Origin of the sequence: Pseudogracilibacillus sp. SO30301A (assembly GCF_037072025.1) — a bacterium.
Taxonomy (GTDB): Bacteria; Bacillota; Bacilli; order Bacillales; family Amphibacillaceae; genus Pseudogracilibacillus.
The window spans coordinates 57,672-100,756 of sequence record NZ_JAXHDD010000010.1 but is presented as its reverse complement, the minus strand read 5'-3'; the positions used below and the strand labels follow the sequence as shown (position 1 = coordinate 100,756).

Below are 43,085 nucleotides of genomic sequence, written 5' to 3'. Positions count from 1 at the left end.
TGATAATAACTGTAAAGTTGAATATCAAGTGTTGGATTTGTCTTGCGGAACGGGACTTTATCTTGGCAGATAAGAAAGTATAAAACTTTCCTACTGCATAAGTGCAACTAAGGCTTTCGCCAAGGCTTGGCGATAAGCCAAGTTTTCTAAAAAAACAAATTGATTACTTTAAAAGAGATAATATTAAATGGTATGGTCTTGATGCTTCAAAAGAGATGTTGGAAATAGCTAAAAAAAGATTAGAAAAAGTTGCTTTAACTTATGGTTATGCTGAAGAAATGCCATATCAATCTGGTATGTTTGATTTTATTTCCAATAATTATGCCTTCCATCATTACAAAAATAAAAGCCAAGCATTAGATGAGATCTATCGTGTGTTAATAGAAGGAGGAATTTTTAAACTACATAATATTGCTATTCATGAAATGCAAAAATGGTGGCTGTATCACTATTTTCCAACTGCCTATTATGAAGACTTAAAAAGATTTTGGAATATTGAAGTTATTTTTAACGAGTTAACAAGTAGAGATTTTGAAGTAGACGTTCAAATCGAGTATCAAATGACTAACATAAAGGTAGCCGACTATTTACACTATGTTTTGAACAAAGATATTTCAGTTCTAAACTTAATAAATGATAAAGATTATGAAGAAGGGTTGGAAAGGATTCAGTTTGATATAAAAAAGAATCCCGAGAAGACTATTGTAAATGACTTTGCAGAGTTATTTTGTATTGCAAAGAAACTATAAGTTAGTTTGAAACATAGGGTTGGACTGCTTACTATTTTTAACTTTCTACTTGGAAAAATACGATAATAATAAACCTTAGAGCTAGCAGTTAACTGGGGTGTAAATTTTGAAAAAAGACTGATATATATTTTGTTGGGATTAATTTTATTAACGAGTTTTTTTAACTTTCAAAACAATTCGGTTGTAGTAACTGAATATGACTTCAAATCGGACAACATACCAAAAAATTTTAATGGATATAAAATTGTTCAGTTGTCTGACCTTCATAGTAAATCATTCGGAAAAAATCAAATTAAACTGATTACAAAAGTACAAAAACCCGATCCAGATATAATTGTACTTACCGGGGACTTAGTTGACTCTAAAAACTACAATGAAAAAATTAGTCTTGTTTTAATGGAAGAATTAATTGGAATCGCTCCAGTATACTATGTGACTGGAAATCACGAGTGGTGGTCTGGGACTTTTGATTCATTAGAAGATAAACTCCAAAATGTAGGCATACATATTTTGAGAAATACTATTGCAGAAATTAAAAGTGATGATGATAAAATCTATCTTCTGGGAATTGATGATCCTGAAATCAAGAATGGAAACGAGTCAGAGCAAGCGATAGCGGAGGAAGCTCTACAATCTTTTAAAGGAGTTGGTGAAGAAAAAAGTATTAACATTTTATTGTCTCATCGACCAGAGTTGTTATCATTATATGCGCAATTTAATATGGATATAGTTTTATCGGGTCATGCACATGGAGGTCAGTTTCGATTTCCTTTTGTTGGTGATTGGTTGCACCAAATCAAGGTGTCTTTCCGGAGTATACTTCCGGAAAACATGAAACGAAGGATACAACGATGATTGTGAATAGAGGATTAAGTAATAGTATTATCCCCATAAGGATTTTTAATCGACCAGAAATAGTTGTTGTAACATTGTAAGTGCATTAAAAAGTTCTCGGGAGAAGATGGAGATCACTACTATGAAACGATAATTAAGGAAATCATCAAGCGATAAAGTTTTATCTGGAGTGTGCGGAGGGCTAGCCGAATATTTTGGGATTCCTTCTATTGCGGTAAGATTAATATTCATTTTCATCCCAGCAAATCTAGTAATTTATCTAATATTTGCCTTTTCTCTTCCTGATAGTCCTCTAACGTTATAAAAACAAATTTTAGAAAAAGGAGACGTGAAAAAATGAGATTGTATTTGGTTAACTCTATTCGGACAAATAATTTTACAGATAAGGAAGTGATGGGGAAAATTCAAACGATGTGGGAGGAAGCTTATCGTAGTCTTAAGCAATATCAAAATAGTATATATGGAATTTACTATGACTATGAGAGTGATTATAAAGGAGATTATTCCTTAAGTGTTGCAATTGAAGATGAATTTGGAGAATCATTTATTGAAATACCAGCAAAAAAGAAATATGAAATTTATAAAGTTGATACTACGGATGAACAAGGCATTTTAAACACTTGGAGTAAAATATGGGAAGAGGAAGAAGCAGGAGTACTAAAGAGAGCCTACTCATATGATTTTGAAAAGTACTTTCCTAATGGAGAGATTGAAATACATATCGCCATAAAGTGATTCTGTCGAAGAACGGGAATGGTGGAAATGAGTGGATGAATTTTCAGAAAATTTTGCTAGAGAGTAAAAAATTAATTCGTAACAGAAAGTACGATTCAACCTGTATAAATTATCTTAATGGTGATCGTACTTTCCCCTTTTAACTCTTATTTTATTAATAATTTTCTTCTTCAGCCATTGCTTCTGCTTTCGTTTGATGTACGGTTCCGAATGGATGTTCCGGAGGCGCATAAATAGTATATAGTTTAAGTGCTTGGTTTCCTGTATTCGTTACGTTATGCCATGTTCCTGCTGGGACCATAATAGCATCATCTTCACGAACCGATCGTTCAAATGTTAAATTATTTCTTGAATTACCCATTTGAACAAATCCATGCCCTTCTTCAATTCGTAAAAACTGATCAGTATCTGGATGAACCTCTAAACCAATGTCTTCGCCTATGCCTATACTCATTACAGTAACTTGTAAATGATCTCCGGTCCATATAGCAGTTCGAAATGTATGATTTTGTTCTGCAGTCTGTTCGATATTAACGACATATGGTTCTTTGCCATGATCTCTTAATTGAATCCATTGGTCATCATTCCTTCGTGACCAATAATGATTTGGGTTATTCTGCATACTTTGGTATATATTTTGTCTCTGACAGTTGCACATTGGCAAATGACCGTAATATGGGTATGGAGCATAGTACATTTTTTAATCAATCCTTTCTAAGATATAGATATATTTTATGTACTATGTATAGGAAAGGTGAATCGCCTAAGGGTTGTGAAATAATCGTGTACACCCTGCTCAATTTGAGTTAAGCGTAGGTTTAAAAAAATAAGATTTTCACGTGCAAGTAAATAGAGAGAAAAAACTTTACATCTTAATCGGAGCGATTCGACCTGCGTGGGAAAACTTCATAATTGAAAAAAAGCGAAGCAGCATGATATATTAAATAATAGATTTTTTAATGAACTTATGTATAATGATGGAAGTATTAAGTTGGATATAGTAGCTGCTGAATCAAATGGTTTGCAACCGGAAACTCTAAATGTGATTAATATTATTAACAATATGGAAGATTTTGAGGTTAAAGATGGAGAAATAAGTACGTTTGATTTTGCATTTCCCATAGGTAATTATGGTCGATATTGCGGAAAAGGAAATAAAGGTGGATCACCTATTGATGATTTGGATAGGGCTTGTCAGGTACATGATGGTTGTTTTCTAGGATTTAAAAATACGTCCACTAAGAATAAGCAATGTAACCAAAGATTTGTAAAAGCATTATTACCTATTATACAAGCAAATAGTGAATTTACTAAAAAGGGAGCATATGCGCGGGTTGCAGCATATCTGTTTACGAAATATATGTGACTTCTTATTTAGGCACTATCCGGAAGCGATTGACAAATTATAAGAAGAACATTTAAAATTGATGGTATTAAATATAGACGGATCCAGTTGTTGCATTATCAGAGGTATGCGCCTGAATCGTTCAATTGAGTCACGGAAAGGGGCAGATAAAATGGATTTGTGGTTTATGATTAAAGAGCGTTACATGCTCTTTTCCATTCTTTTAATTATTATATTTATAAGCCTGTTTTTCCTCTTAGCCACTTTGAAAAAGCATTCTGATATACCTAAAAGTCTAATAGTAATAATAACTACAATTTGTTTGGTCATCATTCTTTTATCAATACTCGCTTTAGTATTTGCGGTTTCTTTTGGATATAATTCTTGAGGAGTATTACCGTAACAGGGCACGATTGTTTAATGAATTTATTTAGAAAAGAGTAGCATTTGCTATTCTTTTTTTATGTGTGCTAGGCATGGCGACTATCTAAGTGGTGAAAGTCCACTGTGGGGGTTACACATCAACCAACCACTAGAGAAACGCAAGGTGCTTATCGTGAGGTAAGGGCTGAAGGAAGCGTGTATACAAAATCTTGGCTCGACGAACAGAAATCTGATACCAAGGCTCTATAGGCGATAAGGCTCCATAACAAGTCAAAGTCCAATAAGATGTGCGTAATCCTGTAGAGTAGATTAGGCGAGTAAAAGAGGAAAGATAGTTGTCTTACCCTGGGAGGTCTCACGAACAGCTCAGGAGTGAAAGCTGGTCGAAAAAGGTTTATCGTGAGAAGTCAGCCGAAGCCATAGTAGTGATGTATATCATGAAGGGCTAAACAATTTATAGTGTTTCTACGCCATGATTGCATGAAATCGTGTACACCCTGCTCAATTTGAGTTAAGCGTAGGTTTAAAAAAATTAAGATTTTCACGTGCAAGTAAATAGAGAGAAAAAACTTTACATCTTAATGCTTCGGAGCGATCCGACCTGCGTGGGAAAACTTCATAATTGAAAAAAGCGAAGCATCATGATATATTAAATAATAGATTTTTTAATGAACATTATGTATAACCTCAAAAATATGGTTTGAGGGTCTCTACCAGGAACCGTTAAATCCTGACTACAAACAATGCCAATTGTAGTTGGGTTTTTTTTATGTCTTTTTCTTCTTGAATTTATGGGTATATTATAAAAACATATAGAAATTTTTTGATGGTAGGATTTGGGGGATTTTTTATGAATTTTAAAGTTATTATATTAGCAATAACTGCAGTTACAGTTGGATTGGTGGAATTAATTGTAGGAGGAATTTTACCAATTATCGCTTCGGATTTAACTGTAACAATTGGAACAGCAGGACAACTGATTACCGTATTTGCTCTAGTTTATGCTATTTCTGGTCCTGTATTGTTAACATTAACAGCGAAAATTGAACGAAAAAAGTTATATCTTATTGCTTTAACAATATTTTTTTTAGGAAACTTAATGACTTATTTTAGTCCAACTTATACATTAGTAATGATTGCAAGAGTGATTACAGCGATGAGTGCTGCTTTAGTTATTGTACTTTCATTAACGATAGCTCCGAAGATTGTGGAACCCGCTCATCAAGGGAAAGCAATTGGTTTAGTATATATGGGAATAAGTTCAGCACTAGTGATAGGGGTTCCAATTGGGATTTTACTTACAAATGCGTTCGGTTGGCGTTCAGTTTTTCTCGGAATTGCCGTGTTGACAATTGGTTCTGGAATTCTAATTTATACATTTTTAGAACAAATACCATCCGGGAATGTACTCGCAATATCTACACAGATTAAAGCGCTAGGAAATTTGAAAATTGTTGGGGCACATTTGGCACTAATGTTCATGTTAGCAGGCCATTATACACTGTATGCATATTTTACGCCTTTTTTAGAGACTACTCTAAATTTAAGTCCAACATGGATAAGTATTAGTTATTTTTTATTTGGTCTTGCAGCCGTATCTGGAGGAGCACTTGGAGGAACACTGTCAGATCGAATCGGTTCGCCGAAAAGCATTTTAATTGTTATTAGTTCCTTTGCTATAATTTTATATGTTCTTCCATACGCAACATTTTCATTTCCTGTATTTCTTGTTGTAATGGTAATTTGGGGAGTACTTAGCTGGGCTTTAACGCCACCGATGCAAAGTTACGTTATCCAGACAGATCCTGAATCTTCTGATATCCACCAGAGCCTTAATAACTCAGCTTTGCAGCTAGGAATTGCCCTAGGATCTGGAATTGGAGGAATTACACTTGGTCATTTTAATTCTGTAGTAAGTACCGCTCATGTAGGTTCGGGAGTTGTCGTAATTGCTTTTTTATGTGCGATTTATTCGTTAACGAGGCAATCTAGTGTCACCCAAACGGAAGGGTCAAAATAGATTGGTAACCATAGCGCTTTTCCTTTAAAACATACTGCTCATCTATTCCTAAGTTTTGGAATCTGAGCATATGTTTTTATTTTGTTGGCAATTAGTCGGATTACTCAGAATTTACTATTTCTATGTGAACAATAAGTGTGAAAATATGGTAAAATGAATGTTAGTTTGTTAGAAAGCGAAGTGTTTAGATAAAAAACGAGGAGTTTACTCATGAAAAAAGTCATTCTTGCACTATCAATAATAATGATGATCGGATTAAGTATCGGCATATATGTTAATGAAAGACAAGGGAAAATCACGTTTCCGTATGTAAGTGAGCTAAATGACAGTCAGCAGAATACGGTAGATGAATTAGAACCATCTAGAGAAGAGACTCTACAACCGGTAAACTCTAATACGATTGATTATTCTTTACAAAATGATGCACTTCATATTACATACAATCAAGGGAATGATTGGGTAAAAGTCCCCGTTGAAAAAGAGATCTTATTTGCAGGAGAGTATAGTGGAAATAAACAAGAATTAATTGATGGTAGCTATGTGCTTATAGAAGATCGTGCTGCCTTTTTATATGCTGATGGAGATAGGATCGTAATGAAACATTCTACAAATCAGGGAGAAACATGGGATGATAGTCTGATTGCACAACCTTTCCCACCGATTCGATTTAGAAAATTAGACTTTTTAAATGATCAGTTTGGCTATGCGATCATTTCAGGAGATCGAACGATGTCACAGGAATACTCTGCTGTTTTTTTAACGCATGATGGTGGGACGAGTTGGGAGCAAACGAATGACTCCGGTAATACAAGATTAATTTCAGATGGAGGTTTCGTCAATGAAACTACAGGATTTTTATCTTATGGAACAATTAATCCTGAAGAACCAGATTTCTATGTAACTAAAGATGGTGGTAATACATGGAATCAAGCAGTGCTTAATATCCCAGAAAAGTATCATAAAATTTTCGTTACTGCTGAAGTTCCAACGACGGAAGGAGAGCATTTAGCAGTATTAGTAAATCAGGGACCTAATGGTGACTATAAAGGTGGAAACGTAAAAGGAAAGTTCATTTCAGAAGACAACGGAAAAACATGGGATTTTTTGATGGAGGTACAGCCAAGTGAAGAAGAATAAGAAAAAACGAATCAAAATAATTGGCTATATTCTCTTTCTTTTTGCAATTGCGTTTTTTTGTCTTCAAATGGGTTACTTACTTGTTCATGCTAAATATCAAGTAGAGTATGCTGACAACCGTCTGTTTTACTTCATTAATATTATATGTGTTCTCTGTTTACTATTATCCATTTTACTCATATTTAACTTCACAAAAACATTTAAGTTATTAGCATCTAGTATGATAGGACTCTTCATTATTGGTAATATACTTCTACTTATTATAAGTAATAACCAAGTTAACAATATTATTAGTATCTCACCTAGTTTTAAGAATGTTTTATCTATTAAAGAAAAAGTAGATAGTGGGGATGCTGTTTATTATAGGGTTCATTATGGTATTCTGGCTCGTCCAAAAGAAAAGTTACCATATGAAACAGTTGGCGAATTTAATGTAGAATGGCTAGCAAATGATGTAGCAGCCGTAACATATAAAGCCAAAAACAATACGATTCAGCAGTTTATCGGTACGTATGGTGACCGAGGAAATGGTATTTCTTATTATTATGTAGGAGCTGAAATTAACGGACAATGGCAGGCAGATAATGCAGAAGTTATAAGTAATACAGAAGGCATTTCTGTTACTACAAATGGTAAAACGGAATTGTTTAAATGGGAAAACATTGTTCAATACGGGACATTGGCTGTTGTTTTAAAGGAAAATGATGAAGCAGTTTGGACGATATCTTTAAATGAAAATTTTGAGGTGCAATCAGATGCATCCCAACCAACTGAAGGAAATATTAGTTTATATAGGGCGGCTTTAGAAGAAAAGCAGCTGCCGATAATTCTTCAGTATAAAGGTCGTGATTATTGAAATATATATAAACATTTTCCAATAATTCACAATTAGTTATTGTTGTCAAAAAAAATTATTTCAGGAGGCGAACAGATTGATCAGGAAAGCTATCGAAAGTGATATTAGTCAAATGGCAAAGCTGATGGGCGAGTTAGGATATCCAACTACGAAAGAGGAGATGGAACAGCGTTTTTCAAAAATAAATTCTTGTCATCTTTATAGTACACAAGTAGCCGAGGTTAATGAAAAAATTGTAGGGATGATCGGAATGATATTAGGATATCATTACGAGAAAAATGATAATTATGTAAGAATTGTAGCATTAGTAGTTGAATCTGATTATAGAAAACAAGGGATTGGCAAAAAACTAATAATGGCAGCAGAAGAATGGGCAGACTATCAAGGTGCAAATAGATTAGTATTAAATAGTGGAAACAGAAGTGAGCGTAGTGAAGCACATCAATTTTACACGAATAGAGGATTTGAGGCCAGAGCGACAGGATACTATAAAACACTTGATTAAAAATGAGGGGTTTTGTGTAATGATTAAAAATGAAGAAGATATTATAGTACTAATTGAAAAAGATAGATGGATGATGGAGGTATTAAAGTTTGCAAATTCTTTAAATTTACCTGATTGGTGGATTTGTGCAGGATTTGTTCGTTCAAAGATATGGGATCATGTACATGGTTTTAATAAGAGAACTCCCTTGCCAGACGTTGATGTAATTTTTTTTGATCCTTTAAATGTTAGTGATGTAACGGACAGAAAATTGGAGAAGTGATTATTTCTTTTGGCTCCTTCTATTCCATGGTCAGTTAAAAATCAGGCGAGGATGCACGTTGATAATGGAATTTCACCTTATACCTCTTCAGAAGACGCAATTTCAAAATTTCCTGAAACAGCAACAGCTTTAGGAGTAAAACTAGATGGAATAGATAGAGTTATTTTAACAGCTCCACACGGTATTCAAGATGCCGTCAACGTAACAATCAAGCCTACACCTTTTTTTATGGAAACAAAGGAAAGAATGTATATGTACGATAAAAGAGTAAGAAAAAAGAATTGGAATACTATTTGGTCTATGGTAAGAGTCCACGATATTGATCTTGAAATAAATGGTGAAAGCAGGAAAGAGTATTGATAAAATCAGTATTATTCGATTTAGATAATACGTTGTTAAATCGTGATGTATCCGTCAAAAAGTTTATAGAACTTCAATATGAACGTCTTCATAAATATATTGAGCGTGTTCCAAAAGAAAAATATATTACTAGATTTATAGAGCTGGATGACCGTGGCTACGTCTGGAAAGATAAGGTATACCAACAATTGACAGATGAATTGGCAATGGAAGCAATTTCATGGGAAGAGTTACTGCAAGATTATTTAGCTAATTTTAAATATTGCTGTGTCCCATTTAATCATCTAGTCGAAATGTTGGATGCGCTTAAAGGGTGTAATATCACTTTAGGGATGATTACAAACGGATATGGACAGTTTCAAATGGATAATATCAAAGCATTGGGAATTGAAGAAAAGTTTGAAGTGATATTAATTTCTGAATGGGAGGGAATCAAAAAGCCAAATCCTTTTATTTTCGAAAAAGCAGCTGAGCGGCTTGGTGCAATACCGAATCAATGTGTCTTTGTTGGAGATCATCCAATAAATGATATAAGAGCCGCAAATGAAGTTGGAATGAAAAGTATTTGGAAAAAAGATTCTCAATGGGATAGTTCTGAGGCGGACTTCAGCATTGATATATTAATAGAAATACCTTTAATCATTGAAAAGATCAATAAGTCAGTCTAAAGAAATTACTACGATGATAGTGAACAGAGGACTGGGGAATAGTATTATTTCTGTAGGAATATGTAAATCGACTAGAAATAGTTTTTTGATATAAAACTAAAACGGGAGTGGGTTTTAATAAGTAAGAAAAGATTTGAAGTGATCTATATGCAGGGAAAATTAGAAATTTTTAAAATCATCCGTGACAATGATACCGGCGTTCTTTATATGCTAAACCATACAGGCGCAGGGGGCGGTCTCACTGTTATGGTTGACCAAGAAGGAAATCCTTTAGTCGATGAAGGATTTAAAAAGTAGATAGGATATGGGATCCCTTTAATTGGAAACCATAATTAATTATTATTACATGTAAGTCAGCAAAATTCTATAGTGGTTATCACTTGTGATATGTATTAAGTGTCATTAAAAAGCATCACCTGATTCGGAACGTTTGTTCTTGATGATCGGTTAGTGTATACTATATATAGTATCATTTATTTGCAATCCCATCATATTAGAAGGAAGTGTTTATATGGCACAAACTGAATTAATTTATGAAAGTCCACCTACTTTTTTTCCTTTTTCTAGGGTACAAGAAGACACAAATAAATATAGTGAAAAAAAGAAAGAGACAAAAGAAAACAGAAGAACCGAGCTACTGAAACGGATTCCGTTAGAGAGGCTAATGGATTTAAAAATTGATTACGCTTTCAAACAACTCTTTGGAAACGAAAAGAACAAGAAAATCACCATTGAATTTTTAAATGCAATTTTACAAAAATCAGGAAGAAACAAAATTCAAGAGGTTACATTTTTGAATACGGAAACTGGCAGGGAGTACGAAGAAGATAAGGAATCTAGACTGGATTTATTAGTGTTAACGGACGCCAATGAGAGAATAAATGTAGAAATTCAATTTTCAAATAAGTATGATATGGTTAAGCGCTCCATTTACTACTGGTCTGGAATTTATTCTTCTCCCCTTGAGAAAGGTATGGAGTACAGGAAATTGCGACCAGTCATTGTTATTAACATCTTAAACTATAATATGATGTCTGAAATAGATTTATTTCATACGATATTTCATTTACGTGAAAGTACAAAAAACATTAAATTGACGGATGTAATGGAATTTCATTTCATTGAGATGACGAAGTTAATAAGAGACTGGAAAGCGGATAAGTTAGATCCCTGGAATAATGTGATGGCACGATGGCTTTTAATGCTTGGAATGGTCGATGGTAGAAACAAGAAAGTCTATGAAGAAATTTATGAAGAACTGGAGGAGATTGCCATGAAGGATGAAACGTTACGGGACGCTTTTGCACAATGGGAGGAGTTGAGTATGACGCAAGAGCAATTTTTAGCTTATCAATCTCGCTTAAAACGTTTGCTAGACGAAGAATCGTATCGTGAAACAATAAGATCAATGGAGGAGAACTTAGAAAGAAAGAAGAAATTGTATGAAAAAACGAAACAAGAAGCGGAACAAACGAAACAAAAAGCGGAACAAACGAAACAAAAAGCGGAACAAACGAAACAAAAAGCGGAACAAACGAAACAAAAAGCGGAACAAACGAAACAAGAAGCAGAACAAACGAAACAAGAGGTAGAACAAAAGGAACAAGAGATACAGCAAAGGGAACAAGATATTGAAAGAAAATCTCTAGAATTAAGACTAAGACTAGAAAAGACTGTTATTCGTTTATTAAATAAAGGGATGGATATTGACTTTATTATGGAAACCACTGGTCTTAGCAAAGAAAAAATCATTGAAATTCAATTTGAAAAGACAGAATAAAGCATTTAATTTTCCCGTTTATTTATATCAATTAGCTGGTAATACCCTTGATTTCAGTAAGTGAAAATACAGAAGAACAGATACGACAGTATGGAGACTATATATCATAAAGTAGCTGTAGCCTGTGAAAAAGATGAGAAGATATTTAATCAATTAAAGGATCGATTGTATGCGATCGTACTGGAAACGGACGGAATGGGTTGGAGTTATCACGATGGCATGAATGGTATCTATCACCGGGCATATTATACGACTTGCTATGATTCATTCTACCAACCCAAGAAGTATGCCCCAAATCCTTAATATATTAAGGTTTTGGGGTCTTAATTTGGGATTCCCATCTTTGTCTCGCTATTTCATAAGCTTTCGGTGTATCGATGTCAAAGATGGATCCGTCATCTGTAACAGGGAGTTCATAATAATTATTAATTTGTTTGATTAGTGATTTTGCTCCTTGATCCTGAGACAATTCATTGAAACTGATTTGTTTGACGTTACCGAAAAAGACAGGGTGTCCTTGGATGTTTTGATAAATAGGACGTACAACAAAAGGAGATTGCATTTTTCGCCCCCATTTATTTCCCTTTTCATAGATCTTAAGAATCGTTGTGTCTTTGATAAAGGGTTGATCCCCTAAAAATACCATGACATGTTTGGTTTGAATCGCCGCCACACCTATTTTCAAAGAGTGGCTTTGTCCGTAGGCATATTTCGGATTGAAAACCCAGCGACATCTTTCACCTTTCATGATGATATTATTTTGTATTTTTTCAGCGTCATGTCCAATAACGATAATTATTTTAGTAAAAGGGAAGGTTTTCACATTTTGGATGACACGTTTTAGTAACGCAGCACCACCTAAGTCGAGTAATTGTTTCGTTTGTCCCATTCTACTAGCTGTACCTGCAGCCAAAATCAATGCGGATATTGCGGTCATAATCAATTCACCTTTATTCTGCTAGTTTATAAGTTTCATCAGATTTATATTGTTCTCTTAACGACTTGCCAATTTTTTTATTTTTGAAAGCAATCATTTCCGAAACGATGCTGATTGCAATTTCTTCCGAGCCTTCCGCACCAATATCGAGACCAACCGGATTGTACAGTCGGGACAATGTTTCCTGCGAAAATTTTATTCCTTTTGACTCAAGCTCCCTTAACAATCGATTACACCTTTTCCGTGGTCCAAGTAAACCGACATACGGTGCCTTAGATTCCAAGGAAAAGTGTAAACAATCTCTGTCTTTATCCAAGTGGTGATTCATAATGATAATTAACGTCCGTTTATCGGGGGCAACCTTGTCTGCCAAATGTTCAGGTCGAGCAAGTATGATGTTTACCTCTGGAAACAGTTCTTCACTGGCAAAAGCTTCACGTTGATCAATCACAGTGACATCAAATCCACTATGTCGCGCAAATGATGCCACTGGAATTGCATCATGACCAGCACCAAAGATCATTACCTTGGGAGACGGAATATGCACATCGAGAAAAACAGAAATGGGTTTTCCTTTGATATCAAAAATGTGTGTTTTCGATTCTGGAACCATTTGTCGAAGCCTTTCTGACCCCAACTTAACGATCTTTTCATCTAGAAAAATATCTCCAAGGCTACCACGCATTTCACCATTTTCAGAAACAAACAATCTGCTTCCTTTGTGAATTATTTCTGAACCGTTAAGAATAGTGGCAAGCATTCCCGCTTGATCATTTTTGACACAATCGATCCATTTATTGAAAGGTTGTTGTTTCACGCATTTTTCACCTCCGATAAAGGTTCAATGTACAGTTGGACAATCCCTGGACAGCCTAAACCTAATCCCCATACTGTTTCTTCATCCATATCGTACTCTTTTAATAATGGTTCTCCATTTTCGATCACTTGTTGTGCCGTTATTACAACATCGGGTTCCAAACAACCACCGGAAATAACTCCAGTCGTTTTCCCATCTTCATCAACGAGCATTTTTGCTCCTTCACGTCGGTAAGCTGAGCCGGTAACTCCAACAACTGTAGCAAGAGCAGTCCGTTTGCCATTTTGGTAGGCCTGTTCCAATGCCTTGACGATATCTTTATTCTCTTTCAATTTATTCCCTCCTTAGTCTCAAGCATTGTGCCAAGTTATAAAAAGCTGTTACATCGTGTGCTTCTGCGAAAATATCTATATATTTAAGCGCGATTCGCATGCCACGTGCCAATGGTTCATATCCCGATTTACCTTTAAGCGGATTAAGCCAGATGATGCAATTTACCCGTTGTTTCAGTGTTCGCATTCCGTTTTCTAGTTCAATTAGTTCGCCACTTTCCAAACCATCGCTAAAGATAATGAATACAGTTTGTTTTGACAGTAGTTGGGGTTGTTCTTCTTGTATAACATTAGTTAGTGCTTCGCCGATACATGTGCCACCACCCCATTCTGAACCAAGATTTCGAAGTGATAGATTGTGAGGTGGATAAGCTTTCTTAAGTAAGTGAGTCACCCTCCTTACCTCAGTGGAAAATAGAAAAAGTTCCGTCCGTGCTGTTTCTCGATGTATTGCGGCAGCAAACTGCAAAAACAATTCCGTATATGGTGCCATTGAGCGACTTCCATCACATAATAAGACGAAACGTGCTTTGTTTTTACAGCGCTCAAATTTTGCTGGATTGATGGCATATCCACCTGTACTAATACTCTTTCTAAATGTCCGTCTTAAATCGATTCGTCTACCATTAGGTTGGGGTTGCCAACGCCGACTCGGTTTTAACCGTACGGAGTGGATAAACAAACGAGCAGCCTTTAATAAATCTGCATAGTGATCACTTGGAACAGAGACAGTTCTGATCTGTTTTGATGCGGTTTGACTTTGGAGCACTGCTTGTAAAAAAGAAGTTTCCTTTTTTTCAGTCATCCCATCAGAGCTATTTTTTTGTCCGATACGTTCAGTAGCGTCTGCTTCTTCACTTGCTATATTAGTTTCTATCACTTCATCATCGTTTTCGGTCGGTTTCTGCTCTTTTTCATCGTCTCTATTAGCATGGCTTCCATTTGCTCTATCTTTCAAATCATTCTCATTTTGCGTACCATGAAAAAATACTGTGAATAAATGTTCAAATCTATCTCTCTCCATACGTGTAGAGCAAAGTACTGTTCGTAAACCAAGAAAAACTTCTGCTTCATCGGATAAATGAAGCTTCTCAAGAGCACGAAAAGCTGCAATTGTTTCCTCGGTTGTGATGGTATAACCTTCAGCCCGTAAGTAGTAGATAAAACTATTCATATCTTTGAAAAATATCTGAGCAGCAGTCTCAATGTGTTTCGTTTCCATCATTCGACTTCACGCAGTATGTCTATATTTTCTGTAAGCAATTTCCAGTCATTGCGATCCTTTACAAGACAACCAAGTGTATCTGTAACGGCTAGTTCGTCATCATCTGCATTTACTAACATGGATAGTGCACGTGCCCAGTCGAGGCTTTCCGCTACTCCTGGTGGTTTGTAGAAAGGCAGGTCACGAAGTCTCTGCATTGTACTTGCAACTTGTTTTGCCAACCGTTTTTCGATTCCCGGTAATTTTGCTCGTAAGATGTCCGTTTCTTTTTCTATGTCTGGATAATCGATCCACTCGTACAAACATCTCCGCCTTAATGCGTCGCTTAGTTCTCGTGTGCGGTTTGATGTTAGAATTACGTATGGTTTATGTTGCGCCTTAATCGTGCCCCATTCAGGAATAGTCACTTGGAATTCGCCCAATACTTCAAGGAGGAATGCTTCAAAAGCCTCATCGGCACGGTCAATCTCATCAATAAGCAAGACTGGTGCCTTTTCATCCTCCGTTATGGCATCAAGCAATGGTCTTCGTAACAAAAACTGTTCATCAAATATATCTGGTGCTTTTTTCTCGTCTGTAGGAAAATCATTTTCGCTCATACGGATATAAAGCATTTGTTTTGGGTAGTTCCATTCATATAGCGCTGTTGTAGTATCAAGTCCTTCATAACATTGAAGACGGATTAGTTTCGTCTCAAGGACAGAGGCGAGGACTTTGGCGAGTTCTGTTTTTCCGACCCCCGCAGGACCTTCGACGAGTAACGGTTTTTCCAGTTCCATAACAAGTTGCAGTGTAACGGAAAGTGAACGATCAGCTATGTACCCTTGTTTATGCAATTTTTCTTGAATCAAAACCATTGCTTACCTCCTTTTTGAGTTATATGTAAGTATGAATATGATGTGAAGCAATGTTTTAATAGTATGAAAAGAAACTCGTTTTCGTTTTAATTTAGAGACTTTAACGACGGAGCGAGAAATCCTACTGCCCAACTTTAGGATACGTCGTAAGCTACCGAAAAATTTTTCCAGTAGGGACGCAAATTTAGCGAAAAAAGTAGGACGTGTGGGCTCTGAAACATAACTAATAAGACAAACCCAAGAGAAGAACAATGCACTAGTCTAGCTTAAGAAATATAAGTAGATCCTGTAGGCTAGAGGCGCTCACGTCCTGACTGTAACTACGCATTCGTCCCCCGTAAAGGTTGGCTACGCCGACACTAGTCGTCCTTGTCTTCATCGCTGTACATCGGAGGGGCATCGACCACATTAGGATGTGTGATGGATGTATATTTCCGAAGTGGGTTATATGCGCTTACTTTAGTTGGTATTTTTTGTTGATAAAAAATACATTTGTCTCAGTCCCTTAAAATTCGTCCTAAAACGCTATTTAGTCTGTAATGACGAAAACGAGTCGCCTCTTTACCATATCAAAACAGCAATTTATTTAGCGCTCGTTTCGTATAAACTTGGCACAAATGGTGGCGATATTCTTCGGAAGCGAATAGATCACTGCCCATTTCTTGTCCTTCTGTTGCTTTTTTAGCTGCTTCTTGAACTAAATCTTCTGTGGGCTTGTTACCAATCAATGTACGCTCCACTTCTTCTGCACGAAAAGCAATATCACCAACACCAGTAATACCAACACGAGCGTACGTAATCATCCCATCTTCCATTTGACCGATAGCCGCTGCAACACCAACAACTGCATAACCAGTCGCAGGATGAGCGTACTTCACGTAAGTGCTTTTCGCTTCTTTCGGTGGAATAGCAAATGAGACTGTTTTTAAGATGCTGTTTTCAGGAATTGCCGTGATGAGTGGACCAAGAAAAAAGTCTTCAGCTGTGAATGTTTCTGTGCCTTCTGTACTTTGTATATCAATATTGGCATCAAATGCTACGGCTAGAGCAGGAAGATCGGAAGCTGGATCAGCATGAGCAATATTGCCCCCAACTGTACCACGGTTTCGAACTTGGATGTCTCCGATGCTTGCTGCTGCTTCTGCAAGTGCAGGAATCGTTTCTTTCACAGTTGGATCCTTAGAAATTTCAGCATGGGTAGTTAATGCACCAATTTCCAAGCGGTCACCCTTTTGCTGGATACCTTTTAATTCAGGAATGCGGCTGATATCGATTAACTTTTCCAATGTCGTCAAACGAATTTTCATAAGAGGCAGTATACTGTGCCCTCCGGCAAGGACTGTTGCATCGCCTCCGCTCTCCTTCAGCAGACGAAGTGCTTCATCGACCGAGACAGCTCTTTCATATGCGAAAGTATTAGCAATCATTCCGTCTTCCTCCCATTCTGCAATACGCTCCATATTTTTTCTGGTGTAAGTGGCATATCGAGTTCTTTCACACCAAAAGGTTCCAACGCATCAATAACTGCATTAACGACTGCAGGTGTAGCTGCAATTGTACCAGTTTCTCCAATCCCTTTTACCCCGAGTTGATTTACCGGTGAAGGAGTTTCCGTAAATGCCGCTTCAAAATTCGGGAAAAATCTTGCTTTTGGCATCGTATAATCCATAAATGTACCAGAAAGCAATTGTCCTTGTTCGTTGTATACGGCACCTTCCCATAGAGCCTGCCCCACACCTTGTACGATGCCACCATGAACTTGACCTTCAGCTACCATTGGGTTAATGACCGGACCTGGATCGTCAACTGCGATGTAACGCTTGATTTCAATTTCGCCAGTTTCTGCATCAATTTCAACGATACAGGCATGAGCTCCGAATGGATATACAAAGTTGTCTGGATCGTAAAATGCCTGTTCTTCCAGTGCTGGTTCAATTCCATCTGGTAAATCCCATGCAACATAAGCCTGTAACGTAACGTCAGCGAAAGAAGCAGCTGAATCAGGAACACCCTTTACCTGAAATGATCCATCCACAAAATCGATATCCTCTTCTGCAGCTTCGAGCATGTGAGCAGCGATTTTTTTCGCTTTATTCAGTACCCGATCTGCAGCGATCGCTATGGCGGCTCCACCCACTGGTGTTGTACGAGAACCGTATGTACCCCAACCCATTGGGATTCGATCCGTATCACTATGAATCACTTCAATGTCCTCTTGTGGAATTCCAAATTTTTGTGAGACGATCTGCGCAAATGTAGTTTCTTCACCTTGACCGTGTGGAGAAGTACCGGTGAAAACGGACACCTTCCCCGTAGGATGAACCCGAATAGTCGCACTTTCCCACAAACCGCCTTGGAAACCAACCGCTCCCGCTACCTTTGAAGGACCAAGACCACAAATTTCCACATAGGTTGAAAAACCGACACCTATATATTTACCTTGATTTCTTGCTTCTTCTTGTTCCGATCGGAATTTTTCATAATCTAGCATCTCAAGCGCTTTATCAAGGGAACGTTCATAATCCCCGCTATCGTATTGTAAACCAAGAGCATTATCATATGGGAATTCGTCTTTTCCAATTAAGTTGCGGCGGCGAATTTCCAACGGATCCATGCCGATTTCATTTGCATATAAATCAACCATTCGTTCAATGAGATATGTTGCTTCTGGACGACCTGCCCCTCGATAAGCATCTGTAGGAGTCGTATTCGTAAACACACCGTAAGTTTCCACTTGTGCATGCTTAATTCTGTATGGTCCAGGTGTAATCAACCCGAATAAAATTGTTTCGACACCAGGTCCTGCTGTGGATAAATATGCTCCCATGTTGGCAATATTTTTGATTCTAAGTGCTTCGAATGTGCCATCACGTTTCCCAGCAAGTTCAACATCCAAAATAACATCACGACCGTGTGTTGTTGACAAGAAATGTTCGCTGCGATCTTCTGCCCATTTGATTGGACGGTTTAATTCACGTGCAGCGAAACCAACAAGTGCTTCACCCGGGTAAACTGCAATCTTACAACCGAAACCACCACCAACATCAACGGAAATGATTTGTAGCTTGGATTCTGGTATACCGAGCACACCAGAAAGAATAAAACGATGAATATGAGGATTTTGCGATGTACACCATATCGTCATATCACCACTCGCTGAATTATAATCGGCGACAGATGCACGCATTTCCATCGGATTCGGAATAAGTCGTTGTTGACGAAATCGTTGCTTAATGACGACTTCGGATTGGTCGAAAACTTCTTCTGCTACACTACCTGCTTTCCAATGGTATGCAAGATTGTTCTCGACACCGTCATGTAGTAATGTCGCATTGTCCGCCATTGCTTTTTCTTGGTCAACGTTTACCGGCAATGTTTCATATTCAACATCGATTAAATCGAGTGCATCTCTTGCAGCATAGCGACTTTCCGCGATAACCATTGCCACTGCATCCCCGACATAGCGAACTTTATCCATTGCGAGGGCTGGATGGTCTGGTGTTTGTATATTCGAGTCAGGCGGCAACCATGCTGTTGGAATCGGTTCCATTTTTCCTTGTAGGTCTTTACCGGTATAGATAGCGACTACACCGTCTGCTTGTTCCGCATTTACGGTGTTTATAGATTTAATATTTGCGTGGGCATGTGGACTTCTGAGCATCGCTGCATAAAGCATACCTGGCAACTGAATGTCATCAGTAAATTTGCCCTTACCTGTAATAAGCCTTGGATCTTCCCGCCTTTTTAGCGGTGTTCCAAAAATATTTGCCATTACTTAACTCTCCTCCTTTAGATCACTAACCATCACTGATAGTTTCTCTGCTTCTGATGAAGTCATCTTGTCTGAGGCATATTGAATTGCACGAACAATGTTTTCATACCCTGTACACCTACAAATAACACCTTCTAACCCATTACGGATTTCCGCTTCAGTTGGTTGTGGGTTATTTTTTAATAAATCAACAGCAGCGATCATTACGCCTGGAGTACAAAAGCCGCATTGTAACCCATGTTTTTCCCAAAACCCTTCTTGTATCGGATGTAAATCGTTCATTTCACCAAGACCTTCTACAGTTGTCACCTCGGCACCATCCACTTGAACTGCCAGTACAGTACATGACTTCACCGCTTCTCCGTTGAGAAGCACTGTACAAGCACCACATTGACTCGTGTCACAACCGATATGCGTGCCCGTCAAATTGAACGTATCGCGCAAAGCATGCACTAGTAACATCCTTGGTTCAATCTCCGCTTTCTTTTGCATGCCGTTTACTGTTATCGTCACTTCCACAGTCGGGTTTGACAATACCGACACCTCCTAAGAATATTAACTTCCAATTGCCCTTTCGCCTGACAAAACTATTTTAAGCAGACTGTTTCATTTCTTCAGCAACCGCTTTAAAAAATCTTCCTAAAATTAATTTGGCAACGCTCCCCATTACTCGTTGGCCAACTCTAGCTAATACTCCTGTCACATGCACATCGGCTACACAAGTTAAGGTCGTTCCATCCTCGGTTTCATTTAGGGTAATTAAAGCATCGGCATCAATTTCTCCCGGTTTTCCTTTTCCTTTAAGTAAGAGACGGTAAGATTCAGGCTCCTGTTGTTCGGATAAGCGAACCTTACCTTCGAAACTGCCTTTTACCGGGCCGATATCAATACCGAGTTCAGCTTGGTACAAATTAGCTTCGATTTGCTCAAATTCTCGGCAGCCGGGTAATGTTTTCTTAAGTACATCTTCATCTTGCAAATACGACCAAATCGTTTCCCTTTTAGCTTGAAAATAGTGGTTGTAATTGATTTGCAAACTAACGAACACCTCCTAACTGTCCTCATTTTTATCCTGTAAATGAAAGGTGGAATTATTTTACGTATTTGCGCCTCCTCATTCACATGTCTACTTTGCTGCTAATCCACGGTGTAGGGATTGGACTTTAATAATTATATATGCAATTATTGTGCCAATATTCGAACTAGCCAACAACACATCCCGTACGAGTAACCTTATTCAAAATGTTCCAAATTTTTGTATCATGGTACACTTGACTGAAACTATAATGGAACATATAATCAATGATAAGAATATTCAGAAAGGTGCGGGTAGGATGGAGAAGGACAAGTTATTACGTGTCTCATGGCATCGAAGTAGTTCTTATGGTGTCGATCCGGTACATGTTGAAGATAATGTGTTGTCAGACAAGCAGCTTAAGGAAAGAAAAGAACGGCTATCTTCTTTATTTACAGCGTGTACTCAAGTCTTAAGCGATTTGTATTTTCAGTTACGAAGATCTTTATTTATGGTACTTGTGTCTGATGTCGATGGATACATCGTGTTTTCTAAAGGAGATCCACCGTTTGTAACTCGTGCAAAAAAAGTTTGGTTACAATCAGGGGCTAACTGGAGTGAAAAGGTGAAAGGAACGAATGCAATCGGAACTGCATTATATGAAAATAAACCAATTCATATTATCGGCAGGGAACATTTCTCTCATAGTAATCATTTTTTAACATGTTATGCTGCACCGTTATACGATGCGAGAGGTAAGTTGCTCGGCGTTCTTGATGTGAGCGGTGATGTGCACCTTCACCATCCACGCACATTTGGAATGGTCATGGCGGCAGCGGAAGCATGCCAGACTCGATTGTTACTCCATAACCCAGGTCGTGAATTGACCTTACATATAAGAAAATCAGCGATGATTGCTAATTCATATGAAGGTGCTTTTATTGCTGTTAATGAGGAAGGGCTTGTCACGAGAATAAATCAATGTGCAGCTCGTATTTTCGAGGAATCGGAAGAAAAATGCATCGGTCAACCACTCAGTTCCTGGTTAATAAAAGAGCACGTAAATAAAATTCTATCTGGTAAACAACATGATATTTTTAAAGTCAAAATGAAACAAAACGAAACGTTATGGACAGTTGAAGCTATTAAAGATAATCGGAAGCGTACATATCGTTCAGTACTTACATTACCGACCAACTCTCAATTAAGTAAACAGGTTTCATTTACGGACAAAAAGTCGATATGGCATTGCCCAAAGGCGTATAAAACGTTGCAACTTGCCCGAAATATTGCACCTACTAATGCCTCCGTATATATTCGTGGGGAAACTGGGACTGGTAAGGAATTAATCGCCCGTGAAATTCATTTTGCTAGCCGAAGAACAGGACCGCTTGTCACTGTAAATTGTGGTGCCATACCTGAATCATTAATAGAATCTGAACTGTTTGGTTATGAAAAAGGCGCATTTACCGGTGCTAACAAACAAGGTCAGCGTGGAAAATTTCGCGATGCTGACAAAGGAACATTGTTCTTAGATGAAATCGGCGAGATGTCTTTCAGTTCCCAAGTGGTACTTCTACGAGTGCTAGAGGAAAAACGCATAACTCCAATTGGTTCACATCGTTCCATCCCGATTGATGTGCGGATAATTGCTGCTACCAACCGTAACTTAGTGAAAGACATTAACAACAACCAATTCCGTGCAGATCTTTATTACCGCTTGTGTGAAATCGAATTAACACTGTTACCACTTCGAGAACGAGAAGATTTACTTGACTTGTCACATCATTTTTTAAAAGAAATTGCTAGCGAAGTAAATGTGGATCAATTTATTTTAAGCGATACCGTACAAAAACAAATGAAGGCTTACCATTGGCCGGGAAACATTCGCGAACTACGCCATACATTACGCCAAGCCGCATACCAGGCTTACTTTCAACAAAACACGACTGTGATTCGCAGTGAACACATGCGTTTTCTCACAGGAACAACCCAACAAACCACAACATTCCACGACGAGGAAGCGACTATCGAGCAAGCCATCCTACAAGCTAATGGGAATATATCCAAAGCTGCAGAAAGTATTGGTATAGGTCGCACAACTTTATACCGCAAATTAAATATCTATCCAAGATTGAAAAAAATACGTAAAGAATTTAACCAAAAATAAAACGAATGCGTATAGAACAACCTTTCTAATCGTAGTCTACTAATATATACTTTAAATAAACTATTTTATCATTAAAGCTAAGAATGACTCCCCCTTCAAAATTTAGATAGAATGTTATGTTAGTCGGGAAGCAAATTTCAATATTCCAATCTTCCTGATGTATTGTTGGCTAATCTAACAAATAGCGTTAGTTGAGAAGTCGTTTACAGTAGAATAGTTCTGAGGCTGTCTTTCAAATATGATTTAACTATTAGAAAATAAGCTGTCCCTATTAATCGAGCTATTGTACAATTTTTTTAGTTGGGATAAAAAAACTGGATTGTTTTTCTCCGGTTCTTTCTCATATTCATTTATATAGTGGGGAGAGGAATGGAGTGATATTCTTAATATCAAACTTTCATCCTGTTCAAGCTTTTGCCCATTATGTAGGAGAATAGTTTGCGAAACGTTTTATATAAAGAGTTCATGAACAAAATAGGTATGAACGAATAATCAATAAGTAGTGAAAGGTCTCGTATCAATGTCGAGGAGGAAAATGATGAGTCATAATGATCCAATCAAATTCATTGAGGGTGAAAGAGTTTATTTACGACCGGTAGAGAAAGATGATTTAGATGTAATGTTCGCAGCATTTTGGGATGAAGAAGCAAGACGACTCACAGGTACTCAAGCAGTGTTCAGTCGTGCAAGAATGCACCATTGGTTTGACGCTGTATCAAACGACAACAGCAGGATAGATTTAATTATCTGCTTGCAGGAAAACAATGAACCTATCGGGGATATAGCGATGATGGAGATCGATCATCACAATCAAAATGCGATTGTTCGAATTTCAATTTTTGAAAAAAAGAATTGGGGAAAAGGATATGGCACTGAAGCGATGTCAACGTTTTTGGACTACGGTTTCAACATATTAAATTTACATAGAGTTGAATTGGAAGTTTTCTCTTTTAATTCAAGAGCAAAAAAATCATATGAAAAACTTGGGTTTAAACAAGAAGGAATCATTAGGGATAAGTTATATTATGACGGAAAATTTCATGATACAATTTTAATGGGAGTATTAAGAGAAGAGTTTATTCGGGTAACTTAAACTTTAAAAAATTGGAGGTGAATAGAAGTTAGTGTAATATATTCATAGGGTAATGCAAGATTTTTTCCTTTCTTACTGAGAGAAAAACTCCACCTAATATACAATATTAAATTTATAGTTTTTCCCATACCATGTGTTTTATCAGAAAATTAGCTAAAAAAACTACTAATACGAATAGAAGGAGGGCGAAAAACTTGGAAATTAGAAAAGCTGTAAAAACTGATGCCAAAGGGATTGCTATCGTCCAGGTAGACAGTTGGAGAACAACGTATAAAGGAATTGTACCTAATGATTATTTACAAAAGATGTCGTATCAAGATCGTGAGAAAATATGGCGTGATGCGATGTCACATAGAACGATATATGTTGCAGAAGATAAGAATGGAAAAATTGTCGGCTTTTCTATAGGTGGAGAAGAAAGAAGTGGGAATTATCCAGGTTACAAAGGGGAAGTTTATGCAATTTATATTTTAAAAGATTATCAGGGTAAGGGAATTGGAAAACAATTGATGAAGCCAGTTATTAATGATTTACTAGAACAAAATATTAACTCTATGATAGTCTTGGTACTTGAGAAAAATATATCTAAGGTTTTTTATGAAGCATTAGGGGCAACAAAAATAGATTCGATTGAAATAGAACTTGGCGGCAGGAAATTAACGGAGCTAGTTTATGGATGGGAAAATATTAGAGAGATCTTATAAGCCTAAAAGACAAACATACTTGAAGAGGTGAATGAAGTGGCAGGCGCACAAATTAATCCATTATTGATTCAACTGTTGACAGGAAAAGAAATTACAGACATCCCAAATTCACCAACACGATCGTGGTTACCCGGGAAATATGCTAGTTTAATTAATAGAAAAAAAGAGTTGATTGAAAGAAAATTTGGAGAAAATTCTTACATGATAACGTGTAAATCTTGCGGTCGAAAGGGCAAGTATGATGTTGGATTGATGTTAATTAATACGGATGAGAGTAAAGTTGAAAAGCCAGGAAATTCTATTCAAACTACTGGCTATTTTAGATGTAAGCATTGTAATGATGCTGGAAACTGGGAAATGCCAAGTAAATTTCTAATGGCATCAGTTCTTGGACTGATAGAGCTATCAATTGGTTCACCAAAAATGGAAAAGAAACGTACATTTGGGAAAAGTTTATTATTTGATGGAAGTTGGCATTTGTATTGTTCAGACGGCGAGATGCACCTTTTACAACTGCTAAAAGAAGAACCGGGGAATTCATTTATATGGAATCGACTTGGTAATTTATACGATAAAGGGAATCGACCTGAACTAGCGGCAGCTGTGTATGAACATTCTATAGAAATAGACCATGGGCAAATAGAATCCCATTTTTCACTTGGTGGGTATTTTGTCCAAATAAAGGAATTTGATAAATCTGCTTATCATTTTAAACAAATGCTTCTCGGTGCTAGTGAATATGATTTATTGTCTGCAGAGAAATTAAGAGAGATGCTTGCCTGTTGTTTAACAGAGTTATTTTATATTTATCAGAATTCAAATGGGGAGATTCCGTTTATTCCAACGAAGGAAGAATTGGAAGTAGCAGGTAAAATAAATGAAATGAAAGGTTATCAGGTTGGGCTAGAACTTGAGCTCTTCCAAGGTGATCCCGAATCTTTTTACCCGTTGGCAGAAATGTACATGGGAGCCCAATGTAAAAAACTACCAAAAAGATTAAGAACATTAGAAGTTTCAAAACTAGCAAATAAAAAGAAGAAAAAGCGGAAGAGACGGAAGAAAAAACGTTAATAAATGAGTAGACTTCTGAGTGTTTAAGGAGGCGTATTTTGATGAAGAAAAAACGGGCAATTTTAGCTGAGGATTTAACGAAATTAGAAGTGTATAGTGATCCACAAGTATCTTCTGATGGCAAGGGCTATACGTTTGTATCAACGATAGTAAACGATGAAAAAGACTATGAATCTCAGATATATTTTCAAGAATTCGATACGAAACAAATTAAACAATGGACGTTCAGTAAAGGTAAGAACAGTCATCCTCGTTTTTCACCGGATGGTAAAAGTATTGTTTTTCAGTCAGACCGAAGTGGTACATCGCAAATTTGGTTGCTCTCATTAAATGGTGGAGAGGCAAAACAGATCACGACGTTTAAAAATGGTGCTATAAATCCTGAATGGTCTAAAGATGGTAAGTTCATTTTATTTACAGCACGTTTGGAAAATTACGAAGACATACATAATCAAAAAGAGCTAACTAAAGAAGAACTCCAAAAAGAGCGGGAAGAAAAAAATAAACAGCCTCGTGTCATTAACCGCTTAAAATACAAAGCAGATGCAAGTGGTTTTTTGGATGATAAAAAAAGCCAAATTTTTTTATACGATGTTGCTACAGAAATCTTTACCCAACTTACTACCGCTGATACAGACCATGTGTACCAAGATATTTCACCAGATGGTAACACTATTTTGTTTGCTGCAAATTTAAATGAGGAAGCAGATTATGAGTTAACGAATGATCTCTTTACGTTAAATATGTCAACGAAAGAAATTACGAAGTTAACGAATGGAAAAGGTGCTTATGATAATGCAAGTTTTTCCCCAAGTGGTAATAAGATTGTCTGTTTCGGTCATGAACTTGATTTTGCTGGAGCCACTTTAACCGAAATTTATGTGTTTGACGTAAAGACAGGAGTGCGAAGAGTCCTAAGCGAAAAATGGGACTTTCAACTAGGAGACTCAATGATCGGAGATACGAGACTTGGTGAGTCAGAAGAAGGGCCTGTTTGGTCTAAAGATGAGAGGCAGATTTATTTTATTGGAACAGATCATGGGGCAACAGGCCTGTTTACTGTGAATATGGAAGGAGAATTGGAAACCGTATATAAAAAAGATAATCATGTTTTTGGTTTCTCCTCTAATAATGAAGAAGGTTTTATTTTAGGAATTAGTTCTCCAATAAAACCATGTGATTTTTTTTATCTAGACTCAAATGATGAACTTTCAAAATTAACGAATGCCAATGCTGAATTTTTGTCGGAAGTAGAATTAATTGCATCTGAAGAGGTAAATTTTACAGCAGAAGACAGTTGGGAAATTCAAGGCTGGCTTCTTCGTCCATATGGATTTGAAGAAGGGAAAAAATACCCTCTCGTGTTGGAAATTCATGGTGGACCTCATATGATGTATGGGCAAACATTTTTCCATGAAATGCAACTTCTGGCCGCAAAGGGCTATGCAGTACTTTATACAAACCCTAGGGGAAGTCATGGATATGGTCAAAAATTTGTTGATGCTTGCCGTCACGATTACGGTGGGAAAGATTATACCGATTTGATGAGCGCTGTTGATTATACTTTAGAAAAATACAGTTTTATAGATGAAAACCGTTTAGGGGTAACTGGAGGAAGTTATGGTGGGTTTATGACGAACTGGATTGTAGGTCATACGAATCGGTTTAAAGCTGCTGTTACCCAGCGTTCGATCAGTAATTGGTTGAGTTTTTATGGAGTTAGTGATATTGGATACTTTTTCAATAAATGGGAACATGGATTTGATCTACTCGATGATCCCAAAAAACTATGGGAAATTTCTCCATTAAAATATGCAGATAACGTGGAAACACCGCTTCTCATTTTACATGGAGAACTCGATTTTCGTTGTCCGATTGAGCAAGCTGAACAGTTATATGTCACTTTAAAACATTTGAAAAAAGAAGTGGAATTTGTTCGTTTTCCTGGTTCGAATCATGAATTAAGTCGAAGTGGCGATCCGAAAATGCGAATTGAACGACTGAACCATATTTGCCGTTGGTTTGAGAAGTATTTACTAATAAAATAGGAGATCGATAAAATATGCAAAATAATGATGAGAATTTCGTATGTAAAAAATGTGGACATACAAAAAGCAAGACGGGCAAAATTGGGAATTCAGGATATGATAAAGTGAAAAAAGCAGATAACCCTTTCTTTTCACTCGGAACAGGAATGTTTATTTCATGCTGTGCATCTTGCGGGGACGTATACTCACTGACAATTGAAAACCCGAACAAATTATAATTGAAGGACGTTTCAAATATGATAATGCTGAGGTTGTAAATTGTTTGTACATAGAACAAAATTAAATATGGTTGTCTTACTACTGTTATAATACCTATTAACACCTCCAGGGATGCATGTATCTGAATCTATTGACGCAAACTAATAAAAATACGTCAAATGGAGGGATAACTGTGGAAAAGGAGAACCGAAAATATACTGTTGCAGGAACGGATATTGAAGCAATGAAGGAACAAGCGAGAAGGTCTGGCCTATCTTATAATGAAGCGATTGAATTTATTGCGAAAACAACAGGTGGTCGCAATACACATATTTATAGCGATACAGATGTAGAGGCAGTAAAAAAACAAAATGAACAATCAGAAAATGTAAAACGTCATTGAAAATTATTAAAAGAGTCACCAAATGAACTGGAAATTATATGGTGATTCTTTTTTTATTTAAAACATATAAAGGGAAACGTCAATTAGATTTATGGTACAGTTATTGTAAGGAATTTATTTTGCGAGGTGGATTGAATGAATAATTGGTATTATATTTTATATGCAATAATTTTAGCATTAGTCTCTATAGTAACAGGTGAAATAGTGACATTTATTATGCTTGGTTTAATTTTAGTTAGTCTGCAGAACATACATAGAACATTAAAAGATATTTTGAGCGTTCATCAAGAAAAAAATAATCTAACTAAGGAATAGTTGAAATTTATGAAAGGAAGTCATAATCATGAGATTAAGTGTGCTTGATCAAGCCCCAGTATCAAAAGGAAATACTGCCGAAGAAGCATTAAAAAAGGCAGAAGAACTAGCGATTTTGGCGGATGAATTAGGCTATAGACGAATGTGGATGGCGGAGCATCATGGAACGAAAGCTTTTGCTAGTTCAGCGCCTGAAGTGACAGCTGCTCATTTGGCGGGAAAAACAAAAAATATTCGAATTGGCACTGGTGGGGTCATGATGATGCATTATTCTCCACTTAAATTAGCAGAAGTTTTTAAAACACTTAGCGCTTTTGCACCTGGTCGAATTGATTTTGGCGTAGGTCGTGCTCCTGGTGGGGATAATTACTCGATTTACGCTTTATCGGAAGGACGCCAGCCGATGGTACATAATATGTATGAAAAATTTGATACTGCTCTCAAGTTAATAAATGATGAAGTTCCTGAAGATAGATTGTATGATAAAACGATTGCGTCGCCATTAAATATTGTGTTACCGGAAGCTTGGATGTTAGGTTCAAGTGGTAGCAGTGCCATAAAGTCAGGAAAGATGGGTGTTGGCTATTCTTTTGCCCAGTTTTTTAATGGTGAATTGACGAAAGAAATTATAGAAGTGTATAAAGAACATTTTAAACCGTCTGCATTTATGGAGCAACCTGAAACGATTGTTACGTATATGGTAACAACAGCTGAAACGAAAGAAGAAGCGGAATTTGAAGCTGGTCCACAAGATATTTCTCGGTTATTGCTACAGCAAGGTCGCATGATCCAAGCGTTAACACCGGAGGAAGTAAAGGATTATCCATTGACTGAAATGGATCGGATGAGAATCAAGGAAAACCGTAAACTGCATTTAGTAGGCTCAGTAAAAGAAATCGCATCCTTATTGCAAAAAGAGCAAGAATTTTATGGTTTTGATGAAGCGATGATTTGTAGTATTCCACATTCTCAGGAAAAGCGGTTGGATGTTTATCGCTTATTGGCTCGGGAATTGATTTAATTTGAACATATATTAATACAAATAAAAACAAAAGGATTTCCAGTTCTTATAACAGGTATTTTTATGTTTTTTCTAACATTAGGGGCAACGTTGATCCAAACAGTATTATTTGTAATAGTAGGCAGCATCTGTTTAATTAGGAAACCAATTGATCAGAAAATAACTACGTGAGTTTTTTAACAAACTTTTATACAAAAAATCAAAATCTTCCGAAACGGATGGGACTATTGTCATGGCTGAGACAATAGTCCCACTGACGGGTAAGAAAATAAACAATCCTAAAGTGTAGAAACAAAAAACTACATGGCAGATGAAATCTAAATAATTTAAAACGTAGGGTAATTGTGATCCCTATGTTTTTAAAATTCTTCATAAATCGCAGGATCCTGGTTTTTTAATCTACCATCTGGGTGAGTTAGTTCAGAGATCATATGCATTTCCTCTTCATCTAAATAAAAATCAAAAATGGATATATTTTCAAGTTGCCGCTTTGGTGATTTGCTTTTGGGGATTGAGATTGCCCCTAGCTGATAATGCCAGCGCAAAATAATTTGAGAAATCGTCTTCTGATACTTGATACCTATTTTTTGTAAAGTTTTATTTTGAAATACTTCATTCGCTCGTGCTAGTGGACTCCATGATTCTGTTGCGATATTATTCTCCACATGCCACTTTCTTTGCTCCTCTTGGTTGAAAAAAGGGTGTAGTTCAATTTGGTTGATACTAGGCTTCACTCCTGTTTCCTTTTCAAGACGTTCAAGATGTTCAGGTAAGAAATTACAAACGCCAATCGAACGAATGAGTCCCCATTTTTTAGCATCAATTAATGCTTGCCAAGCTTCAATATAATGATTTTGCTTCGGATTCGGCCAATGAATGAGGTATAAATCATAATAATCGAGATTAGCCCGATATAAAGATTCCTGGATGGTCGATACGGCTTTACTATATGTATGATAACGACCTGGTAGTTTTGAAGTGATTTTTAATTCCTGTCTTGGAACGCTACTTCGGCGAATAGCCTCACCAACAGCACCTTCATTTTCATAATTGTAAGCTGTATCGATTAATCGATAACCTAGGTCAATTGCACTTGTTATAGCAGTTGCCCCTTCATTGCCATTAAGATTATATGTACCAAATCCTATCCAAGGTATGATAAGGCCATCATTTAGTGTGATTTCTGGAATAGAATTACTCATATAACGTCACTCCTCTTTTTTAGCGGATTAGAAAGCATAAAAACTCCCTACTTTCAAGTATATCAAAAGTGTGACTTGTAGTCCTGTATCAGGGTTATATGAAGTTTTAAATAGTTTGAAAGTAAAGGGAGATTCAACAAATTTCAAATGATAAAAGATATCTGGTTACTCCAAGAATGTTAAGCATGTATGTGCAAAATTTTACTCGAGGATATATGTTGGTGTTCTAACTAGCTAAAAGGAAAAGTTATAAGTAGTCCATGGAATCCTCCCGCGGACAATTTTTGGAAAAAAAGCGTAAGAAATTGTCCATGGCGCCTTCCTACGGCAGAGAAAAACTTGACACATACGTTAAGATTGACTGTTTTTTGTTTTATAGTAATAAATGGTATAATGAAATGAAAAATAATATCTTCATTAGGAGTGATTTACGTGTCATTACCGAAAGAAGAACGAGAATATACGTATGTGGACTATTTATCTTGGCCAAAGGATGAGAGGATTGAAATCATAAATGGAACACCATATTTGCAGGCTGCACCATCTAGAATTCATCAAGAAATCTTATCTGAAATCCACAGGCAAATAGCCAATTATTTGATCGATAAGAATTGTAAGGTATATCCTGCACCATTTGCCGTCATTCTAGATCTGGAAGAGGAAGAGGAAGAGGATATAAAAAATGTTGTTGAACCCGATATCACCATCGTTTGTGATGAAGAAAAACTAGATGATCGTGGTTGTAAGGGAAGTCCAGATATGGTGGTTGAAATTATTTCACCTTCGACAGCAAGAAAAGACAAAATAGAAAAGTTTAATTTATACGAAAAGACTGGTGTCCAGGAATACTGGATTGTTGAGCCAGAAGAGAAGATATTAAGTGTTTTTACTTTGCAAGCAAATCAAAGATATGGTCGACCCGGTTTATATTCAGAAGACGATAATGTGCCAGTCTCTATTTTTGAGGACTTGCAGATTAATTTAAATATCGTATTTTCCCAATAGTAGGAAGAAAAAAGCTTGTAGAAAAAGAGGGGGATATTCTCTTTCTACAAGCTTTATCTACAGAATATAATTTGTTATTTATATATTAATAACCGTAGTCCCAGTCAATAGTGTCTTCGCACCAAACTACTGTACTAATTGGATTAAACGTAACTTCCTTTTCGCCGATTGTACAATGTACATTTTTGGAGTCTTCCTGATCGCTCAACTCTTCGTAAACTTCATGTTCAACATTTTCCAATACTGTGACAGTGTTATCTTTGTTAATTAATAAAGCTGTCCCTTTCATTTCCATGGCACCTTCCTTAGAAGATTTATTTTTGATTCAACTATAGTATATACTAATTCAGCTCCTACTAACCTACATTGTGAAATATTTCACAATTAATTCAAATTTGTTGTTTATAGTTTTGTAACAATTGAATCAAAATGATCAAATTTCACTCCAGATTAGGCCTTACGCTATGAGTGGGAGAACAAAAACGGAAGTGCATTTACATGTGATAAAAAAGTCCTCCTCTGCTAAAATGACAAAGGTTTCGCAAGCCGATGTCAGGCAGAGGAGGACATCCAAAATGGATAAATCAAGTTTATCACATACAAAGTGGAATTGCATGTATCATATTGTGTTTATTCCTAAATATAGACGTTGAGTAATGTATGGAAAGCTCAGGCAAGATGTAAGAGAAATAATCAGAGCTCTGAAAGAAGTAGACCTTGAGGTAAAATATACAAAAAACGGTATTCGAATGAAAAAGTATTTTCCAATTTACGAGAAAAAATAAACGATTAAATTGATGGTGAAAATGGTTAAAATTAAATATTTGCCCTTAGTACTAAAGGATTTGCAAAGTATTACAACGCACATTTGATAATTATAAGCACCTAAGGCAGCAATAAATTTAGTTGATGTTCTAGACCAATCTGAAAATGTGAAACGACAGTAAATTTTACTAAAAAGAATCACCAATTTTTCTATAAAATGATATGTAATATTTTGGTTAGTCCCCAAAAAGGAAGTTTTCTAAAAAGGGGAATTCAAAAACACAACATATAGTAACTATTTTACTGTTTCGATACCATATATAGGAATGACCTTTTTGGGAGTGAACCGTATTTTTGATTTTAAATATATAGAGAATCATCTGCATGATTATGCTATAATATTTTTAAATGGTATATTTTTCGAAGGTATGAGTAAAATGTATACGGGGATATAGTTACAACATTCCGACAATTACGAGAAAAAGAAGAAGAGGACTCTCACCTTTGATATACTAGTTTTGGACAAGAAAACTAATTAGGAGGAGTCCTCATGACTAATAATATCAATAATTTACTGACATTGAAAGAAATTGAACAAAATTTCAAGAGCTTCAATCAGTATATCAAAATATTCTTATCTCTCTTTTGGAGGAATTGGATGTTTGGTTACGTGATAACCGTGATTTTAGTCGTTTTGAAAATCGTGAAATACAAGCATGCACAATCGGTACAATGTTTGGTTCTGTAACGATTAAAAGAAGAAGGTATATTGATCCAAAGACAATTGCAACATTGCTGCAGAAAGAACAAGAATATTACGGATTTGATGAAGCGATGATATGCAGTATTCCTCATTCGCAAGAAAAACGTTTAAATGTAATCCGGTTATTAGCAATGGAACTTTTTTAAGCTGGTGATAAAAGTGGAATATTGGGATTTAATTGAAAACCCATCAGGGGAAACATATCAACAATTAATTAAAGTACTTTGCGATTACTCTGATAAATTTTATTTTGTGATAAGAAAAGAATTAAATTATGATATGAATATCATTAAACAATTTGAGCCTTTTTTGATAGAAAAATATAATACAAAAGAATGGGCAAACACAATAACAAAAGGGCCGGCAGCAACCGTCTATGTGTTTGAATCAAATCAGGATACGTGCAAACTACTTCAACAATTAGCAAATACATTATATGATTGGATCGCACCTGATTTACCAGAAGATCTAACATTTTTAAAAAATAATTTTGTTTGGTTTACATGTACAACACATGAGGAATTTGGTGGATTTTTAATTCGATCAAACTATTATAGACAATTGCTTGATCAAATAGCTGGGTTGAAAGTTAAACAAGTAGAGTAATTTGTAAGCTTGTAAAAGGAAGAATTCTTTTACAAGCTTTTTTACGTTTAGAGGGGAAAAATTTTATGGTGAAATTATTAAAGATTTGTAAAGGATGTTATTTTTCTATGAAATACATGTTAAGATTATTGAGGAGAGTATGAATGGAGTGAAGAGGTGTTTACCTTGAAACTATTTTTGGATATAGTTTTTTTAATCATTATTGCATATTTAAGTATTCAGTTTGTTTATGTGTTAATTAAAATGAAGCAGCAAATTATTTACCCAGTAACGAATGAAGAACTGTCATCCATTAGAATTCATCCCGAGAAACCTGTTGACGCGCCAACTTACTCAAAACATAAATTAGGAATTACCTTTTATTCGGCTATGATTTTATTTGTACTCATTGTTTACTTTCTAGGGTTATATTTTGATATCTTTAATTTTTCTTTTTATATTTTGTTAATTCTTCCCTTTACTTATTTACATAATGTTTTAAATGTATTTGCATTAACAAAGGATGGCATTTTAATCGGGGTTCGTTTCATTGCTTGGAATAAAATAAAGTCATTTGACTTTATTCCGATAGATATCAATCATAAATATTATGGGTTTTCAAAAGAAGCAAATAATGGATATGAACTGAAAGTGAGATCAAATGGTATGCCCATAAGTTGTATTATTACTTCAGAAAAAATGAAAGAAAATCTAACGAACCAAGTCAATGAGTATGTAAAATAATGAAAAAACATTAAGGAGGATGCTGATTGAAACGAACAGCAGAAATAGTGTTAGGAAGTATTGCGCTTGCACTACAGTTTCTGGTAATCATTTTTGTCGTGCCATTATTAGCAATTATTAGTTTACAATTTCCTGAAATTATATCACCAAAATTTGAAGCATGGTATGCTTGGTTCGCAGTTATCGTACTTGCAGTCGGTTTCTTTTCGGGACTTATTGCCTTAATCATGATGAAAAACAGTCCTAAAAAGTCAGGGGTTATTTTCATAGTGACAGCAACTTTGATGTTTTTTCTTACACTTGGGGCTACAATGATCCAGACTATATTATTTATTATTGCAGGAGTTATGTGCTTAACAAGAAGGTCAGTAACAACAGAGGTAACATCATAGTCTACCATTTTCATTGTTTGGCTTCGGTATGAAAATCAATATAGATTATAAGTTTCATGAGAAGTTAGGGAAAACATCACTACCGAATGAAGAGGGTGAGTGATCTTATTAAAATTCATTTATCCATGTCAATTGGAAGAAGCTGTACAGATGACTCTCTTGGAAAAATTAAAATTAACTTAACCCAAAAAAAAAGGAAAACACTTGTACAAAGAGTAGCAGATTCTCTTTATACAAGCTTGGTTTAATTATTATATAGGATTATGTTTATATTTTAATATCCGTAGTCCCAGTCAATCTGTTCTTCATGCCAGATTACAGCACTAAATGGATTAAATGTAATTTCTTTTTCACCAATTATACAATGTACCTCTTTAGAGTCTTCTTGGTTGATCAATTCTTTATACACTTTATGTTCAACATTTTCTAATACAGTGACAGTGTTATCTTTGTTAATTAATAAAGCTGTCCCTTTCATTTTCCTTGGCACCTTCCTTAGAAGATTTATTTTTTATTCAACTATGTATATACTAATATATTGCTATTTAACCTTTATTGTGAAGGAGTTCACAAAGGGTTCAAAGATAGTGTTTTTAGATTTATAACCATTGAGGAATGTAAATCCTTTCAAGAGGTATTTTAGTCATAATCAGGTCATATGTGATTCGAGATTTTTGAAATGTTACTGAAAAGGTAACCCCTCTCTCGTGGTTAAATTGAAATTTGGCTGGTTATTCCGCGGATTAGCTGGATAAATTGCAAATTAGCTGGATAACAGTCTTGTTCGTGGTTAATTCGTGATTTGTGTGGATAACTCGCAATTTGGCTGGTTATTCCGCGAATTAGCTTGATAAATCACACATTAGCTGGATAATGCCTAAATTGAGTGGTTACATACATAAATCTTGTGATTAAACTGATTTTGGCTTATCGGTACCATAGAATTAATACGATCCACTATTGTTTTAAAGGAAATTATTATAGGAATAGCCAAGGTGAAATTTACAGGGGATTGGTGTGGATGAAAACAATCATATTGACTGGGATTGGCATTATTTCAGGAATTGTTTTGGCTGGATTTTTGAAAGTGATTCAGCTGATTACTAATAATGATGCATATGTTCTATTATTTAATGCAGACTATATCCCTGTATTAAAACATTTTCCTTATTTGATAACTGGAGTTAATTTTCATTTTGCTTTTGCTGGCGCTATTGTATTATTATTCGGATTAAAAGGTGTAGGGTTTGAGAAAAAAATATGGATATATTTACTCGTTTATTCAGTTGAAAGTGCTATGTTGTTTTCTTTAACAAGTCTAAAACTCCTGCACTTCCGGATTATTCAGCATTTATATATTGGGTAGTTGGACATGTGATTTATAGCATAATTGTTGGTATACTGATTAAAAAATGGCTTTAGGGGAGGAGTAAATTTGATTAAGCAACTTTCGGAGCGTTTTTATCGGTTTGCAATAGACGAATGTAAGGATTCCAGTGAGTTGTATGAGTTTTTATCATTAAAGGTAGCGGAGGATAGGGAAATTCTTCAATTAAGTTCTCATGTACAAAAAGGACAACCTGTACCTAATTTGTTGTTTGGAGCCGTCCATTATCTATTACTCCAAGGAAAAGAGCACGATCTAAAAGACTTTTATCCTAGTATTGTGCATCATCCAAAAAATGTGGAAAACACTTTTTCTCCATTTAAAGATTTTTGTTTACAAAATGATGAACAACTAATAGATATTCTTCAAACAAAATTAGTTCAAACAAATGAAGTTAGGCGCTCTGCATATCTTTATCCGGCATTTTGCTACATGTATGAACAAGTAAAAAAGCCACTATCTCTTATTGAAATTGGAACGAGTGCTGGATTACAATTGTTTTGGGACAAGTACAGTTACTCATACAAAACGACGGAGGAAATCTATGGCCACCCTCAATCCGCTGTGCACATTACTTCTGAAGTGATAGCAGATGAACTACCGTTGTTATTAAGGACTGCACCTCCTGTCTCCACTAGAATTGGAATTGATTTGCATATAATTGATATGACTAACGAAGATGATTATCTTTGGCTAAAAGCTTTGATTTGGCCGGAACATCAACAAAGAAGAAAATTATTCAGAGCTGCAGCACGTTACGTGAAAGAGAATACTTTCGAATTGATTGAAGGAGATGGAATATCATTACTCCCAAGGATAGTAGATAATATTCAAGATGATTCTGTTATTTGTATTTTTCACACGCATGTGGCAAATCAGCTACCACAAGAGGCAAAGAAACAGTTAATGAATACAATAACTAAAATAGGTCGTAAGCGAGATGTATTTCATCTTTATAACAATATCTTTGATGGTAAACTGCATCTAGACTATTTTATTGATGGGAAGGAAACAAATAAAACGATCGGCAAAATAGATGGACATGACAGGTGGTTTGAATGGCAATTGGAAGTAACTAGGAGGAAATAATATGGCTCATGTACTATATATAGAAGACGATAAAGAGATAGGGAATTGGTTAACCAATGAATTGAAAGAAAGAGGATATGATATAACATGGCTCATTTCCGGAGAAAATGTTGAAAAGTATTTATCAGAAGTGGATATTGTAATATTAGATGTGATGTTACCTGGTTTAGATGGCTTTTCGATCGGAAAGCGGATTAAAAATGTAAATAACAAACTACCTATCCTTATGCTTTCGGCAAGAACAGCAATAGAGGATAAAATAGAGGGCTTAAGTTTTGCGGATGATTATATGACGAAACCATTTCATCCAGACGAACTGGTTGCTCGAATTCAAGTTCTTTTAAGGCGATTTTCTAAAACAGATCAACCAATACATATACAGCATTTAATGATAAATCCAAAAGACTTTCAAATAATTAATAAAGAAACGGATGAAGAAATCATTTTAACAGGAAAACAATATGCTATTTTTCAATATTTTTTTAAGCATGCCAATCAAATTTTAACAAAAGAACAAATCTATGAATCAATTTGGGAAGAAGCCTATTTAGAGAACGATAAAACATTAATGGTACATATACGTTATTTACGTGAAAAAATAGAAAAGGATCCAGCAAACCCAACAATCATTGAAACGATTCGGGGAATTGGATATCGGTTAAAAGAATGAGATTTTTACGATCATTATTAGCTAAATATATGTTAATTATTATTACTGCAATTTTTCTTCTACAAATTATTATTATTATTACAGCAATGTTATTTTTTAATACTTGGACTGAAAAAGACGACGAGAAAATGGAACCTGTGTATATTGAAGAAACATGGCATGATGAAGCTAGTTCCATGACAAAGATAAACGAAGCAACGGTTAGTGATTTATTTGAAAAATGGAAACAAAATTATCCGGATGCATCAATGTTTTGGATAGATGATAATGGAAAGCTTATTCTAGAACGTGATGTCAATGAAGGGGTGCCTACTAATTGGAGTGCGACAACTACGGCAAAATATATTAAAGAACGATACGATAGCGATCCGTTTACAGTTATTTCCTTTTTGGGAGCAAAGCAAGATGCTGGTTTTATCGTTTTTGAGATACCGAGACATTCGTTAAACAAGGCAGATAATGAAAAATATTCAGATGCTTTATTGGTTATTGGTGTGATAATTATTTTATTATTTGTTTGTATTTCATTTTTGTTTTTTAGAAATATTAGGAAGAGGTTACTTTATGTCCAAGAGGCTATGGAAATTCGCGATGTCGATGATCTTCCTGTTCAGATTGATGTGAAGAAACAAGATGAAATTGGACAACTCGAGCAAACATTTAACGAAATGGTGGTGGAACTTAAAGATAGTAAAAAACGGGAAGAAGAGGAAGAAGAGTTACGGAGAAGTTTAATAGCTAATTTATCTCATGATTTACGAACACCACTAACAAAAATAAATGCGAATATTTTTACTTTAAAGAAAGAAGTGGAATCAGAAGAGGGAAAAAAGACATTAAAAGTAATTGAAGAGTCGATCAAAAGTGTAGACGAATTAATTGAGAACTTAATGTCTTACACACTTTTAATGGCAAGTAAATATAAACATGATCCTAAAGATTTGGATGTAATTCGATTTGTGCGAACGTCATTAGCATCTTGGTATCCACTTTTTGAACAAGAAAACTTCATGGTAGATATTGATTTAAATAATTTTAAAGAGAACAAATGGTATGTTGATCCATTATGGTTGGAACGAATCTTAGACAATATTTTTCAAAATGTATTACGCCATGCAAACAGCGGGAAATTTATCGGTGTTTATACAGAGTCAACTACTAAGTATGATGCAATAATTATTAAAGACCGTGGACAAGGTATGAATAAAGAATCTGCTGAAACAGGAGCTGGAATTGGTTTATCAATCGTCGATATGATGATCAGTGGTCTAGGATTGTCTTGGGAACTTGATTCAACGATATATGGAACAACAATCAAAATTAAAAGAAATAAGAATGAGACTAGGACAAATATGCTTTAGCACAGCGAAATCTGAACTTGATTTTTTTACAAATAAGTTCAGATTTTTATTTTTATCTAATTTGTCAACTTTATCCATAAACTGTGACGTTAGGCTCTGCTTATTAATAAATCGATACGGATCGACTCGACATCATGGAAAAAGACTCGCCGTTTTCCATGACCCCCACCCAAAACGGTCACGATTAATACCGAAACATGCCCGTTTTTTATGACTCTTACCCAAAACGGTCACGATTCATACCGAAACATGCCCTTTTTCCATGACTCTAACCCAAAACGGTCACGATTCATACCGAAACATGCCCTTTTTCCATGACTCTAATCCAAAACGGTCACGATTCATACCGAAACATGCCCGTTTTTTATGACCCTTACCCAAAACGGTCACGATTAAGATCGAAACATGCCCTTTTTCCATGACTCTAATCCAAAACGGTCACGATTCATACCGAAACATGCCCGTTTTTTATAACTCTTACCCAAAACGGTCACGATTAAGATCGAAACATGCCCTTTTTCCATGACCCTTACTCAAAACGGTCACGATTAATATCGAAACTCCCCGTCTTGCAGATCGACTCGACATCTCAGATCTGGACTCTGCATGTTGTTAATCGACTCACATTCCGGAGCGGAGGTAGAGTCACTTTTCCCCAACGATGATAAATCGTTACGTCACAGTATCCTTCAACTACAACTCTATTCACTGTAATTTCGTCAACTTACCATTTGCTATTTACCACACTTTATATCAAATATGCTTAAAAAAGTGGGATCTTCAATTATGCTGTTTGCAAAGGTTAATTTTTAAACGAATTTTAAACTTCCCTATACCTTTGTTTTAACCTTTATAATATACGATTAGTATGAGGTGAAAGAGATGGAATATATTGTAGATACGAAAAAATTAACGAAGCGATTTGGTAAGGAATATGCGGTTAAAGACTTGGATATGAAGATACCAAAAGGAGAAGTGTACGGATTTTTGGGTCCCAATGGCGCTGGCAAAACAACGACAATTCGAATGCTGCTTGGTCTAATGAAGCCTACAACCGGGACTGTTTCAGTATTTAATAAAAATCTACAAAAAGAGAAAATAGAAATTTTAAGAAAGATCGGTTCTCTAGTTGAAAATCCTTCATATTATCCACACTTAACTGCTTATGAAAACTTAGAATCATTAAGAAAAATACTAGATGTACCGAAAAAGAGAATTAGTGAGGTATTGGAGATTGTACGTTTAACAAATGCAACAAATAAAAAGGTCAAAGGATTTTCACTTGGAATGAAACAGCGTTTAGGGATTGCAGCGTCCCTGTTACATCAACCAGATTTATTAATTTTAGATGAACCGACTAATGGACTTGATCCATCCGGGATCATCGAAATGCGAAATTTAATTAAACAATTGCCAGCAGAATACGACATGACAATTTTAATCTCTAGTCATTTATTGGCAGAGATCGATCAAATTGCTACAAGTGTTGGAATAATTTCTAAAGGAAAGATGATTTTTCAAGACTCTATTGAAGAAATGCGAAAACTTGCACAGCAAAATGTCATATTAAAAGTAAATGATAGTGAAAAGGCGTGGCAGTCTTTATTAGCAAAAGGGATTCAAGCGGAAAATAAAGAAGGGTTAGTTTATATGCGTGAGCAATCAGATCAAGGTATTGCAAATGCAGTTCGTACGCTCGTTCAAGATGGATTTTCCATTTATCGTGTTGAAGAAGAAAAACGTTCGTTAGAAGATATTTTCTTATCAATGACTTCAGAAGGAAAATTACAATGATTGGAAAATTAATCATAACTGATTTTATGAAAATAAAGCGTAAAGGATTTTGGTTTTTAACATTTTTGGGACCTTTTGGTGTTGTTGCATTACAAATGGTCAATTATGGTGTACGAAAAGAATATTTATTTACACAAAGTGATGATCGTTGGGGTTATTATTTAATGAATACTAGTACCTTCACACCGCTTGCAATTGTATTGGGAATAGCGATTTTAACATCCGCTATTGCCAGCATAGAGACCGAGACAAATGCTTGGAAACAGTTACTTTCTTTACCTGTGCCAAAGAAGACAGTGTTTATTTCGAAGTTTTTTGTGCTTGCAAGTTTGTTTTTAGTCGCATCTATACTATTGACAATATTTACACTCGGTTATGGTATGTTCCTTGATTTAGGAAAAGACATTCCATATGTAGATTTAATTAAGTACAGTTTTTATCCATATTTTGCAGCACTTCCTATATTAGCTTTGCAACTTTGGATAGCGATAGTAAGTAATAATCAAGGTATTCCGATAACGACAGGCATTCTAGGAACGATCTTAACCTATTCGTCATTTACTTTACCTGATTGGATGATATGGAAATGGCCTGCATTGATGATGGAATGGGATGATCCAACAATCATAGTGATGTTTGGGTTCGGATTTGGTTTTCTTATTTTTATTATCGGTATGATTGATTTTGTGCGAAGGGATGTGAAATAGATGTTACTGTCGATCTTAAAGTCGGAATGGTATAAGTTACGAAAATCGAAAGTCACCTCCATTATTATAGCCGGTCCTTTATTGGCATTATTTATTGGTTTAACCAATAATGTACAAGACATGACAGGTGATGGTGAAGTGAATGAATGGATTCTGACTTTATTATTTATGAATTTACCCTATGCTTTGCTGTTTCTACCTTTAATTACAGGGGTTTTTGCTAGTGTTGTATGTAGATATGAACATCAAGCTGGCGGATGGAAACAGTTATTGACATTACCTGTAACGAGAGGAAATGTTTTTATTGCAAAATACTTACTTATTATATTGCTTGTTTTAGTGATTCAAATCTTATATTTGGGTGTGTTTTTTACAGTTGGAATGATAAAAGGGTATACAGATGTTTTTCCAATGATGATTATTTGGAAAAGTATTCTTGGTGGATGGGTTGCCACTTTCCCGTTAGTTGCATTGCAATTATGGATGTCTTTGATATGGAAAAACTTTGCCGCACCACTTGCTGTAAATGTATTTTTTACATTACCCGGTATTTTAGCAGTAAATTCAGAAACGTATGGACCATTTTATCCGTGGGCACAACCTTTTCTTATGATGTATTCGGTTGAGACCCAAATGGACAGTGTGTTTTTCGTTCCATGGGATCAAGTTTTAACTGTGGTAGGAGGCAGTTTTCTCATATTTATTCTGGGTGGAATTATTTATTTTAATAGAAAAGCAATTTAAAAGGATACCATCAAAAGAACTTTAGAAGAAAGAATTTGAACAAATTAAATAAAGAGGAAAATGAGGAATATGAATATAAAAAGTAGATGGTGGAAGGTATCGAGGAATGTTTTCTTATTTTTGATATCAACAGCTCTAATATGGATTGTTTTTCATCATGTAATGAAAGTATATGAACAAAAGACATATCCTCCATTAGGTCAATTAGTTGAAATAGATGGTAAAGATATGCACGTTTATACA

At 35.7% G+C, this 43,085-nt stretch carries 45 protein-coding genes, 5 pseudogenes and 1 riboswitch (1 of these 51 only partly in view); of the genes and pseudogenes, 37 read left to right on the top strand and 13 right to left on the bottom strand.

Annotated elements, in window-relative coordinates; translation table 11 throughout:
- Window positions 1-101: 101 nt before the first annotated feature.
- The 4 genes and pseudogenes from SPD89_RS07680 to SPD89_RS07665 all read left to right on the top strand — a co-directional run bounded on the left by SPD89_RS07680 (window position 102) and on the right by SPD89_RS07665 (window position 2,339).
- On the top strand, window positions 102-749 hold the full coding sequence (locus tag SPD89_RS07680; RefSeq protein ID WP_336261372.1) for a class I SAM-dependent methyltransferase: 648 nt from the start codon (window positions 102-104) through the stop codon (window positions 747-749).
- 120 nt (window positions 750-869) lie between these two features.
- Window positions 870-1,684: pseudogene (locus tag SPD89_RS07675) on the top strand (metallophosphoesterase).
- A 65-nt stretch (window positions 1,685-1,749) separates the two neighbouring features.
- Window positions 1,750-1,908: pseudogene (locus SPD89_RS07670) on the top strand (PspC domain-containing protein); the annotation flags it as partial.
- Between the two features lie 32 nt (window positions 1,909-1,940).
- Window positions 1,941-2,339, top strand: coding sequence for a GyrI-like domain-containing protein (locus SPD89_RS07665; RefSeq protein ID WP_336261371.1), 399 nt, complete (start codon window positions 1,941-1,943; stop codon window positions 2,337-2,339).
- Between the two features lie 154 nt (window positions 2,340-2,493).
- Here the strand turns inward: SPD89_RS07665 and SPD89_RS07660 are convergent, their stop codons facing one another.
- Window positions 2,494-3,036: a cupin domain-containing protein gene (locus SPD89_RS07660; RefSeq protein ID WP_336261370.1), complete on the bottom strand. Its 543-nt coding sequence runs from the start codon at window positions 3,034-3,036 to the stop codon at window positions 2,494-2,496.
- A gap of 294 nt (window positions 3,037-3,330) precedes the next feature.
- On the opposite strand from SPD89_RS07660, the gene SPD89_RS07655 reads away from it, so the two are divergent.
- From SPD89_RS07655 to SPD89_RS07610, 10 genes and pseudogenes are all read left to right on the top strand, one after another.
- Window positions 3,331-3,705 carry a phospholipase A2 family protein gene (locus SPD89_RS07655; RefSeq protein WP_336261369.1) on the top strand — a complete coding sequence of 125 codons (375 nt, stop codon included), beginning with the start codon at window positions 3,331-3,333 and terminating at the stop codon, window positions 3,703-3,705.
- 1,020 nt (window positions 3,706-4,725) lie between these two features.
- Window positions 4,726-4,825, top strand: a riboswitch (purine riboswitch).
- A gap of 93 nt (window positions 4,826-4,918) precedes the next feature.
- Window positions 4,919-6,088: an MFS transporter gene (locus tag SPD89_RS07650; protein ID WP_336261368.1), complete on the top strand. Its 1,170-nt coding sequence runs from the start codon at window positions 4,919-4,921 to the stop codon at window positions 6,086-6,088.
- Window positions 6,089-6,298: 210 nt separating this feature from the next.
- The gene (locus SPD89_RS07645) at window positions 6,299-7,225 is read left to right on the top strand and encodes a WD40/YVTN/BNR-like repeat-containing protein (RefSeq protein ID WP_336261367.1); all 927 of its coding nucleotides are present in this window, start codon (window positions 6,299-6,301) and stop codon (window positions 7,223-7,225) included.
- On the top strand, window positions 7,212-8,081 hold the full coding sequence (locus tag SPD89_RS07640; RefSeq protein ID WP_336261366.1) for a hypothetical protein: 870 nt from the start codon (window positions 7,212-7,214) through the stop codon (window positions 8,079-8,081). The genes SPD89_RS07645 and SPD89_RS07640 overlap by 14 nt, the downstream gene beginning before the upstream one ends.
- A 76-nt stretch (window positions 8,082-8,157) precedes the next feature.
- Window positions 8,158-8,586: a GNAT family N-acetyltransferase gene (locus SPD89_RS07635; protein ID WP_336261365.1), complete on the top strand. Its 429-nt coding sequence runs from the start codon at window positions 8,158-8,160 to the stop codon at window positions 8,584-8,586.
- A 19-nt stretch (window positions 8,587-8,605) separates the two neighbouring features.
- Window positions 8,606-9,208, top strand: a pseudogene (locus SPD89_RS07630) (nucleotidyltransferase family protein).
- Complete coding sequence (locus SPD89_RS07625) at window positions 9,205-9,876, top strand: HAD family hydrolase (RefSeq protein ID WP_336261364.1); 672 nt, start codon at window positions 9,205-9,207, stop codon at window positions 9,874-9,876. The pseudogene SPD89_RS07630 and the gene SPD89_RS07625 overlap by 4 nt, the downstream one beginning before the upstream one ends.
- Before the next feature lie 138 nt (window positions 9,877-10,014).
- Window positions 10,015-10,173, top strand: a complete 159-nt coding sequence (locus SPD89_RS07620) for a DUF6440 family protein (protein ID WP_336261362.1) — start codon at window positions 10,015-10,017, stop codon at window positions 10,171-10,173.
- Window positions 10,174-10,387: 214 nt separating this feature from the next.
- A complete protein-coding gene (locus SPD89_RS07615) occupies window positions 10,388-11,656 on the top strand; it encodes an Rpn family recombination-promoting nuclease/putative transposase (protein WP_336261361.1) in 1,269 nt (422 codons plus the stop codon).
- Between the two features lie 90 nt (window positions 11,657-11,746).
- Complete coding sequence (locus SPD89_RS07610; protein ID WP_336261360.1) at window positions 11,747-11,959, top strand: hypothetical protein; 213 nt, start codon at window positions 11,747-11,749, stop codon at window positions 11,957-11,959.
- A gap of 4 nt (window positions 11,960-11,963) precedes the next feature.
- Here the strand turns inward: SPD89_RS07610 and SPD89_RS07605 are convergent, their stop codons facing one another.
- From SPD89_RS07605 to SPD89_RS07565, 9 genes are all read right to left on the bottom strand, one after another.
- Window positions 11,964-12,593 carry a nucleotidyltransferase family protein gene (locus SPD89_RS07605; protein WP_336261358.1) on the bottom strand — a complete coding sequence of 210 codons (630 nt, stop codon included), beginning with the start codon at window positions 12,591-12,593 and terminating at the stop codon, window positions 11,964-11,966.
- Between the two features lie 13 nt (window positions 12,594-12,606).
- Window positions 12,607-13,410 carry an XdhC family protein gene (locus SPD89_RS07600; protein WP_336261357.1) on the bottom strand — a complete coding sequence of 268 codons (804 nt, stop codon included), beginning with the start codon at window positions 13,408-13,410 and terminating at the stop codon, window positions 12,607-12,609.
- Window positions 13,407-13,742, bottom strand: a complete 336-nt coding sequence (locus SPD89_RS07595) for an XdhC family protein (RefSeq protein ID WP_336261356.1) — start codon at window positions 13,740-13,742, stop codon at window positions 13,407-13,409. Before SPD89_RS07595 ends, SPD89_RS07600 begins: the two co-directional genes overlap by 4 nt.
- A gap of 1 nt (window position 13,743) precedes the next feature.
- Entirely contained in the window at window positions 13,744-14,964 is a 1,221-nt protein-coding gene (locus SPD89_RS07590) for a vWA domain-containing protein (protein ID WP_336261355.1), read from the bottom strand.
- Complete coding sequence (locus tag SPD89_RS07585; RefSeq protein ID WP_336261354.1) at window positions 14,964-15,824, bottom strand: AAA family ATPase; 861 nt, start codon at window positions 15,822-15,824, stop codon at window positions 14,964-14,966. Before SPD89_RS07585 ends, SPD89_RS07590 begins: the two co-directional genes overlap by 1 nt.
- A gap of 569 nt (window positions 15,825-16,393) precedes the next feature.
- Entirely contained in the window at window positions 16,394-17,251 is an 858-nt protein-coding gene (locus tag SPD89_RS07580) for an FAD binding domain-containing protein (protein WP_336261353.1), read from the bottom strand.
- On the bottom strand, window positions 17,248-19,596 hold the full coding sequence (locus SPD89_RS07575) for a xanthine dehydrogenase family protein molybdopterin-binding subunit (RefSeq protein WP_336261352.1): 2,349 nt from the start codon (window positions 19,594-19,596) through the stop codon (window positions 17,248-17,250). The genes SPD89_RS07580 and SPD89_RS07575 overlap by 4 nt, the downstream gene beginning before the upstream one ends.
- Before the next feature lie 3 nt (window positions 19,597-19,599).
- Window positions 19,600-20,130, bottom strand: coding sequence for a (2Fe-2S)-binding protein (locus SPD89_RS07570; RefSeq protein WP_336261351.1), 531 nt, complete (start codon window positions 20,128-20,130; stop codon window positions 19,600-19,602).
- Between the two features lie 58 nt (window positions 20,131-20,188).
- On the bottom strand, window positions 20,189-20,632 hold the full coding sequence (locus SPD89_RS07565) for a CoxG family protein (RefSeq protein ID WP_336261350.1): 444 nt from the start codon (window positions 20,630-20,632) through the stop codon (window positions 20,189-20,191).
- A 298-nt stretch (window positions 20,633-20,930) separates the two neighbouring features.
- Here SPD89_RS07565 and SPD89_RS07560 point away from each other — a divergent pair, with 298 nt between their 5' ends.
- The 9 genes from SPD89_RS07560 (at window position 20,931) to SPD89_RS07520 (ending at window position 29,634) form a co-directional block, all read left to right on the top strand.
- The gene (locus SPD89_RS07560) at window positions 20,931-22,781 is read left to right on the top strand and encodes a sigma-54-dependent Fis family transcriptional regulator (RefSeq protein WP_336261349.1); all 1,851 of its coding nucleotides are present in this window, start codon (window positions 20,931-20,933) and stop codon (window positions 22,779-22,781) included.
- Window positions 22,782-23,319: 538 nt separating this feature from the next.
- Complete coding sequence (locus tag SPD89_RS07555) at window positions 23,320-23,874, top strand: GNAT family N-acetyltransferase (protein ID WP_336261348.1); 555 nt, start codon at window positions 23,320-23,322, stop codon at window positions 23,872-23,874.
- Between the two features lie 194 nt (window positions 23,875-24,068).
- Window positions 24,069-24,578, top strand: coding sequence for a GNAT family N-acetyltransferase (locus SPD89_RS07550; protein WP_336261347.1), 510 nt, complete (start codon window positions 24,069-24,071; stop codon window positions 24,576-24,578).
- A gap of 36 nt (window positions 24,579-24,614) precedes the next feature.
- Window positions 24,615-25,649 carry a tetratricopeptide repeat protein gene (locus tag SPD89_RS07545; RefSeq protein WP_336261346.1) on the top strand — a complete coding sequence of 345 codons (1,035 nt, stop codon included), beginning with the start codon at window positions 24,615-24,617 and terminating at the stop codon, window positions 25,647-25,649.
- A gap of 41 nt (window positions 25,650-25,690) precedes the next feature.
- Complete coding sequence (locus SPD89_RS07540; protein WP_336261345.1) at window positions 25,691-27,697, top strand: S9 family peptidase; 2,007 nt, start codon at window positions 25,691-25,693, stop codon at window positions 27,695-27,697.
- A gap of 14 nt (window positions 27,698-27,711) precedes the next feature.
- Window positions 27,712-27,915, top strand: coding sequence for a hypothetical protein (locus SPD89_RS07535; protein WP_336261344.1), 204 nt, complete (start codon window positions 27,712-27,714; stop codon window positions 27,913-27,915).
- Window positions 27,916-28,088: 173 nt separating this feature from the next.
- Complete coding sequence (locus tag SPD89_RS07530; protein WP_336261343.1) at window positions 28,089-28,298, top strand: hypothetical protein; 210 nt, start codon at window positions 28,089-28,091, stop codon at window positions 28,296-28,298.
- A gap of 135 nt (window positions 28,299-28,433) precedes the next feature.
- Window positions 28,434-28,613 (top strand): hypothetical protein, encoded by a 180-nt coding sequence (locus SPD89_RS07525; protein ID WP_336261342.1) that lies wholly within the window; start codon window positions 28,434-28,436, stop codon window positions 28,611-28,613.
- A 28-nt stretch (window positions 28,614-28,641) separates the two neighbouring features.
- Window positions 28,642-29,634, top strand: coding sequence for an LLM class flavin-dependent oxidoreductase (locus SPD89_RS07520; RefSeq protein ID WP_336261341.1), 993 nt, complete (start codon window positions 28,642-28,644; stop codon window positions 29,632-29,634).
- Window positions 29,635-29,993: 359 nt separating this feature from the next.
- Here SPD89_RS07520 and SPD89_RS07515 read toward each other — a convergent pair whose 3' ends face one another.
- A complete protein-coding gene (locus SPD89_RS07515; protein WP_336261340.1) occupies window positions 29,994-30,836 on the bottom strand; it encodes an aldo/keto reductase in 843 nt (280 codons plus the stop codon).
- A gap of 432 nt (window positions 30,837-31,268) precedes the next feature.
- Between SPD89_RS07515 and SPD89_RS07510 the strand changes: the two genes are divergently transcribed.
- The gene (locus SPD89_RS07510) at window positions 31,269-31,841 is read left to right on the top strand and encodes a Uma2 family endonuclease (protein WP_336261339.1); all 573 of its coding nucleotides are present in this window, start codon (window positions 31,269-31,271) and stop codon (window positions 31,839-31,841) included.
- A gap of 85 nt (window positions 31,842-31,926) precedes the next feature.
- Here SPD89_RS07510 and SPD89_RS07505 read toward each other — a convergent pair whose 3' ends face one another.
- The gene (locus SPD89_RS07505; protein WP_336261338.1) at window positions 31,927-32,136 is read right to left on the bottom strand and encodes a hypothetical protein; all 210 of its coding nucleotides are present in this window, start codon (window positions 32,134-32,136) and stop codon (window positions 31,927-31,929) included.
- Between the two features lie 280 nt (window positions 32,137-32,416).
- Between SPD89_RS07505 and SPD89_RS07500 the strand changes: the two are divergent.
- From SPD89_RS07500 to SPD89_RS07480, 5 genes and pseudogenes are all read left to right on the top strand, one after another.
- Window positions 32,417-32,491, top strand: a pseudogene (locus SPD89_RS07500) (IS200/IS605 family transposase); the annotation flags it as partial.
- Between the two features lie 730 nt (window positions 32,492-33,221).
- Window positions 33,222-33,515: pseudogene (locus SPD89_RS07495) on the top strand (UPF0236 family transposase-like protein); the annotation flags it as partial.
- A gap of 13 nt (window positions 33,516-33,528) precedes the next feature.
- Window positions 33,529-33,975, top strand: coding sequence for a hypothetical protein (locus SPD89_RS07490; RefSeq protein WP_336261337.1), 447 nt, complete (start codon window positions 33,529-33,531; stop codon window positions 33,973-33,975).
- 165 nt (window positions 33,976-34,140) lie between these two features.
- Complete coding sequence (locus SPD89_RS07485) at window positions 34,141-34,698, top strand: hypothetical protein (RefSeq protein WP_336261336.1); 558 nt, start codon at window positions 34,141-34,143, stop codon at window positions 34,696-34,698.
- A 26-nt stretch (window positions 34,699-34,724) separates the two neighbouring features.
- Window positions 34,725-35,090: a hypothetical protein gene (locus tag SPD89_RS07480; RefSeq protein WP_336261335.1), complete on the top strand. Its 366-nt coding sequence runs from the start codon at window positions 34,725-34,727 to the stop codon at window positions 35,088-35,090.
- A gap of 274 nt (window positions 35,091-35,364) precedes the next feature.
- Here the strand turns inward: SPD89_RS07480 and SPD89_RS07475 are convergent, their stop codons facing one another.
- Window positions 35,365-35,568 carry a hypothetical protein gene (locus tag SPD89_RS07475; protein ID WP_336261334.1) on the bottom strand — a complete coding sequence of 68 codons (204 nt, stop codon included), beginning with the start codon at window positions 35,566-35,568 and terminating at the stop codon, window positions 35,365-35,367.
- Between the two features lie 543 nt (window positions 35,569-36,111).
- Here SPD89_RS07475 and SPD89_RS07470 point away from each other — a divergent pair.
- The 8 genes from SPD89_RS07470 to SPD89_RS07435 form a co-directional block, all read left to right on the top strand.
- Window positions 36,112-36,456, top strand: coding sequence for a hypothetical protein (locus tag SPD89_RS07470; RefSeq protein ID WP_336261333.1), 345 nt, complete (start codon window positions 36,112-36,114; stop codon window positions 36,454-36,456).
- A gap of 69 nt (window positions 36,457-36,525) precedes the next feature.
- Window positions 36,526-37,566, top strand: coding sequence for a DUF2332 domain-containing protein (locus tag SPD89_RS07465; RefSeq protein WP_336261332.1), 1,041 nt, complete (start codon window positions 36,526-36,528; stop codon window positions 37,564-37,566).
- A gap of 1 nt (window position 37,567) precedes the next feature.
- Window positions 37,568-38,236 carry a response regulator transcription factor gene (locus SPD89_RS07460; RefSeq protein WP_336261331.1) on the top strand — a complete coding sequence of 223 codons (669 nt, stop codon included), beginning with the start codon at window positions 37,568-37,570 and terminating at the stop codon, window positions 38,234-38,236.
- Window positions 38,233-39,597, top strand: coding sequence for a HAMP domain-containing sensor histidine kinase (locus tag SPD89_RS07455; RefSeq protein WP_336261330.1), 1,365 nt, complete (start codon window positions 38,233-38,235; stop codon window positions 39,595-39,597). Before SPD89_RS07460 ends, SPD89_RS07455 begins: the two co-directional genes overlap by 4 nt.
- A gap of 882 nt (window positions 39,598-40,479) precedes the next feature.
- The gene (locus SPD89_RS07450; protein ID WP_336261329.1) at window positions 40,480-41,391 is read left to right on the top strand and encodes an ABC transporter ATP-binding protein; all 912 of its coding nucleotides are present in this window, start codon (window positions 40,480-40,482) and stop codon (window positions 41,389-41,391) included.
- Window positions 41,388-42,098 carry an ABC transporter permease gene (locus SPD89_RS07445; protein WP_336261328.1) on the top strand — a complete coding sequence of 237 codons (711 nt, stop codon included), beginning with the start codon at window positions 41,388-41,390 and terminating at the stop codon, window positions 42,096-42,098. Before SPD89_RS07450 ends, SPD89_RS07445 begins: the two co-directional genes overlap by 4 nt.
- On the top strand, window positions 42,099-42,842 hold the full coding sequence (locus SPD89_RS07440; protein ID WP_336261327.1) for an ABC transporter permease: 744 nt from the start codon (window positions 42,099-42,101) through the stop codon (window positions 42,840-42,842). It begins immediately after the preceding gene.
- Between the two features lie 69 nt (window positions 42,843-42,911).
- Window positions 42,912-43,085: the 5' end (the start) of an alpha/beta fold hydrolase gene (locus SPD89_RS07435; protein ID WP_336261326.1), read on the top strand. It continues 798 nt past the right edge of the window; 174 of the gene's 972 nt are visible here — the first part of the coding sequence; its start codon is at window positions 42,912-42,914; the stop codon falls past the right edge of the window.

What these genes read in the sequence shown, in the direction of transcription:
- SPD89_RS07450 (WP_336261329.1), top strand. Translation starts at nt 40,480, where the DNA reads ATGGAATATATTGTAGATACGAAAAAATTAACGAAGCGATTTGGTAAG.
- SPD89_RS07505 (WP_336261338.1), bottom strand. Translation starts at nt 32,136, where the DNA reads ATGGAAATGAAAGGGACAGCTTTATTAATTAACAAAGATAACACTGTC.
- SPD89_RS07590 (WP_336261355.1), bottom strand. Translation starts at nt 14,964, where the DNA reads ATGGAAACGAAACACATTGAGACTGCTGCTCAGATATTTTTCAAAGAT.
- SPD89_RS07615 (WP_336261361.1), top strand. Translation starts at nt 10,388, where the DNA reads ATGGCACAAACTGAATTAATTTATGAAAGTCCACCTACTTTTTTTCCT.
- SPD89_RS07605 (WP_336261358.1), bottom strand. Translation starts at nt 12,593, where the DNA reads ATGACCGCAATATCCGCATTGATTTTGGCTGCAGGTACAGCTAGTAGA.
- SPD89_RS07560 (WP_336261349.1), top strand. Translation starts at nt 20,931, where the DNA reads ATGGAGAAGGACAAGTTATTACGTGTCTCATGGCATCGAAGTAGTTCT.
- SPD89_RS07535 (WP_336261344.1), top strand. Translation starts at nt 27,712, where the DNA reads ATGCAAAATAATGATGAGAATTTCGTATGTAAAAAATGTGGACATACA.
- SPD89_RS07460 (WP_336261331.1), top strand. Translation starts at nt 37,568, where the DNA reads ATGGCTCATGTACTATATATAGAAGACGATAAAGAGATAGGGAATTGG.
- SPD89_RS07540 (WP_336261345.1), top strand. Translation starts at nt 25,691, where the DNA reads ATGAAGAAAAAACGGGCAATTTTAGCTGAGGATTTAACGAAATTAGAA.
- SPD89_RS07575 (WP_336261352.1), bottom strand. Translation starts at nt 19,596, where the DNA reads ATGGCAAATATTTTTGGAACACCGCTAAAAAGGCGGGAAGATCCAAGG.
- SPD89_RS07445 (WP_336261328.1), top strand. Translation starts at nt 41,388, where the DNA reads ATGATTGGAAAATTAATCATAACTGATTTTATGAAAATAAAGCGTAAA.
- SPD89_RS07555 (WP_336261348.1), top strand. Translation starts at nt 23,320, where the DNA reads ATGAGTCATAATGATCCAATCAAATTCATTGAGGGTGAAAGAGTTTAT.
- SPD89_RS07645 (WP_336261367.1), top strand. Translation starts at nt 6,299, where the DNA reads ATGAAAAAAGTCATTCTTGCACTATCAATAATAATGATGATCGGATTA.
- SPD89_RS07665 (WP_336261371.1), top strand. Translation starts at nt 1,941, where the DNA reads ATGAGATTGTATTTGGTTAACTCTATTCGGACAAATAATTTTACAGAT.
- SPD89_RS07610 (WP_336261360.1), top strand. Translation starts at nt 11,747, where the DNA reads ATGGAGACTATATATCATAAAGTAGCTGTAGCCTGTGAAAAAGATGAG.
- SPD89_RS07580 (WP_336261353.1), bottom strand. Translation starts at nt 17,251, where the DNA reads ATGATTGCTAATACTTTCGCATATGAAAGAGCTGTCTCGGTCGATGAA.
- SPD89_RS07440 (WP_336261327.1), top strand. Translation starts at nt 42,099, where the DNA reads ATGTTACTGTCGATCTTAAAGTCGGAATGGTATAAGTTACGAAAATCG.
- SPD89_RS07470 (WP_336261333.1), top strand. Translation starts at nt 36,112, where the DNA reads ATGAAAACAATCATATTGACTGGGATTGGCATTATTTCAGGAATTGTT.
- SPD89_RS07650 (WP_336261368.1), top strand. Translation starts at nt 4,919, where the DNA reads ATGAATTTTAAAGTTATTATATTAGCAATAACTGCAGTTACAGTTGGA.
- SPD89_RS07520 (WP_336261341.1), top strand. Translation starts at nt 28,642, where the DNA reads ATGAGATTAAGTGTGCTTGATCAAGCCCCAGTATCAAAAGGAAATACT.
- SPD89_RS07475 (WP_336261334.1), bottom strand. Translation starts at nt 35,568, where the DNA reads ATGAAAGGGACAGCTTTATTAATTAACAAAGATAACACTGTCACTGTA.
- SPD89_RS07525 (WP_336261342.1), top strand. Translation starts at nt 28,434, where the DNA reads ATGAATAATTGGTATTATATTTTATATGCAATAATTTTAGCATTAGTC.
- SPD89_RS07585 (WP_336261354.1), bottom strand. Translation starts at nt 15,824, where the DNA reads ATGGTTTTGATTCAAGAAAAATTGCATAAACAAGGGTACATAGCTGAT.
- SPD89_RS07455 (WP_336261330.1), top strand. Translation starts at nt 38,233, where the DNA reads ATGAGATTTTTACGATCATTATTAGCTAAATATATGTTAATTATTATT.
- SPD89_RS07660 (WP_336261370.1), bottom strand. Translation starts at nt 3,036, where the DNA reads ATGTACTATGCTCCATACCCATATTACGGTCATTTGCCAATGTGCAAC.
- SPD89_RS07515 (WP_336261340.1), bottom strand. Translation starts at nt 30,836, where the DNA reads ATGAGTAATTCTATTCCAGAAATCACACTAAATGATGGCCTTATCATA.